Source organism: Gilliamella sp. HK2 (genome assembly GCF_001690265.1).
Lineage (GTDB): Bacteria > Pseudomonadota > Gammaproteobacteria > Enterobacterales > Orbaceae > Gilliamella > Gilliamella apicola_C.
On record NZ_LZGV01000021.1, the window covers coordinates 1 to 57,671 of the forward strand.

Consider the following 57,671-nt stretch of genomic DNA (forward strand, 5'->3'; position numbering starts at 1 on the left):
GTAGAAAATCATGCTGCTTGTTTTAGTGTTTTATACTCAATCGGTGTCATGTTATTTAATGCCTCATGCGGTCTTTCGGTGTTATAAATCGTTAACCATTCTTCAGTTATTCTCCTTGCTTGCGCTAAGTTGTTAAAAAGATATAAATCGAGTACTTCAGTACGATAGGTACGATTAAATCGTTCAATATAGCCATTTTGATAAGGGCTACCGGGCTGGATATAATCAATGGTTATACCATGTAATTTAGCCCAGTTGGTAAAGGTTTTTCCTGTAAATTCAGGTCCATTATCTACCCGTATTTTTAATGGATACCCATGATATTCGGCCAGTTTATCTAAGTAACGGGTAATCCTTCCTACTGGTAAGCTTACTGCAATATCAATACCTAACGCCTCACGATTAAAGTCATCGATGACATTGAATGTCCTAAAGCGACGTTGATTACGGCTACTGTCACTCATAAAATCCATTGACCAACATTCACCTTGTTTATTGGGGACTAATAACCTTTCCGGGCATCGTGGAGGAATGCGTTTTTTACGCTTTACCCTGAGATTAAGCTTTAATTCACAATACACCCGATATACCCGTTTATGATTCCATTGATAGCCGAGCTTTCTGATACGATTAAAACATTTAGGAAAGCCCCTGCGTAAATGCCGGTCTGTGATAGCATTCAACACCGAAACAATCATCGAATCATCCTGTAACCAAACCCACAGCCTAAATTCGCCGAGATTAAAAAAATACGATACCAAATATCTAGTTAGATACGATTGTTTGTGAGAAAGGTCGAGTATTTTTAGAAAATCAGTTAAATGATTGGAATAAATTTTTTACTTTAATAGGTAAAGATTTAGACTCATTATATAAACAGTTAACATCTAGTAAAACTTTCCAAACAAAACATAATATAATGAAAGAATGTTCAAGATAAAAAGATCCACTTCTAAGTTATCATGGGGCGACAAGAGCGTTTGAACAAGCATTTGATGAAACTAGAAAAATCAATTCTTTTGTTGCTGATTAAGTGTATTAACGATATCGTTATTTAGTTTTATTAATATAAAGTTTAGTTAGGCATAAAAAGCTGAAACAGAACATGATAAATAATAACAGAATGATGAGATAAATGGGATATAGCAAAATAAACAGGGAAATATTGAAATTGTTTTTTGAAAAAGTGTTACAAAATATGAAATAAAAAATTGCCTAAAAAATTTTGTCCTAAAAATTGATTAGGCGTCATTGAAATCAAATAAGGCTGGTTGTTTTTCTTTTATCATTCGTTTATGAACTCGGTCGATTACTTTTCTAATACCTCGTTCTGTCATATTATATTTTTGGCTGAGTTCTGCATAATTATTACCTTTAAATGCATCATAAATTTGTAGATCGCGTTTGTTTAACTTAAAAAAATAATCTCTTGGAAATGTGAAATTTTGACCACCAAATAGTTCTGAAATTGTATTTGCAATGTTATCACCTAACTGTGCTGCAATATCCTCAGGTAAACCATAATCCATTGCGTCGTTAGCAGCAGATAATGATACATGTGTTAGTAATTCGTGACGTTTGATAGACATTGCAGACTTTGTCATAATTTACGCTCCTGTTTTCTTCTTATACCAATCTAGTGCACCAGGTATATTTTTTTCTAATTTATTAAAATCAATACCGGCTCTATACATCTGTTCAAAATACTCTTCATTACTGCTACGAACAGGTTTATCTTCTTCTTTATGTTCAACGTACGCAAATAAATGCTTAGTAGAATCATAAACTGACTTTAGATAATTATGATTTTTAAACGGCTTATATTCACCTAGTGCACGCTTAGCGTGAATATTATTAACGGTTTCTCTTAGTGCATGAGCCAGATGTCTGCTGGGTTGATATAATTTTAGGACCTCATTAATTAAGTTTACTGCTCTAGAATTGCTTAAATTTGATTTTTGAGTACGAAATAAACCTATATAGGCAATCATTGGTTTAGCACAGCCATAGTTTAAATTACTTACTAATATCAGTAATTCTCTGCCAGAATCATCCTCAACCAATGCGTCTAAATTAATTTCGTTGTGACAGATTGGGCAACGTGTTAATTTCATGCTTCTTCCTTTATATGCGTGCTTGCCAACTTTTTAGGCTTTCAATTACAACCATTGCTTGTTTTTGAGTCAGCCAATCCATCACTTCAACACCAGTAATACGTTTTACATAAAAATTGATAGCTTTTTCAGAACGATTTTTGATTTCACCTGCATCAGCTAGTGCTAGCCATAATGAGCGTATTTTTTTATGAACTGGTTCTGTAGCTGTTATCTTCCCCGTTTTTTTTGATGATTTAACTTTAAAACCTTTTAATTTCAAATTAGTTATAACTTTTTCTAGTTCCCAAACTGTCATATCCTTAGTGCTAGTTTTTTTAGTTATAGTCAGTAATAGATGACGATATGTATCGTCATCTAGATTAAGTTGAGATTTTGCAATATGAATCAGCTTGATGTATTTAGATTTCATCTATTTAACTCCTATTAATGATGGAGAATTACCTGAACCAGATAAACCATGATTCAGTTTTATGTTTTTTCCAGCTAAATACCCTTTATATTTAGCGTCATCTGCACCATTGCAGTTTTTAGTATTGCGTAATGTTGCTTCTGATAAATCAAGCTTTTCCTGTTCATATTTATTTAGTATTTTATTTTCATCATCAGGTATAACGAACTTACTTAAAACATTATAAATTCCATTAATCCACCCAATGCAAAATTGATCTGCTCTAGCCATTTTTGTTGATTTTTTAACACGCTTATTTTGGCCATTCAAAAACTCTTTACGCGCCTTAATAATCAATCTTACAAGAACATCAAAAGTATATGCCGCAAGCTGAGGGCGTTCTCTCATTCCATAAAATTTAACAGTCATGTGATTCGTTTCATTGTTATAACAAAAATAACCTTTAACCCCAAATGCAGAACAAATAACATTAGCCAATATACCGACATAAGACGGTTGTTTTTCTGCATCAGTTGGTGTACGTTTTGCCATTGATTCGTTAATTGAAAATAGTTCAACATCACTAGCATTAATATCGTGTTCTTTCATTAACTTTAGTGCTCTTTGCATAGCAATAGCAGCTTCATGTGGATTAGTTGATTTTGCTAATGCTAAAAGTTTTTTGATTTTATCAATGTACTTTTCATTATTATTTGTCATAAAAACACCTTAAAAAACTAACAAAACGTTGTTTTAATGTTTTAGCTGATTTTAATTTTGTATATTCAGCATAGAGTTCATCGTACAACTTTCCATCAACATAGCCCTGACCAGTTACTTCACGCATAAATGAATGTTCATGGCTGATTGAAATATAATGGTCGGGCATATAACGCTTAGGGCTAGAGAATTTAGCCATTTGCTAATTCCTCCAACTCATCGATGATGCGATCAGCTTCACATTCAGATAAACCATACTCTTTACAATGAGCTATAAAATTAGCTATCTGGCTTAATATAAATTGATGCAAAATATAAAAATCTTGTGTTTGCATGATTAGATAACCTCCTGTTCGAATGGCACTATCGCAAAATCTTCAACATCTTTTTTGATAGTGATGCCAGGAACATGCGCTACTGCATTTGGCTCGTTTAAAATAGCTTCTTTGTTGATTTCTTCTTTAGTACGAATAAATCGCGTTAATTTGAGTTCTTTCAATGCCTCAATAACTGATTCGGAACCACGAATAGTGCAAGATGGCGGTCGATTACGCCACTGACCCTCACCAGTAACTAGATTTGCAGACTTAACTTTACCGCCATTAGTCAGTTCATCACGATTTGCTTCGCACCAAATTTGAATACCTGTTTGTAGCTGTGTAGATTTAAGCTTTAATAAATCAATAGCTGATGAATAACCTGCTGTTATTTCAGCTATTTTGTCGTTCATTTCTGTTTCTAGGCGAATCAATTCACGTTGAATATCACCTAAATTTCTAATTGATGATGTTACTTCTTCTTTGGATTGCACAGCATAAACAGATGCGGCTGCTTTAATACGTTTTTTGGCTTTTATCATTTTTATTGCTCCTAATTAATGCAAACGACTAATATCGCGCTCTTTCCACACAATTCGGCAACCATGTAATTCAAATTGCCCAAATCGATAATAACCTTCGTAGCGGTAATATGTTGCTCGACCAGCTTCTATATACTTATTGCACTTTGGGTGATGCTCAATTTCAATTGTTGGTTTTGACAGCGAATCATGATAAAAACCAATGACCGTTAGATCTTCATTAGATAATATATTTACGGCTTGATTAACCGCATTTATCCCATTATTAATTAACTGATTTTTCATCATAGATCTCCCCGTTCTTTAATACATTCAGCAATTACTTCACCAGTAACTTTTGGTGCGCCAATGCGTGCAGCTAGATTTAATGCATTTGATACCAAATTGTTAACCGCTAGCGGGTAACATAATGACCGCACTTGCTTTTCGCCCCGGCGAGTTGTTGCAATACGTAATCGATTGATAATTTCAGTAAATGCTGATGAATCAAATAACGTTGTATAGTCCATATCAACACGTGAAAACTTATGTTTGATATATTCTTCAACTTTAAAATCTAATGGTTTTAGGTTTACCACCTCGCAACGTTGCACAACTTCACGAACTTCGGGGTTATACTCTGATAGTTTTGTTTGTAACTCTGTTTGACCAATTAAAATAATTGATAGTAGTTTTTTAAAGCCTTCTTGTAACTCATAAAATCGCTTTAAGTGCTTTAATGTCGGGATTGGTAATCCATGTGCTTCTTCAATAATTAACAAATGTTTACGACCAGATAATGCACTATTTTTAAGTAAAGTATGCATTTGCCTTGCTCGTGCTTCAGCACTGCGTTTTGGTTTGGCTTGTGGATCAATCGCATTGATGATTGCGCCACTAATATCCATGCTTTTTAGTGATTTACCTTTGACTTCGTTATCTTCCAACCCTAATACATACGGCTCAATAACCGTTATTGGTTCATGATTAATATTGATCCAATCAATTAAATCATGGCGCAATGTGGATTTACCGCTACCTGACTCACCAATTACCGCCAACATTCCGCCATGCTTTGCCGTTTGGCGCATTGCAGCACGAACATAACGGATATCATCAGAAAGATAAACATCGGCATCCTGTGTCATTTCGTCAGTGAACGGATCACGAGGAATGCGAAAATGTGCCCGAGCATCTCGATTTATAGTTTGTTTTCGTAGTAACATATAGGTTGACTCCTTTGTTAAGTTTTCATTTGAGTCAACTGGCACAGCGTCGTCCGCCAAGATTTCGGCTGTGTCAGTTTCTTCTTCAAAAATATTCAGTAAATAATCGTTATTTAAACCTAGTTTAATTAACGCTTTTTCAATTTTTTGCTCTAGTTCATTACGAACTATTGAGCGTGGCCAAATATCATGATTAACAAGCTGATTAATAACGGCTTGACTGATTGAGTTACCTTTATACTCAATCAAGCGGGCAAGCTGAGCTTGTTTAATATTGAACTGTGCCATCACGCTTTTTAATTTCAGCATTATTTAACAATCCTTAGTCCTGTTGTGCCGTCACAAACTGCAATTGGAGCCGTAAACGAATGAATTAATGACTCTAGCGCGTCTTCCGGAACGCCGTTTTTATAACTTGCTGATAACCATTTATTTTCATCTATTGTTAATCTGCGGCCGATTGAGCTAGTAATACGCATTAAAGCAGCAGTTAGCGTTAATGTTGTTGCAGCTGGCTTTAAATGCTCAGGTGTTTCAATTTCATTACCTTTTTTAGCACTTGCTAGATAGGTTGGATGTTCAATATCATCTAAGTAATCCAGTGTGTTAAGTTTGCCGCCAAATGGCGCTACTTGTTTTTGTTTAGCTTTTTTGATTTCATCTTCGCTCATATCTGGATATGCAACTTGATCCATTGCTTTCGCTGCTTGTTCAATTTCAGTATCACCTTTCGATTTATATTCCTCGCCAATCACTGGTGCATCTAAACATTGTCCAAATTGGTCATAATTGCGATTCGGTTCAACACGATAAATCAGTGCTTCACCGTCATAACGTGGCACTTCGATTTGTATTGCACAATCACCGTAAACTAATGAACGAACACTGACTTTATCTTTAACAGCAATACCATCTAACCCTTTTAAACTATAAATAAGTGAGCTTTCCGCTTGCGGATGTTTAAAGCTAATGGTTAAATCAGGGCGAACTTGACGTTCTTGCTCACGACTTGCCATCAGTGCTTTACAAACATCAATCGGCGGTAATAAGCGTAATTGCTCTGCTGTAATGTATTGCCAAAGCCCTTGGCGTGAAACTGGCTCTGATAATCCAATACGACGTAGACGTGTATCTTGCCCCGGTAAACGATTGGCGTTGTATGCTTCTGCCCAGTTCATTGCAGAATGATTTAGCTCTTCAATACTACGAACAGGTTGAAACTTTAAACGGCTTTCAAATTGTGTTTCGATAATATTATTGGCATTTTCAACACCACCTTTAGCTCTTGCATTACCTGCTTCGTGTTCTAGATATTTAACTTCTAAATGGTCTAACAAATTCTTGATTGCTGATGATGTATTAGCAGAACCTTTATCCCAATAAAGTAGTTGTGGCACACCATGAAATAAACGCCCATCTTGCTTACCCCACGCAAACATTAAAAATTGGAATAATGAGTGTTGGTTTTCGCCTGCAGCTTCAACGTACCACGGAATAATGATGCCAGATGCACGGTCATACAATGTGTAACGCCAAACTTTGTATTTAACTTTTGCGTAATTCTCTAGCTTGTTTTTATAAAAATCACGGTCACGCATAATATGCTGTTTATCTTTCATGTAATAAATTAGGCATAGAGAGGGATCTACTTCGTGCACATGATTGGGATGTAATGCACGTAATGATTGAACAGGATTTGCTACTTGTTGTGCTTTTACATTCATTTTGCGGTTTCGTAATAATCTTGCAAAATGATTAGTACTTACACCAATTTCATAACCATTTTGTTTTGCAATACTTGTTGCTGTTGTTGTAAACATAGTTTGTTTACCATTATCACGCACTGACTCTTTACATATTGCTCCGACCACATTTAAAGCAATATCAGAAACACTTGTATCACCTTTATCAGCTCTGCATTTCCGATCACTTGACCAACCACAAAACTCTTTTAATTGTCGGTAAATAGTTTGTTTAGAAATACCTAAAAAGGCTTGTGCTTCACTCATAATAGCGCTTCTTGAACCAAAATCTGTTTTATCTAACTTAATTGCTAATTTATTTAAATAGTTGCGAATATTAGGTGATACCATTTTTAATTCCCTTGATATGAAATATCATTTATATAAATCTTGGATATTCTCATTTACTAAAGATTCTTGTCGCTGTTGAGCTTCCATGATATCGCTATCAAATTTGCTCCAAAGTTCACGATGCACATAACGAGCTTGATCTAAAGTTAATACAGCCGAACCATTCAACGTTAATAATGCAATTTGCATTGATTCAGGCAATGAATATGGTTTTTCGGGATCGTAATCAGGGTCATTCTCAAGTATTTCGAGCATTAATTTATACATAATGTCTACATACTGCCTTTGTTCTTCAAATAGCTTATCCATGCGTGATTGCGTTTCTGCTATCTGTTTTTTAAACGGCTCTAAACGCTCATCTAACGGCACGGTTTTCATTTCAAATTGAGCCAGTTTTATTGCTAATTCTTCCTTTTCTTTCGCTACATCCGCATTACGCTTGCTTAATGCTTTATAGTCAGCTTGCAAATTACTATTTTCTTTTTTTAGTTGCTCTTTTTCTTTAGCATTTTTAGCAATAAATTCTTCAGCAAGTTCTACTAAAGCTTCTTTATCACCTGCTTTAGCCACTTCAATTAATGCCGTTTTTTGGTCTTCTGGTAATTTGCGGTACTGGCGTAATTCACGGTAGCCTATGCCAATACGAGACATTTCTTCTAAAGCTTGTTCACCAAAATTATTTAAATTTAAAATATCTTCATCGATTTGTTGACGTGATTTTCCCATCAATGAACAAAAATCTTCCCATGTTCCAGAAAACTGCTGACCGTCAGCGGTTTTTTTTCCTGCTAATGCTTTATATAGTTTGTTTTCTTTAATTATTTTTAATTTAAAAGTGCTTACCGTCAGCGAAAATTTACTAAAAGCATCAGCCATTTGAGCTTGACCAAGCAACTGGTTTAATAAATCACGATCTTCGTTAAATTCACTTTGAATGCTAGTTATGGTATTCATTGCGTTATTCATTTTTTGCTCATCAATTGCAGGTAATTCAATTTCTTCTTTTGCTTTGTTTGCTGTTCTTGCCATTTTTATTATCCTTATCTTGCACCAGCTGTAATGCGCTGGTTCATTTCTGTCATTTGGTCTTGCATTTTAGTGATGTGAATTGCATGTGCTTGGGCTATTTGCAACATTTGCACACTATGAGCAAACAAACCATTATCTAGCTTAATTACTAGTCCTTCCTCGATTAATGTTTGAAGTGAACGCGTTACATTAACAGGTGATTCATTGATCATCTTTGCGATATCGCCATTAGATAAACCTGTTAACGTATAACCTTTAAGCGCTTTTAGTACCTTAAGTATTCGAGTGCCAGATGTTGAAATTTGTGATCTATGCATGTCTTTCGTCCTTTTTCTATATGTGAAAAACTGTTACAATCGGCATTAATAGGCTTGTTTTAGGCCAAGTTTTACTGCTATATCGTGTGTTTTACCGCGATGAGCACGACTTAAACCATTTAAAACGTTATAAACAACAACAGGGTGGTAACCATTTTCAATCGCCCAAGATTTGATAGTTTTACCTTTTTGTTGAAATTGTTGCTTAACTTGTTCGGGAGTGAGAACTTTAGACATTTTTAGCTCCTTTGATATAAGTTATTAATAAGTGATTTATAAATTATGTGTTAAATTATGGTATAAATATTTATACCTGTCAAGATAAAAAGTATGCAAAAAAATATCGGATTAAGACTAAAAGAAGAACGTGAACGTATGGGCCTTAGCCAAGTTGCTATGGGAGAAATTGCTAATGTAAAGAAATTAACTCAACTTAACTATGAAAAAGGTGAGAGATTTCCTGATGCGTTATATTTATCTACATTAGCCAATTTTGGATTAGATGTTCAATATGTTGTAACTGGTATTAGAACAACAAGTAATTTATCTGTTGATGAGCAAGATTTAATTGACAAATTTAGAACAGCACCATTGGCAATTAAAGCGGCTGCTTTGGGCGCCTTAACTGCGGGTACAGCTCAACAAGCAGGGGTTAATATTTCAAATAATACAATTCGTGGTGAAGGTCAAATTGCTGGTGGAAATATTTATACAACTAGGAGGCGGAAAACAAAGTGACGGTTGGACTCCAGGATAATACGGCAGAACAAATAGCTGGTAGAGATATTTATAATATAACGTCAAGTAATGATGAGCTAGATACCCGCCCATTGGTTCCCGCTCAACGAAAATCACTTCATAGTTTAATTTCTGATATTGAAAACTATGGGGAGTTAACGGCACGAGAACTATGGCTGAAACTACACGCTGTTCTCGGTGTTTGTAGTATTAATGAAATAACTGTTTCACAATTTCCTGTTGCTGATAAATTTTTAACTGATGAATTTGAGGCAGCTAAAGAAAAAGCATCTTGTAAAATGCTTATCCATTTGATTCTTTGTGAAATTAATAACAGAGAAGAATTAAAGAATAAGATGAATCATTACAGCAAAAGGCAATTTTGCACTTCAGATTTAAAACGGCTTAATAAAATGCAGCTACAAAATGTACTAAATTATATTGAAGAGCTTTCTAATTTAGAGAAATTAAATAATCAAAATTTTTATAATCAAGTAATAACATTATTTAAAACTCAAACAAAACCTACGTTAGCGATATTTGCCTTGGGTTTTATTTTTGGTGCGATTATTTTTTAAGGATTAAAGATGAAAAATTTATGGCTACTTTGTACTTCAATTATATTTAGTATTTTTTTATTAGTTGGCTGTGATTCTCACCCAGAATATGAGAAAAAAATAAAAAATTATATGATGGGTAAACTGAAAGATCCTGATAGTGCACAATATATATTTAAAGGTTATATGCAAGGAAAAATAGATGGTCATGATGCAACTATTTATATTGTATTTATTAATGCTAAAAATGGGTATGGTGCTTTTACTGGTTATAAAGAATATGAATTTGCAATCTATAAAAACCCATCTGAACTAAGTGGATTACTTTTATCTCAAGGTGGTGTTGAAGAAGTTAGCCATTTAACAAACACAGATAGATTTGAAATTATTGAGAAAATGAAGCTTATTAATGATTAATATTAAATATTTAAATAAATAGGATTAAGTATGAATAAATTAAATTTACTAATTTTATGTTTAGCTTTAGGTTTAACTGGCTGTGCGACTAAAAATTACGGTCGCCAAGGTGAATTAACCCAATATGAAAAAGACACAATGACATGCCGTGAAATTGCGTTAGAACAAGCGAAAATAGAAGGCTTTAAAGAACATGTAGAAAAAGAAAGCCAATTTGATGGACGTTCTGTTTTATCGTTTTTAGGTGACTTTGGCGTTGGTAATGTTATTGAAAAAGGTGAAGCGTTGAAAAGTGCGAATAGGCGGTTGGAGCAATTAAAAGATGTTGAAAAACAGAAAAATTGTGGAGAATAGTAAGTTTTACAGTAAGTAAATGATTAACATTAATAACTCAATATAATAAATACCTATGGTTACCTTTAAATATGAGGAATAGAAATGGATAACTTAAAGATACAAAGGTTTGCAGAAGTTGATTTTTTGGATTCTTTTTTTGATTCATTGAAAGATGATTATGCTTATGGTTTTGTTGATTGGTGGAATAAAAAAGTAAAAACACAAGATACTGCATTTGTTTTATATAATTATAATTATTCGTCCATCGATGGTTTTATGTATTTAAAGTTAGAAAATAATATTGATGATATTACTCCCCCGTTAACTGATGGGCCTTATCTAAAGGTTGGAACATTTAAATTTAATCCCGCGGGTACATTGCGTGGAGAACGTTTTATCAAAAAAATCTTTGATGTTGCTATCGAAAATAATGTTGTGGGAATATATGTAACAATTTTTGATAAGCATGATTATTTAATTCATCTTTTTGAGCGATATGGTTTTTGTATTTATGGTACAAAAAAAAGTGATAATGGTTTAGAAAACGTTTTATTAAAAAAAAGAGCTTTTTCTGGTGATCTGAAAAAAGATTATCCCTATATTAATACTGGAACAAACAAATACTTATTAGCTATATATCCCAAGTTTCATACTCAACTTTTTCCTGACTCAATTTTAAAAACGGAGTCAACATCAATAATTCATGATGTATCACACACGAATAGTATTCATAAAGTTTATATTTCTAATATCCCAATGACTGGTAATTTTAATAAAGGAGATATTGTAGTAATTTATAGAACAGGAGAAGAAGGTAAAAGTGCTTATTATTCTGCCGTTACGACATCAATCTGCGTTATTGAAGAAGTAAGGACTATTTCTTCTTTTTCTAATAATGAAGAGTTTGTTGACTATTGTAGTAGATATAGTGTGTTTACATTAGGTGAATTGAATCAATTATATTCTAAAAATTATTATAAAACTTATTCTCCTTGTTATGTAATAAAGTTTACATATAATATCGCATTACCTCGTCGCCCCAATAGAGCGACACTAATCAATGAGGTTGGTTTAAACGCAAAAGAAAGATGGTCTTGTTTAAAACTAAGCGATAATCAATTTGAAAAAATATTGAAACTAGGTGAAATTAATGAAAGTCTTATTATCAATTAAACCAGAATTTGTAACAAAAATATTATCTGGTGAAAAACGATTTGAATTTAGAAAAAATATTTTTAAAAATAAATCGGTTAAGACTATAGTGATTTATGCAACAATGCCTGTTGGAAAAGTCGTTGGAGAATTTGATATAGATTACGTAATATCGGATAATCCTGATTTAGTATGGGAAAAAACCAAAAAATATGCGGGTATAAGTAAGCGGTTTTATGATGCATATTTTGAACAAAAACAACGAGCCTTTGCTATTGCTGTTGGTAGAGTGACTAAATATGAGAAACCTAAACCTTTGAACTATTTGGGTAATAATATTGTTGCACCTCAATCGTACCGTTATTTATAACTATTGCTGTTCACTTATATTGATAACGAATAATCTGCCCCCGTTCAAATTACATTTCAAGTAAGTAAGATCATAATAACCTTATACGTTACTTTAACTTATGAGGTTTTTTATGGTTCATCCAATCAAAAAATTATCCCAAATACGCCTTCTCAAATGGTATTTAGTCGCTATTACTTTATTTGCAATTATTACGTTACTCTCACCTCAGCAATTACCAGTTGTTGCTTATAAGCTGGCTTTAGTCTTGCTTTCTGCCGTGATTGGTTACCACCTAGACCGTGCGCTTTTCCCTTATGCATCTCCTGGCGGTTATTTATATAACGATTGGAAAGAGTTTGGTCCTGATTTTTATACCAAGCAATATATTGAGTCTTTAGAAAACAATGAACAACCAGAGGCAATGGATTCAAAAATGTGTGCGGAATACCCTGTTCTTGATGAGTATCGAACCCTGTTTGCGGTTGTTCTGATTCGTCGGGCGTTGATTGTTTCCGCTGTGATTTTTGGTGTAACACTTGGATTATAGCCATGCGTTACTTAACCTTACTTATTGTATTTATGCTGTTTAGTTGTCATTTAGCGCCTGCTATAGCAGTTGTACCAAATGATGCTAAGCAACATCAACGGGAACTGACACGTAATGCACGTGCAATCTTTGGTCTTGATGCGCCAATTGCGTTGTTTGCAGCTCAAATCCACCAGGAATCAAGATGGAAAGTAAACGCAAAATCACCAGTAGGTGCACAGGGGCTTGCTCAATTTATGCCTGCAACGGCGGATTGGATTTCTGGTGCATATCCTAAGATATTGGGTAGCAACGAACCTTATAACCCATCTTGGGCACTGCGTGCCTTAGTTCAATATGATTATTGGTTATATCAGCGTATTAATAAAACTGCTAGCGATTGTGATAGATGGGGATTCACTTTGTCTGCCTATAACGGCGGGCTTGGCTGGGTAAATCGTGATCGTCAGCGAGCAAAACGAGAATATCAAGATTCTGGGCATTACTGGGGTGTGGTTGAAAATATTAATGGTGGTCGTAAAAGCATTAATTTTAAAGAAAACCGTGATTATCCAATTCGTATTATCTACCGCTGGCAACCTGTTTATATAAATGAAAATTGGGGTTTAGGAGTTTGTGATGATTAGAAATATAGGCAAATTAATCAAAAGCTTTTTTGTGGGCAGTAAAAATTATTTTTTGTTGGGAATAATTTTGGTTGTTGGTTTGGGTGCACTTTACCGATTAGGTATCAGTCATGGCAAATCAATGGCCAAACAAGAATATATTGCTTTAGAAGCACAACAAGCAATGGATACGTTAAGTCAATTTATTGAGAGTACAAAGCAATTAACTAAAGCCGCTAATGATGCAAGTTATTCATTGTCACAGCAGATAGTAGAAAGGAAATTATATGATGAACAATCAACCCAAGCATTACAAGATGCACTTAACAAAACGGCTAATGATCGCAGTCATTGCGTGTTTGATGATAGTGTCTTGCAGTTCATCGACTCAGCCCGTGAAAATGCAGCTCAAGCAACAACCCATGGTTTTACCAGCACAACTGACGGTACCATGCGAATTACCCGTAAAACGACGAAATAATACGGCGGATGGTTTAGCTCAAGTCTTAAAACAGCTTTATGACCAATATGGGCAATGCTCGGGTCGATTTATTGAACTAATAAAATATATCAACGAGGTAAACAATGGACAACGCTGATTTAGCAACAACAGCCGAAATGGAAGCACTAGACCGTGCGCTAGCGAAACATCAAGCAAAAACGGGAGTATCACGCTTATATTGTCGAATCTGTGAAGAGCCGATAGCTGAAGAACGTCGAAAAGCATTAGTGACTGATTTATGTATTGAATGTGCTTCGATAGAAGAAAAAAGGAATAAACGATGAATTTTAATGAAATCACCTTTAACTGGCAGTTTCTGCAATGGGTTGTAATGGCGGTGGTTGGAGTGTACTCATGGCTAATTGGTCGTCAATCGGCTAGTCAAAAAGAATTATTAGATTTACGTATTCGAGTAACACAAGTTGAGGAGACGGTTAAATCACTGCCGACTCAACATCAAGTAACTAAGCTAATTGAAAAATTAAGTAGTAATGAAGCAACTTTAAATCAGTTAAGCGATCGACTATCAGGGTTATCACGGCAATTAGATAACATTAACCAATTTTTATTAAAGAACAAGTGAGGAATTATGAGCTACGCTGAATTTTTAAAAGAAGATCAACGGTTGGTTATTTTGCGTATCTTATATGAAATGCCAAGTTATAGCAGTAATTCTAGCATTATCTATAGTGCGTTAGATCACTATGGTCACGCTATTAGCCGAGACCAAGTTAAAACCCATCTAAGTTGGCTTGGGCAGCAAAATTTAATCAAAATCGAAACAATCGGTAGTGTTATTGTTGCACGTTTAACCGATTTTGGTGCTGATGTGGCTACCGGTAAAGTTGTTGTGCCGGGTGTAAAACGTCCAAGCGCAGGAGCGTAATTATGGGGCGTAAATCAACGATCCACAAACTAGAGCCTGAGGTACGTAGTTATATTGAGAAACTACTACGAGCAGATCAACTTACACTAGATGAAATGATTACAGAACTGCAACAAAAATTCCCAAGCAATGAAACTCCTAGCAGAAGCAGTTTGCATCGATATCAGAAGGGATTTAATGAAATGACCAATAGCTTACGTGAAATTGAAACAGCATCACGTATTTTGGTTGATGAATTGGGTGATAGTGTTGATGACAAATCAGGAGCACTACTTGCACAAGCAGTCACAACGTTAGCAACACGTGCCGCATTTAAAGCACATGAATCAGAAGATATCACAATCAAAGAAATTAGTTTTTTAGCAAAAGCCGCTAAAGAAGCCATGCAAGCACGTCAATTAAGTTTTAAAGAGCGGCAGGAAATCGAAAAAGCAGCACGTGAAAAGTTATTGCGTGAACAAAAAGAAAAACTGGATGAGCTAGAAAAAACAGGCGAAGTACCAGCTGAAATGTTAGCTAAAGTAATTAAAGCGGCGTATGACTTATGACAGTAAAAAATGAACCAGCCTTAAAACTCTATGACTATCAAAAACAGTGGGTAAACGACACTAGCCGTTTTGCTATTGCTATGTTTTCAAGGCAATGCGGTAAAACCTTTACCAGTACATTACAAATTGTGCTCGACTGTTTGCGAGCTGAAGCACAAGGGAAACGTGCGCGTTGGGTTATTTTATCACGGGGTGAACGTCAAGCCCGTGAAGCCATGAATGAGGGTGTTAAAGTTCATCTTCGTGCAATGTCCGCAGGCTTTAAAGAACTCGATTATGATTGGGATGCTAATATTCGGGCATTAGAAGTTGAATTACCTGGTGGCAGTAAAATTACTGCTTTACCTGCCAATCCAGATACTGCCCGTGGTTTTAGTGCTAGTGTTTTACTGGATGAATTTGCCTTTCACCAAGATAGTCGGGCAATTTGGAAAGCATTGTTTCCTGTTATCTCAAAGCCCGGTTTAAAACTGCGTGTGATTAGCACACCAAATGGCAAAGGCAATAAATTTTATGAGCTGATGACAGGTAAAGATGATGGTTGGTCACGTCATTCAGCGGATATTTATCAATGTGTAGCAGATGGTTTACCGCGTAATATTGAAGAGTTGCGACGAGGTTCCGGTGACGACGATTTATGGGCGCAAGAGTTCGAGCTTAAGTGGTTAGATGAAGCAAGTAGTTGGCTTGATTTTGATTTAATTACTAGCGTCGAAGATGAAAAAGCAGGATTGCCTGAACACTATACAGGCAATCCTTGTTTTGTTGGCGTTGATATTGCTACACGTAATGACCTATTTGTTATTTGGGTCATTGAACTAGTGGGCGATGTTCTTTGGACTCGTGAAATTATTGAGCGTAAACGACTCTCTTTTGCTGAACAAGATTTACTGCTTGATGATGTTTTTAGGCGTTATCGTGTTATTCGTATCTGTATGGACCAAACAGGTATGGGTGAAAAACCTGTTGAGGATGCTAAACGACGTTATGGTGAAATGGTCGTTGAAGGTGTGCTATTTACCGCTCCAAATAAATTAACATTAGCAACACAAGGTAAACAAGCATTTCAAGATAGAAAACTTCGTATTCCCGCTGGCAATAATGCACTTCGTGCTGATTTGCATAAGTTAAAAAAAGTGACTGGCGCAATGGGGCAACCGCGTTTTGTTGCTGATTCTGATAGTAATGGTCATGCCGATAGAACGTGGGCTGCTTTTCTTGCCATTAATGCTGCAAGTCAAGGCGTATATGAAATTGAATATCAATCACTTGGACATCGTGATTCTTATCGTTCACTTAATGAATATTCAAGTGGTTCAGAGCTAGAAATAACCGAAACAGGCTTTGGTACCGTTCGTGGCGGTAACGATTTTGGAGGATTTATTTAATGTTTAATTGGTTTAAAGGTAAAAAACCAAAGATTGAAACAGGCCGAGAGCTTGCTGGTACTGGTGAAAATAATGATATTACAAAATTATATGTTGGCACACTAGCGCAACCAGATGATAGCGTGCTACAAAATCGTGGTGCCGGTCGTTTAGATATTTACAAAGAAGTTTTAAATGATGATGAAGTGAAATCAGCCTTTACTCAGCGTCAAGATGCTGTCATTTCACGTGAATGGAAAGTTGAACCTGGCGGCGATAAACCGATTGATATTGAAGCAGCTGATGCAATGAGCGAGTTGTTAAAATCGATTGGGTTTGATCGTGTTACAAAACTTATGCATTATGGAGTGTTTTATGGTTATGCAGTTGCTGAACTTATCTATGGTATCAAGGGTAATTTATACTGGATCGACGATATTAAAGTTCGCGATCGCCGTCGTTTTCGGTTTACTCCAACCGGTGAACTGCGTTTACTGACACAAAATAATATGCATGATGGGATATCTTGTGATGAGCCGTACTTTTGGCATTACGCCACAGGTGCGGATCATGATGATGAACCTTATGGTTTAGGGTTGGCTCATTGGCTTTACTGGCCAAGCTTTTTTAAACGCAATGATATTAAGTTCTGGCTAATTTTTCTGGAAAAATTCGGCATGCCAACGGCAGTGGGCAAATATAGTACAGGTGCAACACCTGAACAAAAACGGGACTTACTGTCACTCACTCGTGCAATTCAGACCGATTCTGGCATCATCATGCCAGATGGCATGACGCTTGAATTGCTACAAATAGCACGCTCAGGCGCAGGCGATTACAAAGCGTTTTACGATTCAATGAATGAAGCTATTCGGCGTGTAACCGTTGGACAAATTACTTCCTCAGGTGGTGCATCTAGCTCAATCGGTGGTGATGAGTCATTACAAGCTGCGGTACTAACATCAATTGCTAAATCAGATTCTGATGTAATGTGCGAGTCATGGAATCGAGGTCCTGGTACCTGGTTTACACAGATGAATTTTCCCGGTGCTGCTGTTCCTCAGGTTTCACGTATTTTTGATGAACCAGATGATTTAAAATCAATGTCAGAACGTGATAAAAATATTATTGAATCTACTGGTTTCCGTCCAACTCTTTCCCATGTACAGGATACTTATGGTGGTGAATGGGAAGAAAAACCGCAACTAGCAGAGCCGATTGATGCGCAATCTTTAAAAAACGTTGATTTTGCCGAACAGCAACCGAATACCTTTGCACCCGTGTTGCAATCAAATCATTTAAATACGGAAATGCAACCAGTTACCGACCAATGGATTAATCAAATTAAAGAACTGGTTGATAATGTTCAATCATTAGAAGAATTACGTGATAAGTTATTTGAGCTAATTCCCGATATGCAATTAGATAAATATGCAAAGGTCATGGCTGAAGCATTAACAGCAGCTAATTTAGCAGGTCGCACAGAACTACTTGAGGATAGCAAAAATGGTTAATGTCGCATATGGCTCGTTGCCATTTAAAGAGCAAATTGAATTCTTCAGACGTAAAGCAAATGTGCCCACAAACAGCTATGTAGATATCTACAATAATGAGCATGATTATGCCTTTGTTGTGGCGGGTGCTAATCGTAATGCATTACTAAATGATTTTCGTGCAGCAATTGATAAAGCAATTAGCCAAGGCACAACACTGGATGAGTTCCGTAAAGACTTTGCTGAGATAGTTGAACGTCATGGTTGGAGTTATAACGGCGGTTTTAACTGGCGTACTCGTATCATCTATGAAACAAATTTAAACAGTTCTTATCAAGCTGGGCGCTATCAACAATTACGTGATTCTAAATTTCCATACCTAGAATACTTACATAGTGATTATGTTGAACACCCTAGAGAACTTCATCAAAGTTGGGATCATCTGGTATTAGATTTTAATGATTCCTGGTGGAATACACACTTTCCCCCCAATGGCTATGGTTGCCAGTGCCGTGTTCGTGGGCGTACAGCTGGTGATTTAAAACGTATGGGAAAAAATGGGCCAGATAAAGCACCATCAATTAATTGGATTGATAAAGTTATTGGTGAAAATAATGGTAATCCTAGAATTGTAAGAGTGCCCGAAGGGATTGCCCCTAGCTTTGAACATATTCCTGGACAATCACGACTTGATAACTTTGTACCCAATCCATTAGATACAGATCCAACTTTAAAACGAGGTTTACCATCAAGCAAAGCAACTGATGAATGGCCAGCTATCCGTGAAGTAAGCAAAAATAGACTGTTAGAAAAAGGCTTAACTGAAGAAGATTATGCCAATATTTTCTTAAATGAATTTGGTGCAACATTAACCAATCCAGCTATTTTTAAAGATGTAGCCGGTGATGCATTAGTAATCGGTAAACAGCTTTTCACTGTTAGCAAAACTGGTGAATTGAAAGTGACAAAACGTGATCGTGAGCAATTTTTATTGTTACTTGCGGATTCGTTAAAACTGCCCGATGAAATTTGGACAAGAATGGAATACTTTGATCATCTGCAAAAATCGGTAGTTCGGCGGCGTTATATCTCGCGTTTTATGATTGATGGTGAAGTTAAGCCAATGCTTGCGGTGTTTGAGGTCGGTGATGATGGTTGGCTAGGTGTAACAACATTTGCGCCTGATAACCCTGAATATTTAGAGCAACTGCGTGTTGGTGTTCGAGTGTTTAAACGATAAACCTCAATCACTGCCATAATTGAGGTGCATAAGTAAGGATTTGAGGCTTTGGCAGAAGCTGCTTACTTACATTCGAAATAGTATAGGTGAAAAAATGACTGGCGTAAATATTGAGTTTAATATACAAGATGCTCTTGATGCTATGCTTCATATTGAAGCAGCCATAGATGATACTCAAAGTTTATTTAGTCATATGGGCGAAGTATTACTTGATATTCATGAAGCCAGATTTACGGCTCAAGAATCGCCCGATGGTGTACCGTGGAAAGAACTATCTCCTTGGTATAAAGACTCAAAACCCAAACAAAAAGATAAAATTTTAACGCTAGATGGTAATCTAAGAAGTACGTTGCATTGGCAGATTGAAGGTAATACTTTGTTGTTTGGTACAAACCAAATCTATGGTGCAATTCATCAGTTCGGCGGTACAATTAAACCTGTTAGAGGCAATGCATTAAATGTTAGCGGGCGCCTAGCCAAACAAGTAGTAATTCCAGCCAGACCATGGCTTGGCATTAGCGCCCAAGATAAATTACTATTGGTCGATGTTGTGCGTGAGCACTTGGGTTTTGCTTAAAACGCAATATAACGCGTTTTAAGCCACTTTATTAAAAAAGGCTAATCAGTTTATTTACGAATCGCTTTAATCGTGTTGTAAATGCTTTATAATAAGTTTTTAGTGTATATTCTTTCTATTATTTTGCCGTTCCCCTTTCCAAATTATTAAAAATTTATCTGCCCGCGTTCAGATTACCTTTTTCTCAAAATAGATCATGATGCTCTATATCAATTTATTGGAGCATTTTTTATGGCACTTATCCCCGTTTTTAAACCTGGTACGCATACTGCGGTAGATGGTCGAAAAATCACTTTTACTTTAGAGAACTGTATTGATTTAGCAGAAAGCTACGATCCAAGTTTATCTGAAGCGCCTGCTGTAATTGGTCATCCAAAACTAACTGCACCAGCTTATGCGTGGGCAAAATCATTCGAAGTAAAAGATGGTTTAGTTTATGCAAAGTTAGATCAGATTAATCCAGAATTTGCTGAAGCCTATAATGCAGGCAGTTATAAAAAACGTTCACTTTCAATTTATTTGCCGGATTCACCGGGCAATCCTAAACCGGGTCATTATTATGCTCGTCACATCGGTTTTTTAGGTGCAGCAGCGCCTGCTATTAAAGGCTTGCCTGACGCCAGTTTTGCGGAGTCTGAAGGTGAGCAAGGTGCCGCAGAGTTCTCTATGGCTGATGAAGAATTTGATGAGAATTTGATTTCAATTTTATCTAATTTGCGTGACCTGCTGATTGAAAAAGCCGGCATTGCCAGTGCTGACCTATTTTTACCGCAATGGCGCCTTGAATCATTGCGTTCAATATCTGCTCAAAAACAAAAGGAGAAAGAAAAAATGCCACAACCTTTAGACGCTAGCTTTGCCGAACAACAAGCAGCAATTGACGCTAAAAATGCTGAACTAGCAAAACGTGAACAAGCATTGCTAGAAAAAGAACAAACTAACAAGCGTGCGGAATTTGCTGCCTTTGCTGATGAATTAGTTAAAGATGGAAAATTATTACCTGCTCATAAAACTACAGTTGTTGAAGTATTTATGGCGTTGGGTAGTGAACCAATTTCATTTGCTGAAGGTGATGCAACTGTTAACAGTTCCCCAGTTGATTTAATCAAAAAAGTACTTTCAGAGCGTCCTAGTTTTATGAACTTTGCTGAAAAATCGGCTGCTAGTGATAGTGAAGATAACGTTGATAAACAAGATCCAAAAGTCATTGCTGATGCAGCCAAAGCTTATCAAAAAGAACAGGCAGACAAAGGTAATACAATTTCAATTAGCCAAGCTGTTACGCATGTAACCAAAGCTAAAAAGTAAGAGCATTAATTACAGGCTGATTATTAATATCAGCATCATTTTAATTTTAACCAAAAGGTTTTTATATGAATATTCCAGGATTAACAGTAGCAAAAACCGCTGAAGGCGAAGTCAAACCCCGTTTAATTGTGTGCCATGGTAGTGAAGATGGGCTAGCAAAAACAGCGATTGACGGTAACGCATTATTAATCGGTGTATCAACAATTGTTGGTGGTGGTGACGGTGAAGTGTTTGATGTTGTGCGCAGTGGGTTGGCACAAGTTTTTTATAGCGAAACCATTGCGATTGGTGACCCAATCACTGCAAATGCGGATGGCCGAGCTAAAAAAGCAATGTCAGGTGATTTTATTATTGGCTATGCCGAAGTTGCGGGTGATGCCGATGAATTAGGCACTATTTGGATTGCACCAAGCAAACAAGCTTAACCTTTTATTTAACTAATGGTCCATGGTCTTTGATAAACAATTTTATAAATAGGAGTTTTATATGCAACGTCCTTTTCCCGTTGAACCGCAGTTGACTGCAATTGCTATCGCTTACCGTAATAATAAGTTAATTGCCGATGAGGTTTTGCCCCGTGTGCCTGTTTCTAGCACATCATTTAAATGGCTTGAATTTGATTTTTCAGAGCGATTTACTTTGCCTAATACCAAAGTTGGTAGGACGTCACAACCGAATCAAGTTGAGTTTAGTGCCAAAGAAAAAGAAAGCTCAGTTGAAGATTGGGGACTCGATAGCCCTGTCCCTCAAGATGATATTGATACAGCCATTACAGGCTATAACCCACTTGGTCATGCCGTTGAGGCCACGACTGATTTAATTTTGTTAGATCGTGAGGTTAGAGCTGCAAATTTGCTATTTAATGGTGCAAATTACAGCAATAAACAAACATTAACTTCTGCACAGCAATGGAATAATCCTGATAGTGACCCAGTAGCATTAATAACGGATGCATTCGATGCAATGGTTCAGCGTCCAAATATCGGCACACTAGGACGTCGAGTTGCCACAATATTACGTCGTCATCCAAAGATTGTTTCAGCATATCATGGAAATGCCGGTGAAAGTGGTTTAGTTCCTCTCGGATTTTTAGCTGACTTATTAGAGTTAGAAGCCATTTATGTCGGTGATGCATTTTTAAATAGTGCAAAACCAGGTAAATCGCCAGCATTACTTCGTGCTTGGGGCAATAAAGCATCATTCACGGTACGCAATAAATTAGCAAATACTAAAGGTGGTGTGACGTTCGGTTATACAGCTCAATTTAAAGATCGTGTTTCGGGTTCGATTGTTGATCCTGATATCGGTTTACGGGGTGGTCAACGTGTTCGAGTCGGTGAATCGGTCAAAGAGCTAGTTGTGGCTAAAGATGCGGGCTATTTGTTTGAAAATGTTATTCCAGCAAACAGTTAATAATGTGAACAACAACCAACGGTAATGTATCGTTGGTTTGGGTCAAGATGATGAATATTCCATACATTACATTGCTAAATTTATCCGAACGTCCAGGACTCGTTGAGCTATCCCAATTGGTTGCTCAAGATGGTGAAATGCCCGTAGATGCTAATTTGTTGGAAGTCATTATTAATGGTGGTGATGTTTCAAGTTGGTTGCCTGATGATGTTATTAATGCAAATCGAGCAATCTCACGTATTAATGAATCAATAGCTGATACTGAAGCTGAAATAAACGGTTTTTTACGTCAAAGAGGACACAAACTGCCCTTAGTTAAAGTACCACGTCTGCTAACTGATTGGGCACGCATTATTGTGCGTTACAAATTGCATCGCAATCGTATTTCTGATGAAAAAACGGATCCGATAGTTCGTGACTATAAACAAGTTCAGGGCTTTTTAAAAATGGTAGCGGAAGGGAAATATTCGCTTGGTATTGAAGATACTCTACCCGTTGCAGGTGGTGTGCCTAAACAAACTGGCCCTGTTCGTGTATTTGATATGAACACACTTAGGGATTTTGGAAGATGAGTAGCGCACCGTTTGATGTTTCAGTGATTGCTGAAAAGTTAAAAGGTTTAATTGCTAATAAAACATTAGTTTTTGTTGGTACTAGTGCTGAATACGGCAAGTTAACCGATTTAACGTCAGCGCCAACCCCTGCTGCTTATGTTTTGCTTGGTAAAGAAACACCCAATGATAAGCCGGCCGGTACACGTCAATCAGTGAGTGTTAATTTTGGTGTTGTGGTTGTTGCACGTGATATTTCTAGTCAAGCAACCAATATTCAAAATGTAAAACAATTGGCAAATCCAGTGATTGGTGCGGTGCGTGATTTGTTGATTGGTAAAACAGTTCAATTTATTGATGGAGTTCGTCCAGTCACATGGGTTGGTGGGCAAACGTTAGGTTTTCAAAATGGCGTGCTAGTTTGGATTGATTCATTTCAAACCCAACACTTCATCGGTAGCCGATAAATAATTTTAGGAGAAAGATATGTCAGATTTATTAATGAGTTTGCAAGGTACGATTAACCTTGCCACACGTAATACCGCCAGTTCACCAGCCCGCCCAGGTGCATTTCGACATGTCGGTACTGCCGATTCGTGTGAAATGGAGTTAAGTGTTGAGACAGTTACGCAAAATGAGTCTTACACTGGGCAACGTCTACAAGTTGGTGAATTAACACTGGGTAAAAGTGGTACGTTAAATCTTACGTTAAAAGATTGGTCAATCGAAAATATTGCGTTAGCGCTTTATGGTGAAAAAATTACTGTTGATGCAGGTATTGTCACTGATGAAAAATTACCAAACGACTTAGTCATTGGTGACCGCATAAAGTTAGCTAACCCATTTGTTGCAGATGTTGAGTTAAAAATTGCTGATGGAACCACATTAGTATTAGGCACAGATTATGAAATCGAATCAGCCCATGCCGGATTAATCAAGTTACTAACTACACAGGCATTAACCGCAACGGTAGATTATTCATACGCTAAAACTGAAAGTTTGGGCATTTTTACCCGTCAACCACCAGAACGTTGGTTTATGCTCGATGGTATCAATACTGATAGAGAAAATGAACATGTAATTGTGGAGCTATTCCGCGTTAAATTCAATCCAATTTCTAACTTCTCGTTACTACACAATGAGGGATACGGTGAATTACCACTTACTGCCACGGTCTTGGCTGATATGAGTCAAAACAAGGATAGTTCGCTTGGTTATTTTGGATCATACGTTCAAAAAGCGAAATAAATTATTGCTTATGCGGTGAATATTCACCGCTAATTACTCAATTCTCTAAATTTAATAGTAGCAGGTAAATAACATGGCAGAAAAAGTGACAGCAACAAAAGAAGAATCAAATGATTTAGCAACATTGATGCCAAATCGTGAAATTACCCTAGCTGGTGAAACAATTACAGTACGTGAATATTCATTTAAAGATGCACTAACAATTGGTAACGAAATTGACCAGTTTGTTGCATTAATTGTGAATGGAATGAACGGTACAAACAAAATCACGATTGAGCAAGCCGACATAATTATTATGAGTAATTTAGAGTTGGTTTATTCTTTAATCAGTACCTCTATTCAAAAACCGATTTCGTTTATTGAAATGTTGCCATATGAAGAGGGTTTGCAATTATTAGACTGGTGGTGGGTTGTTAACTCTTGTTTTTTTATGAACGCGGTAACTCGCAAAATCATTCGGCAAAACGCTACAAAACAGGCAAATCAGTAAGCTGGAGTGAGGTTTTTACTTTACTAATTAAAAATGGACATGATGCACAGCAGTTACCGCATTACACGCAACGTCAGTTACTGCTGTATTACGATGAATTAATTAAGCTACAAAACCGAGAACGAGCTAACCGAATTGAAGATATTTGTGTTGGCTTTAATGGTGGTAAACAAGTTACTAAGTTTGTAAAACAGTTACGCGGAGAGCAATAATGGCTAATAACGATATGAATATTGCAATGAAGTTCACGGCTGACGTGAATCGTGCTAAAAAAAATATTCATGAAGTGAGTAATGAAGTTAAAGATTCAGCAAAAACCATTCAAGAAGCAAACCGCAAAAGTGCAGAAAGTTTCCAAAAATTATTTAATCAACAATCTGAATCATGGAAAAGAGTTCATATTGAATCGGTATGGGATGATTACATCAAAGAGCAAGAAAAACTCGCTAAGGCACAAGAAGCAGCGGCAAAAGTTACTAAGGCTCATCAAAAAGAGGTTGAAAAATTAAAGTCTGGGTTGGATCAATTATTAGCAAGCATTGATCCAGCTACTAAAGGTTTAAGCCGATTAGATGCATTAGAAAGTAAGCTACGTCAATCAAAAAAAGCGGGGATAATTGATAGTAATACGTTTGATGATTATTTATCAAAAATCAGTAATCAACGTGCCGCGTTATCAACGGTTGAAACGCTCAATGAGAGCACTAAGAAATTAGATCTGAATACTAAAAGTGCACGTCGTAGCATCATCAGTATGTTTAAACAATTGTCTAGTGGTAATTTTGCCTCAGCGGGAAATTCATTGCTAACAATTGGCAACATGACTGGACGATTACCGCCATTATTTAGTGCTACTACATTATCCGTTGGTATTTTTATTGCTGCCGCTTACAAAATGTCTCAAGTGATAAGTACGATAATTTCAGACCAAGAGCGGTTTAATCGTGCATTAATTTCAACGGGTAATTATGCTGGTGCGACAGCTGGTGGGCTTGAGATGATGTCTCAACGTATCGGTAAAATTAATCATAACTACAGTGAAACACGTGATGTTATTGCGGAACTGGCATCGGAGGGGCGGTTATCAGCAAAATCGATTGAAAATATTGCTACTGCATCAGCATATATGGCACAAGTGACAGAGAAAAATGCGCTTGAAGCCGCTCAATCATTTAAAGGTATTGAAAATTCGGTTACTAGCTGGGCTGTTGAAAGTAATAAACAATATCACTTTTTAGATCTGGCTACTTATCAGCGTATAAGTGCGTTAGAAGAACAAGGTAGAACCGAAGAAGCTATTGCAATCGCTACAGATAAATATGCTTCAGAGATGGAAGTCAGTGCTGATAAGATGAAAAAACAGCTCAATTGGTTAGAAAAGGCATGGCGACACTTCAAAAATGGGGTTAGTGTTCTAGGTAATGAGTTAAAGAAAGAGCTTAAGTTTGATTTAGGATTATCAAGCCTAGAAGAAGATATTGAAAGAATGGAGAAAGCTAAAAATAGAGGTTTTTATATTGTGCCTGGGGCTGCATCTATTCCATACAATGAAAATGACGATAAAGCATTACAAGAAAAATATGCTCAACGAGATAAACAGCAAAAAGAAGCCCAAGAAAAACATAATACCGATGTTATTAATGAAAAAGCAATCAATGCCCAAAAAGAACTGGACGAGCTTCATAAACAAAATTCTAGCGATGCCGAAAAACAAGCCAAGGCGGTTGATGAATTACGTAAAAAATATGAAGCGCTGTGGGCTAATGAAAAAGGCCGTAAAGATTTACAAGCACAAGGCGTTACTTCAAGTGACGGGAAATCATTTGCTGGTGGTCAATATGATAAAGATGTTCAAGAAATTACAGACAAACAACTAAGGCAATATAACGAACAATTAAAAAATAAAGTTGCGCTACAAGAAAAAAGTACCGCCCTAGCTAAAGCACTTTATGAAATAGAAAAAGGTCAGTATAAAAATGCTAGCCAAGAGATCAAAGATGAAATTATTACTAATGCAAAATTGGTAGATGAGCAAGAAGCCAAAAAATTGCTAAGTCAATATAACGAACAATTAAAAAATAAAGTGGTTATGCAAGAAAAAAGTACTGCTCTAGCTAAAGCACTTTATGAAATAGAAAAGGGGCAGTATAAAAATGCTAGCCAAGAAATCAAAGATGAAATTATTGCTAATGCAAAATTAATAGATGCGCACGAAGCAAAGAAAAAAGCAATACAAGAATCAGCCAGAGCAGCAAAATCTGCGGCACTTGAAACAGAACAATTTATAAAGTCGCTGGAATCACAAGCCGATAAGCAGACACAAAAAACATATGCAACTCGGCAAGCGTTGATTGATTCTCAAAAATTAACAACAGAACAGCGTAACCGAGCCAATGCCGCTAATATAGCAATTACAGCGAACGAAAATAAAAAACTTAATGAGGAGTTACAAAACCAACTTAATTCGCTATTGTTTGATCCTGCCAGAATTAAAACGGCAGAAATTGATAGATGGTATCAAGCGGTTATTGCGCAGCTTAAAGCGAATAAAAATATCGAAGGCATTGACTTAATTGACCAGTTGTTACCACTAAAAAAAGCTGAAGCAAATCTTGCCGAAATTTTAGCAAAAGTTCAGCAAGCACAATCACAACAGTCAATTAAAGAACAAAGTATACAAGCACAAGTAACTGCTGGTTTAATTACACAAGTTGAAGCCCAAAGTCAGTTAGTTGATTTACACAAGCAAACAGCGCAAGAACTTGCCAAATATTTACCTACTTTGCAAGCTATGACAGCGCTTCCTGGTCAAGTTGGAGAAAATGCACAAAAAGCACTTGCTACGCTTCAGTTACAAATTGCAGAATTAAATAAAACTACTGATGCATTAACCAATGCATTTAAAAACGGGTTACAAAGCGGTATCCAAGGTAGTCTTGATTCTTTAGCAAAAGGTACGTTTGAATTAAAAGATGCATTATTAAACCTTGCACAAAGTATTGTATCAGCAATGGCTCAAGTAGCGAGTAAAGGGCTTGCTGATATTGCCATGAATCAACTTAATAATTTGGGTAAATCACTTTTTAGCTCAATAACCGATACGGCAGTTGAAAATGCCAGCGCTATTGCTTCAGCAGAAATGATGGGCACAGCAATAACAACGGCGACAAGTGTTGGTTCGGTTGAACTTGGCACCTCATTAACCACAGCAATGACAACAGGAACCGCAGGATTAACAGGCGCAATGGCAGCCGCATTTTCAAGTGGTGCAGCGACCTTATACACAGCAATTACATCGGCTAGTGCGGGTAGCACTGCTATGTCTGGGTTAGCGGGCGTGGCATCTGTTGCTGCAGCAACTGGCGGTTATATAACTGGAGCTGGTACATCAACATCCGATTCTATTCCAGCAAAATTATCTAATGGGGAATATGTTGTTAAAGCTGCTTCAGTGAAAAAATATGGTCTTGACTATCTTCACGCTATCAACACGGGGCGATTACATCGTTATGCAACCGGTGGACTTGTTAGTAATGTCAATATCCCAAAAGCGCCATTACTTGATGATAACCAACAACGCAAAAGCTCACCAACTGTATTGAGTCCCGTTATTCAGCAAGAATTAGTCATTGATGCGGGTGATATGGTCCGTCGTGGTATCAATAGCGTAACGGGTGGCAGAGCATTTAAAACATTTATTCGAGCAAATAAACAAACAATTAAACAAGATTTGGGGATTTAATCTATGGCTTATCAAAGTGGAATTGCAGATAACGAAATCGATTTACTGGATAAATTAAATCTATTTTTAACAACTGATAGTGAATTAGTTAAAACAGGTGATAACTGGACAGAAATTTATAGCGGTGAAACTGCGGCTACAGCAACTATAGCAAAACGAAAATCATATGCGTGGAGTGCGCCAGGAGCGACTGCTGGCGATAATATTTATGTTGCATGTAAAACAGCTAATAGTATTTCAAATGATATTTATAATCTCTATTTTTGTGGTGGAACCTATTTTAATGTTGAGTTGGTCAATCAGCCCGAAAATGTATTTAGTGGTATGTTAAATCGCACACAAGTCGGGTTATTTGCTGATAATAACCCATTACATTACTGGTTTTTTGCCAATAATCGTCGATTTATTGTGATAACAAAAATGACAACAGTTTATTCCAGTTGTTATTGCGGATTTATGCTACCAAACGCATTACCAAATGAGTACCCTTATCCACTAGTGATTGCAGGTAGCTGTAATAATGAACTACAACGATATTCCGTTACAACAGATTCTTTTGCGTCAATTATCGACCCGCGTAACAATCATTTTTATCTATTTACCCCATCGCAATCATGGCAACCATTTTATGGTTCAAAAGGTAGCGAAACAAAATTAGTTTATCCAAGAGGAATTGAACAATTTTATCGTGATGGCAAAAATATAATCGATGCATTAACGGCATCACCCAATTGCTACTCACCGCTATATCCCGTATCAATTTTAGATGTAACAAAAGCAACTCAATTTTGGGGGGCATTAGATGGTGTCTACTGGGTGCCAGGGTTAAGCCGTGCACCTGAAGATACAATTAAAACCGATGATGGGCGCGAATTTATTATTTTTCAAAATGGTTTTCGTGTAACGAATATTGATTTTTTTGCAATTGAAAAAATTTAGGAGCTAAACATGGCATATCAAACGGGTAACGCATCATCAGTCGTAGATTTATTATCAAAACTAGCAACGTTTGCACAATCAGTTGATGGGTGGGTTGTTGATAAAATTGATACTAAAGCAAAAGAACTTTATTTACATAATGAAAATTGTTTTTGGAGCCTAAAAGTTGGATCATCGAATTCACTTCCCACGTTGTACATTGCTATCAACAATCAGTTTAACGCAAATTTATCCTGGGATAACCAAGCTGGTTCAAGCTCTGTTAACGGTAAAGCAAATTTCTATCGTTATTATTGGGGGGCTGGTACTAATTTTCATCATGAGCCATTTGCTTCATATACATTTTTAGCAACATCACAATATATTCATGTTGTTGTACGTGTCGATTCTCGCCGTTTTCGCCATTTCGGTATTGGAACAGTAAAAAAAGATGGCATTTTCAATGGCGGGCATTATGCATATGGAACACATTCAACAAACACATCAAAAACAGGTGAAGCATCATATCCATTTACAAGTTATATGTATTTATTTTTTGATTGTCGTCAATTTGCGAATGTTATCAGAGTTGAAGGCAAAGACTATTTCTTTGGAGCTAGTCAGCCCAATTATGAGGGAATGGGAGCGATGGGGCTCGGCGATGCTACGATTGAGCGTTATTATTATAAACCACATCCAGATATGTTACTCGTTGAGGCAAGTTTATCTCAATTTAATAATTTGATAACGTTGGTACCACAATCAATTTATATATATTTAGAGAGTAAACAATACCAGCGGATTGGTGTAGTTCCTGATTTTTACGTAGCAAGAATTGATAGCGTTGTGCCAGGCACTATTCGTGAAATTAGAGGTGAAAAATATTATTGCTGTGCGGCAACAATGTTTCAAACTGTCACAGATAATGTTCAAGATGAAGATAACAGTTATGACCTTGGCTACTTTTATAGAGTAATTGAGTGATGGGTAACAAACATACAGGATATGTTATTAATGATTTGAAAAAACTGCGTGGTCAACGTAGCTTTAATTTACCGTTGTACCAGGGGATGGCTAAGCTCTCATCTGTTGTGGAAGATAAAACGGGATTTGTTACACATGGTATCCCTTTGCAGTTATTTAATGTGCGAAAGGGCTACATTACACAATCATTTTTAAATGCTATTTATAACAAATTCTATATTAATCCCTCAACAATTAATGTTGGTTATGTTAGTAGTTATCGTACTATAGAAATATCAATTTTTAATGGTTATTTCAGTAATAAAATTCTGACTGACATTACCTATAGTGAACAAGGGGTCACAGTCAGTAATGTAACACTACCTCTTTTATTTAGTCGATTAAGTATGAAAGTGTTGTCAATTGATATTGAGAGCCACGGCACGGATAGCATTAACTGTACAATTTCGTTTCATTTTCTAAACGCTGAAACCGTTACATTAGTTGTTAATGGTAATCGTTCCCTACCTTTTTCTATATCGCCGAATTGGTTGCATGGCATCACAGAAACATTAGAGTGGAAAACAAATGTACATCAATCGCAAACAGGGGCAGAACAGCGTGTATCAATGCGATTAACACCCCGTCGCACATTTGAGTTTCAAATACTTATCTATCAGCACGAACGTCGACAAATTGAAAATATACTATTTCAGAACTATTTAAGCTCATTTTCATTGCCGATTTATAGCGATATAGCATTACTGGATAGAGAAATCAACCCGGGTGATAAGACAATCTATTTATCAACTATCGGGCGAGACTATCATGTTGGCGGTAATCTAATAGTTATGGATGATAGTAATACGATTGTGTCTAATATTGAGTCAATCACACATTTAAGTATTACACTATCTGAACCAATATATACAGCCGTTTCAAAAGGTGCAAAAGTATTTCCAATTAAATCGGCAAAATTGACTGAACCACCTAAAATTATCAGGCGAACAGATGAATTAGCAACCGCAGAGTTACGATTTTTAGTTGTTGAAAAAAATGACATTAACGTTAATGTTGAGCTACCTATATACAATAATTTTTATGTGCTGGAGCAAGAACCAGATTGGTCAGATGATGTACATGTTTCATATGAATCAATGCGACGTGAAATCGACAATCAAACGGGTATCGTGTACTACTCAGATAGCGCGAGTCGTGTTTTTATTACTCAATCTCATGAATTTTTAATTAATGGCCGTAATAAACAACTTGAACTCCGTGCCTTGTTTTATGCCCTCCGTGGTCGCCAAAAACCAATTTTTGTACCCTCGTTTAGTAATGATTGCAAACTAGTTGATGATGCAACCAGTGAAATTTTAGATATTGAACAAAATAATATGACTGAAACGGATCTCGGCGGACAGTTCTTAAGAATTTTACTGAGTGGTAACCGCATTTTATATCGTGAAATTGTCAACGTAAAAAGTAACAACAAAGGTGGACTTCGGTTATTGCTCAATGAAAAAGTTGCATTTATGCGCCAGGAAGTAATCAAAATATCCATAATGCGTCTATGCCGTTTAAATGATGACAAAGTTGTGTGGGAGCATTTAACTGATGCTGACGGCACGGCAAAAATAAACGTTACATTTAGGGAGGTACGGTATGAGTTGGAATGAGTTTGAGTATTCTGTTGCAAATGGTCAACCATTAACACTGTATGAGTTTAAAAGGCAGAATTTGTATTACCGATATACAAACGCCGATCGCTCAATAATGGTTAATAATGCGCTATGGGAAGCGATTGCAATTAGTGATAACGGATTATCAGCAAGCAGTAATAATAATGTTGAAATTACCTTACCCGTTACGAATAAAGTTGTTTCTTTTTACCGAGGTGTGCCACCAAGCACATCGGTAAAAATTAGAATTTATCGCATGCATTATCATGATAATCAACAAGAGTTACGAGTGGCATGGGTAGGTAATATCACTGAAGTCAAACGTGAAAAAATTGGTGAAGCCAAAATTATCACAACCAATATTGTCAATACATTTGGTCGTCAGGGATTGAGGCTGACCTGGGGTAGAAAGTGCCCCCATGCACTTTATGATAGTAGATGTAAAGTTAAAGCTCGTCATTATGTCATTTCAGGATTAGAGATCACCGCATTAGATGGTAAATCAATTACATTTAATGTACCACAGAGTATTAATAATGGTTACTTTAGCGGTGGCTATATTGAATATGAGTTTGAAGGTCTAACAGAAAGGCGAGGTATTCGCATGCATAACAACAATAATTTAAGTCTGTACGGTGGGACTTATGGCTTAAGTGTAGGCTTGATAATTAATGTATATCCTGGTTGTGATAATACGATTGATACATGTGAAAATAAATTTAATAACCATTTGAATTATGGTGGTTGCCCACACCTGCCCGGCAAATCACCGTATAGCATTACTAAACTATTCTAGGAGGTTAATTATGTGGTGGGCGATTGCGCGTTTTGTTGTTGTACTGGTTGCATCCTATTTTCTAAATCAAGCATTAGCCAAAAAACATAATAATAAGGTTAATGCAGCAACGTTTGATGACTTTGATTATCCGCAACCAGATGAGGGAACACCCCAGTGCGTATTTTTTGGTGACTGTTGGACTGCGGATTGGTTTGTGCTGGCTTATGGAAATTATCGTTATGAAGCAATTAGAAAATAGTATATGGATAACTATGGCAGATATTCGCCAAGGTGGAGGCTGTGCGTGGGGATTAAGGGCCTGGTTTAAACACTATGGATTGAGTTTTAACGATTTTATTCAAAATGGTGGGATTGATAGCGCAACGATTTTAAGTACGGGTGATGCGTTAGCTATTCGTATTGTTGAACTTGCAAAGCAAAGAGTACAGAAGAGGTAAGTATGGGCAGTAAAAAGAAGAAAACAACAATTGGTTATAAATACTTTTTCAGTATTCAGTCGGGGCTTGGGCGTGGACCAATTAATGAGTTAGTTGCTATTACCGCTGATGATAAAACTGTGTTTGCAGGTCAAGCAAATGAAGTTACTGTTAGCAAATCAATTTATATTGATAAGCCGAATTTGTTTGGTGGTACTAATGTTGGTGGTGAAGGTGGAATTAAAGGCATATTTGAAATCTCAATGGGTGATGCAGATCAGGAGCCAACTAGTCGTGTAAAAAATTTACTGGGCGGCGTTGTGCCTGGTTTTCGGGGCATGGTTACGACGTTCTTTGACGGTTTAATTAGTGCTTATTCAGCAAGTCCAAAACCGTGGAAATATAGAGTCAGACGTACAACACAAGGTTGGTCAAATAACGAAGTATGGTACCCAGAAAAATGTATCATCATGTTATATGATGATACATCAACAATTCATGAAAAAGATAATGGAATAAATAGCAATTTAAGAACTATTCACGCAATGAATCCTGCGCATATTTTGATAGAGTGCGCAACCAACAATGATTGGGGACGAGGATTGCAACTATATGAGGATATTGATTTAGATTCATTTAAAACTGCTGCTGATATTCTATATAATGAAAAATTCGGTTTATGCTTTCGTTACAATCGACAAGATGGGTTAGATACATTTGTACAGCAGGTGTTAGATCATATAGGCGCAGTACAATATGCTGATTTAACAACAGGAAAAATTAAACTAAAACTGATTCGTGATAATTACAAAACAGAAGATTTACCATTGTTTAATTATGATAACGGTATTTTAGTGGTACAGGACGATGATAGTAGCGCTTCCGATAATGTACCAAATGAAATTGCTGTAAAATGGCATAATCCAGTAACGAACGAGGATAGTGAAGTTCGGGCACAAAATTTAGGTGCAATTCAAGCTGTTGGTTTAATCAGTAGCTCTATTGAATATAAAGCACTACCAACATTTGAGCTGGCTGCACGTGTTGCACAGCGAGAACTGGAATCTGGAATTGCGGGTTTAATTCGTCTAACGATACAGTTTGATCGACGCGGTGAAATATTAACTCCTGCTGATTGTTTTCGGGTATCTCTGCCAGACAGGGATATCAAAGATATGGTCATGAGGGTTGGCTCTATTAACGAACACGAAGATGGAATGATTGAAATTACCGCAATTCAGGATGTTTTTGGGCTAGCTGACACTGTTTATAATAGTGGTAATCAATCTGGGACAGGGATAGTTCAAGATACAACACCAAGACCAGTTAAAAATTATATGTTATTTGAATCTCCCTATTTTGCAATGAGCCAGTTATCAAATTATGATGTTAATAACGAATCAGGTTATATGTTCCTAGTTTCTGCCCAGCCAAATTCACAGTCAATTAACTATTTATTACAAACTACAACTGAAGGTGCTGATTTTACAATAAGAGGAACAGGCGACTTTACGCCAAGTGCGGTATTAATCAGTAAACGTCAGTTAAGTAAAATAGATACAAAATTAAACGTGATTTTTAACAAAAATATGACAGATGTTTCAATTGGTAGTGCAGCTATTATTGGTAATGAAATTGTTCGAATTGACGCATTTGATGAATTAAATGGCACAGTAACAATAGCAAGGGGATGTGCAGACACATTACCACAAATTCACAGCAAAGATTCATTTATCTGGTTTTTTGATAGCCTATTTGAAACGGACGGCATTGAATATTTAAAAGGTGAAGTTGTTTATGTTCAACAGTTAACACAAACTAATGCTGGAACACTTAGTGCAAATAAAGCCCCTATTCGAGCACTAAAATTTAACGCAAGAGCCGCACGACCATACCCGCCAGCTAATTTACAGGTAAATGGCGTTATTACAGAGGCAATAATACTAAAAGGACAAGAAACAATAGTATTAACATGGTTACATCGAAACAAAGAAATACAACAAGATAATCTCATTGCATATAATGAAGGCAATATTGATAAACCAGAAACCGTTGAATATCATATTGAATATTATTTAGCTAGTGAACTAAAGAAAACAGTAGTAACAAGTGAAAATTCTCATGAACTAGAAATTAATGAAACGGAACATTTTGATGAAATTCGGATCTATGCATACGATACAAAATCCGAGTTAGAAAGTTTACAGCAGTATAAATTACAAATTAAAGATTAATATTTGTAATTTGTTTTCATATGATGAAAAATACAAAATAGTTAATTATCACTTAATTTGAGCGTGATTTATCACGCTCGGCATCAAAAAGCTATGTTTTGAAACATAGCTTTTTTTATATATTCAATATATATTGAAAAAACGGGCTTAAGCCCGTTTGGAAAATGGATAAGTAGTTGTAAAATATTGCTACGGGATGATAGTTATTTTCTGCCCACCTTTGGATACAGCTTGAATATCACGATCATACATTGCTTCACCGAATGCAGGTGGAATACTATAAGTGCCCACATTAGTTGCTTTGATTTGATAAGTGAATTTTTGTATTTTACTATTATAAGTTTCTCCATAAATAATAACACGATCTTCACGTACATCGGTATATTCAGGATACCAAGTACCAGTTTTTGTAGCAATTGGTGAAACCCAGTTATAACCACTGTATTCATGGTTGTCATATTCCTCATATTCCTCGCTGGCATCTTCCTGATTAGATATAGGTTGTTGTACAACTTCAAAGCCGCCAGGTAGCAAATCGACAATTGCTATATTCGTTATTCCATCATCTGATACCGCACGGAGTTGAATCGTCACGTTGATTTTATCGCCCAGCTTAACTTGTTCAACGGGTTTGCCCTCAAGGTCTGTGAATTCACGATAGATTTCAAGACCGCGTTTAATTGGTTCTTTAGGCGGTGTTGTGTCATAACCTTGCTCTGAAAGCATGTACCAAGCAGGTAAATCTGATTTATTTGTTACATTGATTTTAGTATCTTGAGCATCAAATTTACCTTTGGCTAGAATTCCATTTAAATTAGCAATGATTTTTTGTTTTTCTCCTTCTTTAGATATTGCACTAATTTGGAGAGTATCATTAGATAAATTAGATTTATCAATACTTGACGAATAACTACTTAAAGCAAGGATAGTCATTGCAGCGGATTGAGTTGTGTATCTTTGTTTGTTAAGCATGATAACCATATTTTCAAGTGCTTGAGCTGGAATCATTTTTGCCTTTTCAGGAAAATGTTTGCTAATTAAATAAATCCTTCCTGCATCAACAACTAGTGGGTCATAATATTTGTTTGTCCACCAAGCATGATCGTATGCTGTTTCTAGTTGTTGCCAAATTGGTTTAAGTAATTTATTGGCTTCTTTATCCATTTTTAGCATTTTATATGATGAGGCTAAATACATTGCTATGATATCTTTTTTCCATTGCGTATTTGAATTTCTATTTAGATCTGCAATTATAGATGCTAAATAACTTGTAGTTACTTGATTTTGGCGTGTTAATAGATAGATTGCATGAGATCGAATTTTAAAGCCATAATTGTCATAGTAACTAGAGTTAGCAATTTTCTGTAAATATTTATTTGCATTGTTTAGCATTTTTTCTGGAACTTTATATCCCATTTCTTTAGCTTCAAGCATAAAGTTTACTGCATATAATGTAATAAATGGATCAACATTATTCGTTGAGTACCACAAGCCAATTGCTCCCTCACTATTTTGGCGAGATTGAAGTACTTGAAATAATTCTGATAAAGGTGTTAGCCCCTGTTTCGAAATTAAATCAAAATCGCGATATTTGCCAGCTATCAAAATAGGCGTTGCTCTACTGACAATTTGTTCAGAGCAGTAGTGTGGGTAATCTTGTAAATAGGTGCTTAAACCTTTGCTTAGTATAAATGGTGAATAAGAAGCAGCAGCTTCACGTTTACTTAAGCTGCCATACATATCTCTAAAACCGCTAAAGACTTCATTCTTACTTGCCATTCTTCCCATTTTAGTAATTAACCTATACTCAGTTAACGGCCTTATTGAAAGACTAACATCACGAGTAATTGTAATATCATTGTAATTAGCTGAAAAATGAAGATCTGCATTTCCTAAATTATCGGTTGCTTTAAAGTTAAATTTCAAAACACCATCTTTACCATTAGCCAGCTCAATTGTTTTTTTGTTATCTCCATTAATTGATAAATTTGGTGATGTTGAAACCTTAACATTGATTGGAATGACTTTGTCGCCGATTTTTTCTATCAAATTAGTTACATTAAGTGTAACTTCAAATTCATCATTTGGTGCAGCAAAATATGGGGCGTTAGGTTGTAAAACAATATCATTATGTACAGTTGTTGACATTTGGTTATGTCCCATTGTTTTATCGCCAACCGATACAGCCATGATACGAATTTTACCATTAAAATAATCGGGCACTTTATATTCAACCGTTTTATCCCCATCTATGTCAATAATCCCTGACCAATAGGCAACCGGCTCATCTATTTTTCGTTTAAACGGATTTAAATGATTTGATAATACATCATCATTATCTCCATCACCTCCAGGAGCGGAAGCCGTTATTAAATGACGAAATTCTGGCAATATAAGATCTAATATTTGCGATGTACTTACCGATAATGCTTTCTTGCGTAAGAAGCTGTTTAATGGATCTTTAAGTTTATAATTTGCAACCTGTAAAATGCCTTCATCTATAGCAAAGATAACCGCTTTTTGAGGCGTATTAGTATGTAAAGTAATTGGCAGTGTTTCTCCTGGTTTTATAAGTGAGGGTGCTTGTAAAACGATTTTATCGTTAAATTGTTCATTTGAAATTTTAAATGGTATAACGCCGTAACTAAGTGGACTCATAAAAATTTCATCTGAATTTGGGTCACGAATAAATTGGACATTAACATACCCGTTACCACCAATATTTTTAGGGAGTTTTATTTTTTGTACCGAGCTTGTTGTGTCAGTATGGAACCACTTCCAAGTGTAAACTTTGTCACGCTCAATAGTAATAATACCGCTGCCTACATATGGTGCAGTGATTGACACTTCTATTTCATCACCTGGCTTATATTCAGCTTCTTTAATTTTTAGCGCCAGTTCGGCATTACGATCTAAATTGCGAGTAACATTAGCTGTACCAACAATTGCATATTTTCCTTGGTAAAGTAAATTATCCTCTTTATCTTTGATTTGAATAATATAATTGCCTGGATTTTTGCTATCTAATTGATAACGGGTTTTATCTTGATTGATCTTAAATGATTGTTCTGAGATGACTGATTCTTTACGACGGGACTCATATTTATAAAGACCAGAAGCTTGTTTGACTAAAATCGATAAATAAGTTTCTTCAAGTAAAACCAGTTTTAAGTCTGCTAGTTCTATTTTATCTAAAGCTGGATTAATTGCGATAAAATCAATATGGCGAACAGAATCTTTGTTAATGTATCTTAAATTACCGTCAGCTTTGGCTCCGACTAAATAATCACTCGCAGATATAAAAGCACTTGCAGTAGCAGCAACGCTGCGGCCACTTTCTGGTTCAAAGACATCCGTTAACATTCTTAGTGTATAGTTACCCTCAAAGCTTTCCATATTATCATTGAGGTTAATTTTGACTAGGCCATTTTCGTCTGTTTTTTCTTCATCTAACTCAACTTTAAAACTAGTCCTCTGGCTAGAAATATTTTGATAAAAATAGTAATCTTCATATTTTTTAAAATAAGGAGAAGATGGTTCTAGAATTAATGTATTTGTTACTCGACGATTAGCTGCATCTGTACCAATTAGATTTTTGGCTTTAATTTCAGCTTGGATATTTTCAGGTTTTAACCAACCATCTTTTATTTCTGGTAACAACTTAAGCGATACGGTTGTTTTATCTGGCTCAAACTCACGAATGACAATGGAGCTAGAACCTAATAGTATACGAGAATCTTCATCATCCCCGTCATTGTCATTTTTTAAGTATAAATTAATATACCAATTACCAGTAGGCGATTCATAACTGGTTTTATAGCTAAGTTCATTAAATCCTGATTTGTCCAGTACAATTGGTTTTTTTAGTACTAAATTGGATTTTGGATCGTAAATTTCCGCTTCTACAGAAACTCCCGCCAATGAATTAGTCCATTTTTGTGCTCTTACGATAGTACCGATATGAAATGTGTCACCAGGGCGATAAACTCCTCGATCTGAAAAGATATGAGCTCGTAATTCTCCTCCTTCGATAGTTTCACGAATACCGCCGATATCAAAACGAGATAGATTTAAATTCCTTTCATAACTTTTAATTGGTAAAAATGATAGGTCACGACCTTTTTCAACAACGTATAAAAGTGGTTTGATACCTCGATAATATTCAGACAATGGAGCAAAACGGACATGTCCATCGCTATCAGTCATTTTAGACGTAATTGTGACCCCATTCATTCCAAGTACAGAAACTTTCGCACCATTAATTGGTTTGCCAGAGCTTATTGATTGAATAAAGAGATCATTAGATTGATCGAGCGACTTTTTGGCTATAATACCTAAATCGGTAACAACAATAAAGCGAGAAGCTATAAACTTATATTTAGCGTCTTTTTTGTCTTTTCCATAAAGTCTTAATAAGAAAACACCACGATTTTTATTGCCATTTGTATTGGCTGTTAAGTAACGAGTTAAGTCGACATTTGTGTATTTAATTTCTTCTGGAGCACCTTTAAAATTTTCAGTTACTGTGTATTTTTCCACAAAATGATCATTATTAAGCTCTCCAAAATCCATATCTGTAAATTCATAGTTTGTATTAAATGCCACCAAATGTTGAAGTTGCGATGGTATAACGCGATCTATTTCTAGCTTCATATTGTCTACGTTGCGCGAAACGATAGGTAGTTTCTTCTCACCTGATAGGGATAACAGCGATCCTTTTGCCGCAAAATCAAGATAGGTTGGGTAGTTAGGCACGGTTAATACTTGGTGATACTGTTCTTTTAGAAAGTAACCATCTTGAGACGATAAAGGTTGATTAACTTCAATATATAACTCAGAATTTTGTTCTGTTTTAAATTCAAAACTAATTTGGTTTTGATAAGTAAGTTCAGTATCAATTGGCTTTATTGATAAAGGAATGGCTTTTTTGAGTATTTCTGGTGTTACATTGAATTTTGTTTCATAACGGTAAGAATTGTCGTTGTAATGTCGTTCCTTATATGAGCGACCTTGATTTTCAGGTAATTTCCAGACTTTAATAGCTTTCGATACATCCTCTGATTTAACCGCATGGCTTAATGATAAAATTAATACTTGTTGTATTTTTTCATTACTTTTTTCAACTAGGGTAAGCTCTGTTTTGGTAACGCTTAAATGATATTTATCGGGGATATTTATTGTACTTGTTATATCAGAATCTATTGGTCTTCCTTTTAACGTTGAAGTCACACCTTTATTAATTGTTATTTTCACATAACCGGCTTTATCAAGCAAAGGAATAGGTGCGCTTTTTACATAGGCAATTTTGTCATTATTTCCATAGGTAACGGTAAAATTGATGTTTTTTAAGAAGTTATTATTTTCATAAAGCGATAAAATGATGTTTTTCTCAAAACTTTCTCTATCAACAGAATGGCTAAATTCGATTGTATTAATAACATTTCTAGTATTAAGTTGTGTTGGATCTGAATAAAGTTCACCATGATTTCTGAAATTATAATTAAAACCAGGTGAAAAAAAAGTTTTATGGCTTTCTTTAAGCTTACTATTTTCAGTTAATAATTTTTCCTGATCTAGTTCAATAGTATATTCAGTGTCAAGTGGCCATGTTGTATTTTGGGGCGTAAAAATTAGGGTTGAATCGTTCTGCCATTTCCATCGCCCCTCAATATTTGGTGAAATGGAAATACCTTCAGTTATTTCTGCTTTATTAAGTGATTCTAGCGGAGCAGGAGAACGAAGTGAGTCAGTAATAAATTTAATCGATAAACTGTCTTGATTTGTAGTCGGAGCACTCAATTTAGGATAATAGGTACTAACAACAATAGAAGCTGGCTCAATTGGTTTAGGACGGTTTAAATACCAATGATAAGTATAATTACCAGAAAAATAAGCAATGAACCCAAAAATAATACTTGCACCAATTAAGGTTTTTATTTTATTTAATGCTGAACCAATTCTATTATAAAATGCTTTTGCATTAGGTAACCAGCTGGGTGTTGACCATTTTATATCGCCAATAATTGGGCTAAATAACCAAAAAATACCTTTTATTAAAACCAATAAAAAAATGATAAAATAGCTAATTATTTCCTCAATTTTTTGCAAAATATAAAAAGGTAGCTGCAAGATTAATTTAAGCAATCCCATTGTTTATTCCCTATTTTTAATATGTAATTTTTGAAATTAATTTATTATGTTTAAACATTTATTTTTCTGAAAGCTTTTATAAATTTTCTGACAGCTTATTTTTTATAATGAGTGATAATTTCCAGAAAATCTTTGTATAGTATAATTATATGGATAAAAAATCTACTTGTAATATACCTAATTGTTTGAGTTGAATATAAATATCCAGCGAACATTAGTTAACTTTTTATTTTTACAAACCATTTAAACTGAAATTTTAAGCTAATTTAAATGAATAAGTGATAAGAGGAATTTTAATAGAACAATAATTGAGTTAGATGATTATAGACATTAGATATGCTCGTAAGTAAGTCATACATTTAAAATATGATAATCTTATCTTAGGTAATAAGATGACATATTGCTATCATCAAGCTGGTCGGTAGCTAACCAACTTTCTTTTAATTTAATAATATGCTTTTAATTTAATAATATGTTAGAGGATTTTACAAAGTGTTTTGCATTGGATAACTGTATATTCTTCATCAAAATGTAATAAGCTAGCCACTCTTATTTTAGGTTGTTTTTACACATTTAACTGTAATGTTATATTACAGCTGTGGCTACCTATATACTGATTTGTCTTATTTTTTAGCGATAAAAACAGCCCGCATTGGCGCAGGGTATCCTTCAATGGTTTTGGTTGGATCATCAGGATCTAAAAAATCAGCAAGCGAATCCGATTCCATCCATTCAGTTTTGCGTTGTTCATCTAAGCTAGTTTGTGAAATGTCTATCACTTTTATATCCGAAAAACCACATTTATTGAGCCAATTAATCATGGTTGGAACCGATGGAATAAAGTAGACATTACGCATTTGTGCATAGCGATCACCTGGCATTAATGCTTGATGTTCATCTCCATCGATGATTAAAGTTTCCAGAATTAACTGACCTCCTTCAACTAGCTGATCTTTTAATTGGAATAAATGATCAAGTGGAGACCTACGATGGTATAACACCCCCATTGAAAATACCGTATCAAAAGCATTAAGTTTAGGGAGTTGCTCAATGCCTAAAGGCAATAAATGCGCTCTTTGATCGTTACCCAAAAGTTTGCGAATAGCTTCAAATTGGCATAGATAAAGTGCCATTGGATCAATTCCAACAGCCAGTTCTGCCCCTGCACCAATCATTCGCCATAAATGATAACCACTATTGCAACCTACATCTAAAACAATTTTTCCTTCTAGGCTATCGATATGATTAATTAGGCGCTCCCATTTCCAATCAGAACGCCATTCAGTATCAATATCGATACCATATAAGTGAAAAGGGCCTTTACGCCATGGCATCATGGTTTTCAGTAGTTGGGTAATTCGTTGTTGCTCGCCTGAAGATATAGGGTATTCACTATTGACAGTTACACTATGTAGTAAATCAATTTGAAAAGGGGTTTTAGATGGTAAGTGTTTAATACTATTTAGCCATTGATTGAAGCGGTTATCGTTATTTTGTCTTTGCCAATTTGCGAGCTGAGCTGGCAACACTTCTAGCCAGTGGCTAAATTTATTTTTTGCAATAATTTGGTAAAAATCACCAAAATCAATCATTTTTTCATCCTTATCAATTGCGCTGAAATTAATTGGCTATTTTATAGCAATAATAGATCCAAAATTAAAACATTGAAACCATGTATCAATATGTCTAAAACCTGCTTCAGATAGTCGCTGTTTATGCGTTTGGATTGTATCTGTTAGCATGACGTTTTCTAACATATTACGTTTTTGACTGATTTCAAGTTCACTATAGCCATTAGCACGTTTAAAATCATGATGCATATTAAATAACAATTCATCGATTGTTGTATCGCTAAAGCTAAATTTTTCCGAGAGTACTAAAATGCCATTAGGTTTCAGTGCGTTATAGATATTATTTAAAACACGTTGGCGGTTTTTGGGGGTTAAAAACTGTAAAGTGAAATTGAGCACCACCATTGATGCATTTTGCATATTGATGTTACAAATATCATCACATATTATATCCACAGGTGTATTGGATTTATAAGACTCAATATGCCTTTTACAGCGTTCAACCATAGGTTGGGAGTTATCGACTGCGATAATCTGGCAATTATCTTGAGTAATATGACGACGAATAGATAATGTAGCAGCGCCTAATGAGCAACCCAAATCATAAATTGTTGAATTGGGTTGTACAAATCGTTCAGCTAACATACCGATCATTGATATGATATTAGAATAACCAGGAACAGAACGTTGCACCATATCAGGAAAAACTTCGGCAACTTTATCATCAAACGTCCAATCGCCTAGTTTATCAATCGGTGTTGAGAACAATTGGTCTTTTTTAATATTCATAAAACTAATTGGTACTATAGAAATTAATTTTGCTATTATAGCATTTTTTTATATTCAACTGCTCGGATAATTATGGGGTTTGTCAATTTTATTACTATTTTTATAGTATTTGTGGTTAGTGTTTTAGCAACCATCTATCTGGGAAAACGATGGCTGTTTTGGTTTGATTTTTATGTCACAGGTTGTTGTCGGTTTATTTATTGGATTGTTGTTTTTATAGCGGGACTATCGCTCATTTTTTTAAAAATAGTGAATGGTATTTCAACTTATTGGTTACCTTTGTTTTGTAATACTATTACTGGCTTAATAATTTGTTGCTTTTTTGTATTGCTTATTTTTGATACTGTACGTTGGCTAAGTAAAAAACAAGTAAAACCTAATCTATGGCTTAAAATTGCATATATCGTTATAGTAGTATTATTATTTTGCTTTGGTCATGAAATGGCAATTAACCCCAAGATTGTTTATTATCAGGTTAAGATAAATAAACCAGCTAATACCGAGCATTTACGTATTGTACAGCTTTCTGATATTCATATTAATGAGTTAACTACACACCAATTTATTCAACAAATGGTTGTTGATGTCAATAAGCTTAATGCTGATTTTATTGTTATTACTGGAGATACATTGGATAAACGCTTAAAACCTTTTATCCAAAATGATTTTGATCTGCAATTTCGACAATTAAAAGCTAAATATGGTACTTATGTCATATTCGGTAATCATGAGTATTTAGCGACAAATGAAGTAAATAACCGAGAAGAAGATATTATTAGCGCTTTTAGGCAAGCAGGTATGAAAGTCTTAAAGGATGATATTATTTCTTTTGATGATTTAGGTATCACGATAGTTGGCCGAGATGATTTTTCTTCATTTCTCTATGATGTGAAACGGGCATCATTGTCCGATTTGATTATGTTTACTGATACCAATACACCAATTATTTTACTCGATCATCAACCCAAAGATCTTAATGAACCAGCAGAATTAGGTGTTGATTTGATGATTTCTGGCCATACCCATGCAGGACAAATATTTCCGATCAATCTCGTTGAAAAATTAATGTATAAAAATACTTATGGTTTGTACCAAAATCAAGATCATCATTTTACTAGTATTGTCAGTAGCGGGTATGGGTTTTGGGGGCCACCAATTCGACTAATGACACGTTCTGAGATTGTAGTAATTGATATAGAATTTGAAAAAAGCATACACAAAGAATAAACATATTTTAATAGGAGTTTGATTTTGTCTTATCAACTTATTGTAACTAATGATCAGTTAGCTGATTATTGTTCAAAAATTGAAAATAGCTCAGCAATTGCTTTAGATACTGAATTTGTTCGGACTCGAACTTTTTATCCTCACTTAGGACTATTACAAGTGTTTGATGGTAAATGTGCTGCGTTAATTGATCCTATTAATATTACTGATTGGCAACCTTTTTTATTGATGTTAAATGATCCTAAAATTGAAAAATATTTTCATTCGTGCAGTGAGGATATTGAAGTTTTTCTTCATCATTTTGGTATTGTGCCAACTCCAATCATCGATAGCCAAATATTAGCTTCTTTTTTAGATAATCCTTTAAGTAGTGGTTATGCTAGCTTGGTAAAAAAATATTTAGAAGTTGAGCTTGATAAGAGTGAAACTCGAACAGATTGGTTAAAACGACCCTTAACTGAAAAGCAGTGTAACTATGCTATTAACGATGTATTATATCTTTTTCCATTAATCAACATTTTAAAGGAAAAATTAACTACTAATCATTATTTACAAGCAGCTTATCAAGAGTGCCAAATGGCAGTAGATCGGAAATGTGAAATAATGGATCCAAACGATGCTTATTTAAACATTAAAAATAGTTGGCAACTGAAAGGTAAAAGTTTAGGGCAATTGTATAAATTAGCGAGTTGGCGATACAGACTGGCTAAAGAGCAAGATATTGCTTTAAATTTTGTGATTCGTGAAGAAGTATTATGGAAAATAGCTCGTTACTTGCCCACTTCATTAGCTGAACTTGACAAGCTAGGTGTAAAGGGGAAGGAAATTCGGTTATATGGGCAAGCAATTTTAGATATTTTAGCGACCCCTACACCCGACATTTCAACTATCTGCCGAGTGAATAGTTACCCCGATTATAAAAAAATTACCGAAGAACTAAAACAAGCAGCACAGACTATTTCTTTAAAAACAAAGCTTAATGAGGATTTATTGCTTTCAAGGCGCTTAATTAATCAGTATGTAAAATGGAAAGTAGACAAAAAGGGCAATGAGCCTGAATTATTAACAGGCTGGCGTAAATCTTTATTTAAACCATATTGCTCTTAATTATTGGTTGCGTGTAGGTTTTATTTTGAGGTTTAAGTATTTTTTAATCCAATAATAGGTAAAGTGAGTTTACGATAAATAGCCAATAATCGAATAATAAGCGTGGTAATAATACCAATTAATGTTGAATATTCCAATGGGAGTTTGAGTGCATTATAGGCGATAACATGAGTTGCACCGCCAATTAAGCAAGCCGTAGCATAAATGTCGGTTTTAAATACCATTGGAATATCTCGAGCTAGCACATCTCTAAGAATACCGCCACCAACACCCGTCATTACTCCCATACATACAGCTACTAAGCTATTTACATTAGAATCAATGGCTTTATTCACACCGATGCCTACAAATACTGCAAGCCCGATAGCATCTAATACAGAAAATAACCATTTAGGTATCGTGATTGAAGGTGAATAACGTAATAAAAGCATTGTCACTAACGAGGTAACGATAGCAACATACAAATCAGTCGAATCAGAGATCCAAAAGATTGGTCCATGATTTAAAACTATATCGCGAATGGTGCCACCACCAATGGCGGTGATAACAGCTAAAACTAAAGCGCCAATGGGATCCATTTCTTTTTTGGCTGCTAATAATACGCCAGAAATAGCAAATACAATAGTCCCTAATATGTCAAACCAGAAAAGATAATTCACGCAAGCTCACTTAGCATTGCTTCAACTATCAACGACGATTGTTTTGCGGCTAATTTTAAAAAGGCTTGAAAATCAACAGCAGATTCACTATCTCCATTATCTGAAATAGCTCGAACAACGACAAATGGCACTTTAAATAGCCAACAAACATGCCCAATGGCAGCTGCTTCCATTTCAACAGCAATGGCATGAGGGAAAGTTTGTTTTATTCTTGCCAAATTGCTTTTACCATTGATAAATGCATCGCCACTACCAATAGAGCCTTCAATTGCATTAACGCCGTGTTTTTCGATACAATTTTTAGCTAATGATTGGTATTTAGGCTCTGCGGCAAATGCCACAGGGCAACCAGACATTTGCCCTGGTTTGTAGCCAAAAGCGGTTAAATCAACATCATGGTAAAAAACATCTTTTGAAACAATAATATCACCAATATTGAGGCTAGAAGATAGCCCGCCAGCCGACCCTGTATTGATAACGGCATCAACTTTATAATTGTTTAATAATAATGTTGTTCCTGATGCTGCAGCGACTTTACCAATACCTGATTGCAGTAACACAATGTCACAGCCCGCAATTTGCCCACAGTGAAAATCACAACCTAAATAGTGTTCAACATGATAATTGGTGATTTTACTTTTTAAAATGGCGACTTCTTCTTCCATGGCTGCAATAATGGCGATTTTCATACGATCCTCTGGGCTTTGTTTGGGTAACTTTAATTTAGATATGCTATCATAATTTGAGAAGATAAATTTGACAATATATGAATCAATCGGAGCTGAAATTGCGAACAATTTTTATCACAGGGTGCTCAAGTGGAATAGGGCTTATTTCGGCAATTGCATTAAAAAAACGCGGTTATCGTGTTATAGCGTCGTGTCGAAAATTATCAGATCAGCAAAAACTTATCGAGCAAGGGTTTGAAACAGTGTTGCTTGATCTTGATAATCCAGAATCAGTTAAACAAGCTGCCCAAACGGTTATAGCCTTAACAGAAGGTAAATTATATGCGTTATTTAATAATGCCGGTTTTGGTGTTTATGGACGATTAAACACGATCAGCCGTGAACAATTAGAATCTCAATTCTCTACGAATTTTTTTGGTGTACATCAGTTGACGCAATTATTACTTCCTGCCATGCTGGCACAAAATGAAGGGCGTATTATTCAAACAAGTTCTATTGTTGGAATAGTTGCAACGCCTGGGCGAGGGGCTTATTCAGCGAGTAAATATGCATTAGAAGCGTGGTCTGATGTATTAAGGCTGGAATTGGCTAAGACCAATATCAAGGTTTGTTTAATTGAGCCAGGACCATTAAAAACTTACTTTTCGAATAATGTTAATCAGGTTGAAAAAGAAAAAATTGTAAAAAATCCGCCTATAGCTAAACGGTTCACTTTACCGCCTGAAGCCATTTTACCTTATTTATATCATGCGTTAGAGCACACTAAGCCAAAAATCCGTTACAGGGTAACAAAAATAACTAAGATAGCAGCTATTGCTAAACGTTTGCTTCCTGATAGATTAATGGATAAAATTCTAAACAACAAGTAATAACCGATCATATCCCTAGGACATAATATGCAAAATCAATTTATTTTTGATGTTAATGAGCAAAATATTCAAGAGGTGATTGAACGATCATCTCAATCTCCCGTGTTGTTTTATTTTTGGTCAGCAAGAAGTCCAAATTATGAGGCGATGACTCAAATATTAACTAAATTAGCTAATCAACATCATGGGCAATTTATTTTAGCGAGTGTTAACTGTGATGAGCAACAAATGCTCGCAGCTCAATTTGGATTACGAGCGATCCCAACCGTTTACTTATTTCAAAATGGGCAACCTGTTGATGGATTTCAGGGGCCACAACCTGAGGAAGCAATTAATGATTTTCTAAAAAAAGTGCTGCCGAATGAGGATGAACTTAAGTTAGTTGAAGCACAAAATTTATTTAATGAAAAAAAATATCAAGAAGCTTTGCCTTTATTAAAAGAGACGTGGAAATCGTTAACTGACCATCTAGGTAAGCCAAGAACTGATATTGCACTATTGTTGATAAAAGCGTATATACAATTAAAACAATTAAGCGAAGCAAAAGAAGTACTTGCAACCATCCCTTTGCAAGATCAAGGTGCTGATTATCATAGTTTGCAAGCAGAGATCGAACTGCTTGAACAAGCGGCTAATTCGCCAGAGCTTCAGCAGTTACAAAATCAACTAGCCAAGCAACCAGGCAATATTGAACTTATGATTCAATTAGCGTCACAATTAATGTCGGTAGGCCGCCATGAGGAAGCACTTGAATTGCTTTTTAACCCATTAACTAAAGATCTTAATGCTGGTGACGGACAGTTAAAAAAAGCGTTACTTGATTTACTTGCAGCACTAGGTACAAGTAATCCACTAGCAAGCGGTTATCGACGCAAGTTATACACATTATTGTATTAAAAACTAAGCGCTATGAAATTTAAATTAGAACGAATTTTTAAGAGATTGCTGATAATGTTGTTAAGTACAAATCAGGGGACTGTAATTTCCTGTGCTGCTTATATTAAATCTCTGAAAAAAGATATACATAGAAGTAAAATAGATGAGTTAAATAAAAAGTTAGCGCAAAAAAACGCTAATATAAATATTATAGATAGAGATTTATAAAATGGAGAGATTCAACAATAACATATTGTTGAATCTTTTTTTACTTAGTGTTCAATAATACGAGGAAAATCTTCGTTGCTACGTAGCGTCAACACTTCAACACCATTGTCTGTCACTAAAATGGTATGCTCATATTGCGCAGAAAGACCATGATCTTTCGTTTTGACAGTCCAACCATCTTTCATGGTTCGAGTGCGCCAGTCACCAGTATTTACCATAGGTTCAATCGTAAAGGTCATACCTGGTTTTAAAATGACACCGCCATCATCTGCATCATAATGCAAAACTTGTGGTTCGTCATGATAGACTTCACCAATACCATGGCCACAATATTCACGTACCGATGAGAAACCGAACTTATCTACATACTTTTGTATCGTTTTACCAATTTCTTTTAAACGAATACCTGGTTTTATGATTTTAATTGCTTCGTAGAGACTTTCTTGGGTAACTTGGCATAGCTTTTCACCTGTAATTGTTGGCTTTCCTGCAATATACATTCTAGAGGTATCGCCATGAAAACCATCTTTGATAACAGTCACATCGATATTTAAAATATCACCATCTTTCAGCTTTTTATCAAAACTCGGGATGCCATGGCAAACAACATCATTAATTGAAATACAGCTCGTATGTTGATAACCATGGTAACCAATATTAGCAGGTATGGCTTTTTGTACGTTGATAATATAATCGTAACAAATTTTATCTAATTCACCTGTACTAATGCCTGGTTTTACATAGGCTTCAATCATTTCTAAAACTTCAGCCGCCAGCTTACCAGCTATGCGCATTTTTTCGATTTCTGCGGGGGTTTTTAACTTAATAGACATTAAATTCTTCCTGTAATAGTAATGACAATATCCTATCATACACCGCTATTTCGTCAAATCATACTAGCGGATTAAATGGGTATTTTACTTAATATTTTTGTAAAAAAGTTTCAGGAAGCTATATGTTTTAGTATAAAATAAAAAACAATACTTATCTATTAGAGTGAATTCAATCCATAATAATTCATTATAAAAAAGGTTTTTATATTAATGCAATGTCGTTTTTATCAGCAAAAAAAATGTTTTTCTTGCCAGTGGTTAGACCGCCCATATCACATACAATTAGCCGAAAAACAAAATAAGCTGTTACAACAATTAAATCAGTTTAAACCAACCGACGTCAAAGAACCATTTGCTAGCCATGAAACCGCTTTTCGTAATAAAGCAAAAATGGCGGTGCTAGGTACTGTTGAAAAACCTATTTTGGGTATACAAACGGAAAATGAGATGGTCGATTTATGTGATTGTCCTCTTTACTCAAATAGTATGCAAAATATTTTAAAACTGGTTCGAACTTTCATCCGTAAACAAGAGCTTGTGCCTTATAACATCAATAAGCGGAAAGGGGAGTTAAAATTTGTTATCATTACCGAAAGTAAAATAGATGATAAAATCTGTTTTATGATCCGATTTATTTTAAAATCGCACAAGTTTGTTGATAGAATAAATAATTCTTTCAAACAATTACAAGAAAAAATTCAAAACTTATTGGTGGTATCAATAAATATACAACCTAATCATGCGGCAATATTAGAAGGCGACGAGGAGTTAGTTTTAACAAAGAGCCCATTCTTACCCATGACCTTAAATGGTGTTCCTCTTTTTATTAAACCTAAAAGCTTTTTTCAAACTAATACTGATGTTGCCTGCAATCTTTATAAAACAGCAAGTGACTGGATTGCAAATTTACCTATCTATTCTATTTGGGATCTGTTTTGTGGCGTAGGTGGTTTTGGATTAAGTTGTGTCAGCCAAGGAATAAAGAAAAACATTCAATTAATAGGGATTGAAATTAGCCCAGATGCAATTGAGTGTGCAACAAAGTCTGCTAATAATCTGGGATTTAAACAGTTAATTTTTAAATCGCTTGATGCTACCCAGTATGCTATTGCTGAACAAAAGATTCCTGATTTAGTATTGCTAAATCCGCCAAGGCGGGGAGCTGGCAAAATGCTTTCACAGTATTTAGAACAAATGTCGCCTAATTATATTATGTATTCAAGTTGTAACTTATCTTCACTTGTTGAAGATTTAAAATGGTTAAATAATTATCAAATTACTAAATCGCAATTATTTGATATGTTCCCACATACTGCTCATATGGAAGTTTTAATTTTGTTGAAAAAAAAGAGTGCACATGAAAATAAAAAGCTTTAATTTTTCCATAAGTTCAGCGCTAGAGTTGTTGAATAAATGCTAGGTGTAACTATTGGCATCATCTAAATTTTGGTTTTAAAAAGCATAGCCAACAAGTTTTTTAAATCGCCAGTTTTATGTAGTAAAGCGATAACCTAATCGTAAATTTAAATATAAAACAGCGATAATCCCAGTTCATGAAATTGTCTCTAATTTATTGAACCACCTATGGAGCACTGATTGCTTTAACAAGACGTTGGGGTAGGTGGTATCGTATTTGTACGACAAATGATTGAGAAGCAAACGAGCAAGTCTATTACTATCAATTAATCATTGTGGAATGATTCAAATCGGATATTTCTTGGTTCATTGCCACATAATCCATTTGATTCCTATATTGATATATAGGTAATAGTAGCTGTGCCTTAATGCCCAAATTGATAATTATTTTTTATTAATTTTAGATTATCGTACCTTTATAAACATAAACTGGCCTCATTGAACCACGTTCTCCATTTTCAGCAAGGCAAAAAGTAAAATCTTTATTTACAAAATAAATGGGCGGAAATATCCCATCATTTCTATTTTCAAGATAGGATAAAAACTTTTCTAAAGAAGATAAAAATAGATGTAGATTGTTGCCTTTTCCATCAATTAACACATAACCCGATATGTTTTTATCTATATCAAGATTAGTAATATCAATTGCCCCTTGAGGCGCAATATATTGACTCCATAAAGGACCATGCGTTTTTATATCTTTTTTTATAAAAGGCTTTCTAAAATTATGAATTATGGCTTTTCTAATTTCTATTGCTTTATTTCTCTTAATGTTAATGCCAAAACAGTGGCTATATGTCGAAAACAATGTGTTCATGTAATTATCCTCAAACCCTTAAGTACATAACCACAAGGGAATTGCATCAAAGTAGGCATAATGTTTACTCTATTGATCATGATTTCAATTATGATTAGTAAATACTATCTATGCAATAGATAAAAATTTATCTCGATAGTTTTAACTATTGATAATAGGTAGCATTATTTTTTATTTTATTTCTACAACACGCGTTATTTATTTTAGCCATTCACAAAATGCCAAAATGATCTATAGTAACGAGTAAATTATGATAATATTAACCTTATAAAAACTTAATGTAGGAAAAGAAAGATTATGATTCCTGATGTCTCAAAAGCACTTAGTTGGTTAGAAAAACACTATACCATTTTACAAGGTATTCAACGAGGCCTTGAACGTGAAACTTTACGCATTTTGCCTGATGGGTCATTGTCAAAAACGTCATTTCCGCCAAAAATTGGGGCAGCATTAACTCATCCGTGGATAACGACTGATTTTGCCGAATCAATGTTAGAGTTTATTACCCCCGTTAATAGCAATATTGACTATATGTTGACATTTTTGCGTGATTTGCATCGTTATGCTAGTGTAAATATTGGTGATGAAATGATATGGCCTTTAAGCATGCCTTGTTTTCTTGCTAATGAAGAAGATATTATCCTTGCACAATATGGTACTTCAAATGAAGGGCGCTTTAAAACAGTTTACCGAGAAGGGTTAAAAAACCGTTATGGCGCAATGATGCAGACAATTTCGGGGGTTCATTATAATTTTTCATTGCCCACTGCATTTTGGCAAGCAAGAGATGGAGTAAAAAATACCGAAGAAGGTAAAGCGGTCATTTCGGAGGGCTATTTTACGCTAATTCGCAATTATTATCGTTTCGGTTGGGTTATTCCTTATTTATTTGGTGCATCGCCATCGATGTGTTCTTCATTTATTCAAGATCCACAAAAAGCTAAAGCATTTATTGAGCAGACTAATGGAAACTGTTATTTACCTTATGCAACCTCATTAAGATTAAGTGACATAGGGTATACAAATAATGCACAAAAACAGCTTGGTATTACGTTTAATCATTTAGATACCTATGTTGAAGGCCTAAAACGTGCAACTCATACTAAGTCAGCAGAATTTGCTAAGTTAGGTATTAAGGTTGATGGTCACTATCGCCAATTAAATGACAATGTTTTACAAATTGAAAATGAGTTTTATGCACCAATTCGACCTAAACGAGTACCAATGGCTGGGGAGTCACCATCAGATGCTCTTTTGCGTGGTGGTATTGAGTATATTGAAGTGCGAGCATTAGATGTTAATCCTTTTTCACCGGTGGGTATTACCGAAGAGCAAATACGCTTTATTGATCTTTTCTTAATTTGGTGTGCATTAGCACCTGCTCCTGAAATGAGTAGCCAAGAGCTTGAATGTGCTAAACTAAATTGGAATAGAGTCATTATGGAGGGCCGAAAACCAGGGCTTGAAATCGGTATGGGTTGTGATAGCTATCGAGAGCCTTTGGCTAAAGTTGGGCATGAATTATTTAAAGACTTATTACGTGTTGCTGATGTTTTAGATCATCAAGACGATGAAAGAAGCTATCGCACTGTCTGCGAGCATTTAGACTTAATGTTTGATCAACCCGAATTAACTTTATCAGCAAGAACATTGCAAGCAATAAGTGATTTAGGCACAGAAAAATTTGGTTTAGCTTTAGCAAGTCAATATAGAAAACAGCTTATTGCTGAGCCTTTAGCATTATTAACTGATGGTGATTTTGTTCAACAACGTAATTTATCTATTGAAAAACAGAATAAAAAAGAGCAGAGTGATACTTTATCTTTTGATGAATATTTGCAGAATAAGTTGAACGGAAAAGATGTTTAAAAAACGACATTATACATTACGATATCAGGCAAGTAATGAAGTTGAGTTAATCTTGCCTAATCAACCAATCATAGTAAATAAGCCGTTAATCGATCAAACTTCCTTTTCGGTTTTAGTTTGGAATATTTTTAAACAAAAAAAAGCTGACTGTATCGATATTCTTAAACGACATGCTGATAAAACTAAACTGATTTTATTACAAGAAGCTCAAACCACATCACCGTTACTTAATTTTATTTCACAACATAATAAAATTGCCGATCATGTTCCAGCATATTGTTTTAATGATATTTATGCTGGCGTAATGACAATTTCAGATGTATTACCAGCTTCTCTTTTTTCTTTCAGAGAAAGAGAGCCATTAATTCGTGTCCCTAAATCTGCTTTAATTACTATTTATCCTATCAACAATTCTAAAAAACAATTATTAGTTGCGAATATTCATGCTGTAAATTTCAGTATTGGTGTAAAAGCCTACCGCCAACAAATACGTATGCTATTAATTCGAATAAAAGAGCATAACGGTCCAGTTATTTTAGCAGGGGATTTTAATGCATGGAGCAAACAGCGACTAAATTTGTTGTATCATCTTGTGCGCTCAATTGAGCTTAAGCCTGTTAATTTTCCTGTGGATATTCGAAAAACATTTATGGGAAGACCACTTGATTTTGTTTTTTATCGAGGATTACAACTTAATGCTGCTGAAATCATTAGTACAACAGCTTCAGATCATAATCCTCTATTAGTCAATTTTAGATTGGATTTGCATTAGCAAGATTGATTGTTAAGATATCGCCTTCTTGTACTTTAGAATTCTTAAGATTATTCCACTGCAATATATCGGTAATCTTTACACGATAACTTTGAGCGATGGAGTAAAGGCTATCACCTGCTTTGACAAGATAGGCAATCTTTTTCACATTTCTAGAAAAACTCTCTTTACGTGCAATACTATTGTTTTGCATAAAGCCAGATCTAAATTCAAATGGCATATTAGTACGAGGAGTATCTTGTAGAAGTTCTGTAACCTCATTGACAACAAGGTTATCTGCTTGTAATTTTTTAAATAAATCTGCCGCATGAGCATAAGGAACAAGCAAATGGAAAGGACCATTTACTGTTTGTTGCACATACCCTGCATTATATGTTGTTAACTCATCAAGTGATAACTTAGAGTATTTAGCAATTTTAGCTAACGAAATATTTTTAGATATATCAATTCTAACAAGTGAGTTTTCATAATTACAATCAGGTAACTTAATTCCATATCGTTTATTATTCTTAACAATATCAATAATTGCTAAAATTTTAGGGACATAATGCATAGTTTCTGTCGGCAATTCTAGTGCCCAATAATTAGTTGGTAAACCTTTAGCCTGATTTTTTTCAATGGCTCTTCTTATTCGACCTTCACCAGCATTATAAGCCGCCAAAGTTAATAACCAATCGCCGTTAAAACGGTTATTTAAATTTTGCAACAAAGAAATAGCCGAGTTAGTGGATGCAATAAGATCCCGACGAGCATCAAATGAACTACTTTGTTGTAGTCCGTATTCTTTAGCTGTAATTGGAACAAATTGCCATAATCCCGCTGCTTGTGCTGATGATGTTGCAAGTGGATCATAAGCACTTTCAATAAGAGGAATTAAAGCTAGTTCAGCAGGTAGATTATTTTTACGAAGTTGATTTATTATGTAATAGACATAAGGCTCTGAACGTGAAGCAATCGTTTCAAATCCTTTAGGATTACGTAATAATCGTTCTCTCTCTGCATTAACGCGACTATTTTCTGGAATATATGCGTCAATTTGATTAAGCATATATTGCCATGGATTTTGCGTGATAGATGCATAATTACGAGAACTATTTATATTATTAGCTGTGTTTCTGGAATACTTTATTTTAACTATAGGATTATATCGCGGTCCATTATGTTGACATGCGATTAAAAACAAACATAACGCTGTAAATATTAATAACTTTTTCATTGGTTCGTAAGTTTTCATCTAAATTGAGTTCGGTATTATACCTAAAAAATGTCTTTTTGGCTCCTAAAAAAAACAAACAAATCTAATTCATTGTTAAAATTGAATTTATTTTGCAATTGATTTTCATGGCATCGCAAAAATAAATTAATTTGTTTTTCTTTAGACAAAATAGACGGTAATGTTTGCGATTGTTTTGAGATCGAATTTAAGTAGCTTTTGATGTTTTCATCATCGGGTAGCATTTGAGAGGCAAATGCTAAATTGGATAGAGTATATTCATGCCCTGCACAAACTAAAGTATCGTTAGATAGTTTTTTTAAATGATTTAACGAATCTAACATTTGCTGATAAGTCCCTTCAAAAACTCTACCGCAACCCGCTGAAAATAAAGTATCTCCAGAAAACAAAAAAGGCTTACAGTAATACACTAAATGACCAAGAGTATGCCCTGGTACAGCAATGACAGTAAAATTAAAATCACCAATACAAACGCTATTTTGATTAACAAGATAATTAATTGGTAAATCAATTTCGCTAGGGCCGTAGATTTCAATATTTTGATATTGATTTTTTAATTCATATACCCCCCCAGTGTGATCGATATGGTGATGAGTAATTAAAATTCCAAGGGGTAATAATTGATGTTTATTAATATAATTAATCACAGGTTCAGCTTCGCCAGGATCTATAATCACAGCTTGATTATTAGGATTAGTTAGAATCCAAATATAATTGTCTTTTAAGGATTTAATACTATGTAATTGATACATATTA

64 protein-coding genes are annotated in these 57,671 nt (G+C 35.3%); 41 read left to right on the forward strand and 23 right to left on the reverse strand.

Going from position 1 to position 57,671, the window contains the following annotated elements; genetic code table 11:
* Nucleotides 1-8: 8 nt before the first annotated feature.
* From A9G45_RS02100 to A9G45_RS02160, 14 genes are all read right to left on the reverse strand, one after another.
* Nucleotides 9-698 (reverse strand): IS3 family transposase, encoded by a 690-nt coding sequence (locus A9G45_RS02100; RefSeq protein WP_081297786.1) that lies wholly within the window; start codon nt 696-698, stop codon nt 9-11.
* A 543-nt stretch (nt 699-1,241) separates the two neighbouring features.
* Nucleotides 1,242-1,604: a Mor transcription activator family protein gene (locus A9G45_RS02105; RefSeq protein WP_065567026.1), complete on the reverse strand. Its 363-nt coding sequence runs from the start codon at nt 1,602-1,604 to the stop codon at nt 1,242-1,244.
* Nucleotides 1,605-1,607: 3 nt separating this feature from the next.
* The gene (locus A9G45_RS02110; protein ID WP_065567025.1) at nt 1,608-2,114 is read right to left on the reverse strand and encodes a hypothetical protein; all 507 of its coding nucleotides are present in this window, start codon (nt 2,112-2,114) and stop codon (nt 1,608-1,610) included.
* A 10-nt stretch (nt 2,115-2,124) separates the two neighbouring features.
* The gene (locus tag A9G45_RS02115; protein ID WP_065567024.1) at nt 2,125-2,526 is read right to left on the reverse strand and encodes a gp16 family protein; all 402 of its coding nucleotides are present in this window, start codon (nt 2,524-2,526) and stop codon (nt 2,125-2,127) included.
* On the reverse strand, nt 2,527-3,225 hold the full coding sequence (locus A9G45_RS02120; RefSeq protein ID WP_065567023.1) for a DUF2786 domain-containing protein: 699 nt from the start codon (nt 3,223-3,225) through the stop codon (nt 2,527-2,529).
* A complete protein-coding gene (locus A9G45_RS02125) occupies nt 3,215-3,424 on the reverse strand; it encodes a hypothetical protein (RefSeq protein WP_065567022.1) in 210 nt (69 codons plus the stop codon). The genes A9G45_RS02120 and A9G45_RS02125 overlap by 11 nt, the downstream gene beginning before the upstream one ends.
* Nucleotides 3,417-3,560, reverse strand: a complete 144-nt coding sequence (locus A9G45_RS14275) for a hypothetical protein (protein WP_176700710.1) — start codon at nt 3,558-3,560, stop codon at nt 3,417-3,419. Before A9G45_RS14275 ends, A9G45_RS02125 begins: the two co-directional genes overlap by 8 nt.
* A 2-nt stretch (nt 3,561-3,562) precedes the next feature.
* Nucleotides 3,563-4,084 (reverse strand): host-nuclease inhibitor Gam family protein, encoded by a 522-nt coding sequence (locus A9G45_RS02130; RefSeq protein ID WP_065572356.1) that lies wholly within the window; start codon nt 4,082-4,084, stop codon nt 3,563-3,565.
* Between the two features lie 15 nt (nt 4,085-4,099).
* Nucleotides 4,100-4,369: a hypothetical protein gene (locus A9G45_RS02135; RefSeq protein WP_065572357.1), complete on the reverse strand. Its 270-nt coding sequence runs from the start codon at nt 4,367-4,369 to the stop codon at nt 4,100-4,102.
* A complete protein-coding gene (locus A9G45_RS02140) occupies nt 4,369-5,598 on the reverse strand; it encodes an AAA family ATPase (RefSeq protein WP_065567019.1) in 1,230 nt (409 codons plus the stop codon). The genes A9G45_RS02135 and A9G45_RS02140 overlap by 1 nt, the downstream gene beginning before the upstream one ends.
* Nucleotides 5,598-7,382, reverse strand: coding sequence for a DDE-type integrase/transposase/recombinase (locus tag A9G45_RS02145; protein WP_065567018.1), 1,785 nt, complete (start codon nt 7,380-7,382; stop codon nt 5,598-5,600). Before A9G45_RS02145 ends, A9G45_RS02140 begins: the two co-directional genes overlap by 1 nt.
* Nucleotides 7,383-7,406: 24 nt before the next feature.
* Nucleotides 7,407-8,411: a hypothetical protein gene (locus A9G45_RS02150; RefSeq protein ID WP_065567017.1), complete on the reverse strand. Its 1,005-nt coding sequence runs from the start codon at nt 8,409-8,411 to the stop codon at nt 7,407-7,409.
* A gap of 11 nt (nt 8,412-8,422) precedes the next feature.
* Nucleotides 8,423-8,728 carry a helix-turn-helix domain-containing protein gene (locus A9G45_RS02155; protein ID WP_065567016.1) on the reverse strand — a complete coding sequence of 102 codons (306 nt, stop codon included), beginning with the start codon at nt 8,726-8,728 and terminating at the stop codon, nt 8,423-8,425.
* Between the two features lie 45 nt (nt 8,729-8,773).
* Nucleotides 8,774-8,965 (reverse strand): DNA-binding protein, encoded by a 192-nt coding sequence (locus A9G45_RS02160; protein ID WP_065567015.1) that lies wholly within the window; start codon nt 8,963-8,965, stop codon nt 8,774-8,776.
* A 93-nt stretch (nt 8,966-9,058) separates the two neighbouring features.
* Here A9G45_RS02160 and A9G45_RS02165 point away from each other — a divergent pair, with 93 nt between their 5' ends.
* From A9G45_RS02165 to A9G45_RS02320, 34 genes are all read left to right on the forward strand, one after another.
* Complete coding sequence (locus A9G45_RS02165) at nt 9,059-9,466, forward strand: helix-turn-helix domain-containing protein (protein WP_065567014.1); 408 nt, start codon at nt 9,059-9,061, stop codon at nt 9,464-9,466.
* The gene (locus tag A9G45_RS02170) at nt 9,463-10,044 is read left to right on the forward strand and encodes a hypothetical protein (RefSeq protein WP_065567013.1); all 582 of its coding nucleotides are present in this window, start codon (nt 9,463-9,465) and stop codon (nt 10,042-10,044) included. Before A9G45_RS02165 ends, A9G45_RS02170 begins: the two co-directional genes overlap by 4 nt.
* A gap of 9 nt (nt 10,045-10,053) precedes the next feature.
* Nucleotides 10,054-10,440, forward strand: a complete 387-nt coding sequence (locus A9G45_RS02175) for a hypothetical protein (protein WP_065567012.1) — start codon at nt 10,054-10,056, stop codon at nt 10,438-10,440.
* Between the two features lie 30 nt (nt 10,441-10,470).
* A complete protein-coding gene (locus A9G45_RS02180) occupies nt 10,471-10,794 on the forward strand; it encodes a hypothetical protein (protein ID WP_065567011.1) in 324 nt (107 codons plus the stop codon).
* A gap of 84 nt (nt 10,795-10,878) precedes the next feature.
* The gene (locus A9G45_RS02185) at nt 10,879-11,949 is read left to right on the forward strand and encodes an acetyltransferase (protein ID WP_065567010.1); all 1,071 of its coding nucleotides are present in this window, start codon (nt 10,879-10,881) and stop codon (nt 11,947-11,949) included.
* Nucleotides 11,927-12,298, forward strand: coding sequence for an ASCH domain-containing protein (locus tag A9G45_RS02190; RefSeq protein ID WP_065567009.1), 372 nt, complete (start codon nt 11,927-11,929; stop codon nt 12,296-12,298). The genes A9G45_RS02185 and A9G45_RS02190 overlap by 23 nt, the downstream gene beginning before the upstream one ends.
* A 112-nt stretch (nt 12,299-12,410) precedes the next feature.
* Entirely contained in the window at nt 12,411-12,827 is a 417-nt protein-coding gene (locus A9G45_RS02195) for a putative holin (protein WP_065567008.1), read from the forward strand.
* 2 nt (nt 12,828-12,829) lie between these two features.
* A complete protein-coding gene (locus tag A9G45_RS02200) occupies nt 12,830-13,453 on the forward strand; it encodes a transglycosylase SLT domain-containing protein (protein WP_065567007.1) in 624 nt (207 codons plus the stop codon).
* Nucleotides 13,446-13,913 (forward strand): hypothetical protein, encoded by a 468-nt coding sequence (locus A9G45_RS02205; RefSeq protein ID WP_065567006.1) that lies wholly within the window; start codon nt 13,446-13,448, stop codon nt 13,911-13,913. The genes A9G45_RS02200 and A9G45_RS02205 overlap by 8 nt, the downstream gene beginning before the upstream one ends.
* Nucleotides 13,855-14,031 (forward strand): hypothetical protein, encoded by a 177-nt coding sequence (locus A9G45_RS14845; protein WP_442903100.1) that lies wholly within the window; start codon nt 13,855-13,857, stop codon nt 14,029-14,031. Before A9G45_RS02205 ends, A9G45_RS14845 begins: the two co-directional genes overlap by 59 nt.
* The gene (locus tag A9G45_RS02210) at nt 14,018-14,218 is read left to right on the forward strand and encodes a TraR/DksA C4-type zinc finger protein (RefSeq protein ID WP_065567005.1); all 201 of its coding nucleotides are present in this window, start codon (nt 14,018-14,020) and stop codon (nt 14,216-14,218) included. Before A9G45_RS14845 ends, A9G45_RS02210 begins: the two co-directional genes overlap by 14 nt.
* Nucleotides 14,215-14,517, forward strand: a complete 303-nt coding sequence (locus tag A9G45_RS02215; protein ID WP_065567004.1) for a DUF2730 family protein — start codon at nt 14,215-14,217, stop codon at nt 14,515-14,517. Before A9G45_RS02210 ends, A9G45_RS02215 begins: the two co-directional genes overlap by 4 nt.
* A 6-nt stretch (nt 14,518-14,523) precedes the next feature.
* Nucleotides 14,524-14,820, forward strand: a complete 297-nt coding sequence (locus A9G45_RS02220; protein WP_065567003.1) for a VpaChn25_0724 family phage protein — start codon at nt 14,524-14,526, stop codon at nt 14,818-14,820.
* Between the two features lie 2 nt (nt 14,821-14,822).
* Entirely contained in the window at nt 14,823-15,368 is a 546-nt protein-coding gene (locus A9G45_RS02225) for a phage protein Gp27 family protein (protein ID WP_065567002.1), read from the forward strand.
* On the forward strand, nt 15,365-16,756 hold the full coding sequence (locus tag A9G45_RS02230) for a terminase large subunit domain-containing protein (protein WP_081297788.1): 1,392 nt from the start codon (nt 15,365-15,367) through the stop codon (nt 16,754-16,756). Before A9G45_RS02225 ends, A9G45_RS02230 begins: the two co-directional genes overlap by 4 nt.
* A complete protein-coding gene (locus A9G45_RS02235; protein ID WP_065567001.1) occupies nt 16,756-18,249 on the forward strand; it encodes a DUF935 domain-containing protein in 1,494 nt (497 codons plus the stop codon). The genes A9G45_RS02230 and A9G45_RS02235 overlap by 1 nt, the downstream gene beginning before the upstream one ends.
* A complete protein-coding gene (locus tag A9G45_RS02240) occupies nt 18,242-19,468 on the forward strand; it encodes a PBECR2 nuclease fold domain-containing protein (protein WP_065567000.1) in 1,227 nt (408 codons plus the stop codon). Before A9G45_RS02235 ends, A9G45_RS02240 begins: the two co-directional genes overlap by 8 nt.
* A gap of 94 nt (nt 19,469-19,562) precedes the next feature.
* Nucleotides 19,563-20,045, forward strand: a complete 483-nt coding sequence (locus A9G45_RS02245) for a phage virion morphogenesis protein (protein ID WP_065566999.1) — start codon at nt 19,563-19,565, stop codon at nt 20,043-20,045.
* Nucleotides 20,046-20,276: 231 nt separating this feature from the next.
* Entirely contained in the window at nt 20,277-21,353 is a 1,077-nt protein-coding gene (locus A9G45_RS02250; RefSeq protein ID WP_065566998.1) for a hypothetical protein, read from the forward strand.
* Nucleotides 21,354-21,418: 65 nt separating this feature from the next.
* Complete coding sequence (locus A9G45_RS02255) at nt 21,419-21,778, forward strand: hypothetical protein (protein WP_065566997.1); 360 nt, start codon at nt 21,419-21,421, stop codon at nt 21,776-21,778.
* Nucleotides 21,779-21,839: 61 nt separating this feature from the next.
* On the forward strand, nt 21,840-22,766 hold the full coding sequence (locus tag A9G45_RS02260) for a phage capsid protein (RefSeq protein WP_065566996.1): 927 nt from the start codon (nt 21,840-21,842) through the stop codon (nt 22,764-22,766).
* Between the two features lie 50 nt (nt 22,767-22,816).
* Complete coding sequence (locus tag A9G45_RS02265) at nt 22,817-23,338, forward strand: gp436 family protein (RefSeq protein ID WP_065566995.1); 522 nt, start codon at nt 22,817-22,819, stop codon at nt 23,336-23,338.
* Nucleotides 23,335-23,784, forward strand: coding sequence for a phage tail terminator protein (locus tag A9G45_RS02270; RefSeq protein WP_065566994.1), 450 nt, complete (start codon nt 23,335-23,337; stop codon nt 23,782-23,784). The genes A9G45_RS02265 and A9G45_RS02270 overlap by 4 nt, the downstream gene beginning before the upstream one ends.
* A 19-nt stretch (nt 23,785-23,803) precedes the next feature.
* Entirely contained in the window at nt 23,804-24,565 is a 762-nt protein-coding gene (locus tag A9G45_RS02275; RefSeq protein ID WP_065566993.1) for a hypothetical protein, read from the forward strand.
* 73 nt (nt 24,566-24,638) lie between these two features.
* The gene (locus A9G45_RS02280) at nt 24,639-25,055 is read left to right on the forward strand and encodes a DUF6631 family protein (protein WP_065566992.1); all 417 of its coding nucleotides are present in this window, start codon (nt 24,639-24,641) and stop codon (nt 25,053-25,055) included.
* A complete protein-coding gene (locus A9G45_RS13995) occupies nt 24,986-25,267 on the forward strand; it encodes a hypothetical protein (RefSeq protein WP_141673572.1) in 282 nt (93 codons plus the stop codon). The genes A9G45_RS02280 and A9G45_RS13995 overlap by 70 nt, the downstream gene beginning before the upstream one ends.
* Nucleotides 25,267-28,797, forward strand: a complete 3,531-nt coding sequence (locus A9G45_RS02285; protein ID WP_065566991.1) for a phage tail length tape measure family protein — start codon at nt 25,267-25,269, stop codon at nt 28,795-28,797. The genes A9G45_RS13995 and A9G45_RS02285 overlap by 1 nt, the downstream gene beginning before the upstream one ends.
* Nucleotides 28,798-28,800: 3 nt before the next feature.
* Nucleotides 28,801-29,736, forward strand: a complete 936-nt coding sequence (locus A9G45_RS02290; RefSeq protein WP_065566990.1) for a hypothetical protein — start codon at nt 28,801-28,803, stop codon at nt 29,734-29,736.
* Between the two features lie 9 nt (nt 29,737-29,745).
* Nucleotides 29,746-30,699 carry a hypothetical protein gene (locus A9G45_RS02295; RefSeq protein WP_065566989.1) on the forward strand — a complete coding sequence of 318 codons (954 nt, stop codon included), beginning with the start codon at nt 29,746-29,748 and terminating at the stop codon, nt 30,697-30,699.
* Nucleotides 30,699-32,357 (forward strand): hypothetical protein, encoded by a 1,659-nt coding sequence (locus tag A9G45_RS02300; protein ID WP_065566988.1) that lies wholly within the window; start codon nt 30,699-30,701, stop codon nt 32,355-32,357. The genes A9G45_RS02295 and A9G45_RS02300 overlap by 1 nt, the downstream gene beginning before the upstream one ends.
* On the forward strand, nt 32,344-33,156 hold the full coding sequence (locus A9G45_RS02305) for a phage BR0599 family protein (protein ID WP_065566987.1): 813 nt from the start codon (nt 32,344-32,346) through the stop codon (nt 33,154-33,156). The genes A9G45_RS02300 and A9G45_RS02305 overlap by 14 nt, the downstream gene beginning before the upstream one ends.
* 10 nt (nt 33,157-33,166) lie before the next feature.
* The gene (locus A9G45_RS02310) at nt 33,167-33,397 is read left to right on the forward strand and encodes a hypothetical protein (protein ID WP_065566986.1); all 231 of its coding nucleotides are present in this window, start codon (nt 33,167-33,169) and stop codon (nt 33,395-33,397) included.
* Nucleotides 33,378-33,596 carry a hypothetical protein gene (locus tag A9G45_RS02315; protein WP_065566985.1) on the forward strand — a complete coding sequence of 73 codons (219 nt, stop codon included), beginning with the start codon at nt 33,378-33,380 and terminating at the stop codon, nt 33,594-33,596. Before A9G45_RS02310 ends, A9G45_RS02315 begins: the two co-directional genes overlap by 20 nt.
* 2 nt (nt 33,597-33,598) lie before the next feature.
* Nucleotides 33,599-35,809 carry a phage tail protein gene (locus A9G45_RS02320; RefSeq protein ID WP_065566984.1) on the forward strand — a complete coding sequence of 737 codons (2,211 nt, stop codon included), beginning with the start codon at nt 33,599-33,601 and terminating at the stop codon, nt 35,807-35,809.
* A 189-nt stretch (nt 35,810-35,998) separates the two neighbouring features.
* Here A9G45_RS02320 and A9G45_RS02325 read toward each other — a convergent pair whose 3' ends face one another.
* From A9G45_RS02325 to cmoA, 3 genes are all read right to left on the reverse strand, one after another.
* The gene (locus A9G45_RS02325; protein WP_065566983.1) at nt 35,999-41,959 is read right to left on the reverse strand and encodes an alpha-2-macroglobulin family protein; all 5,961 of its coding nucleotides are present in this window, start codon (nt 41,957-41,959) and stop codon (nt 35,999-36,001) included.
* 623 nt (nt 41,960-42,582) lie between these two features.
* Nucleotides 42,583-43,551 carry a tRNA 5-methoxyuridine(34)/uridine 5-oxyacetic acid(34) synthase CmoB gene (gene cmoB, locus A9G45_RS02330; protein WP_065566982.1) on the reverse strand — a complete coding sequence of 323 codons (969 nt, stop codon included), beginning with the start codon at nt 43,549-43,551 and terminating at the stop codon, nt 42,583-42,585.
* 36 nt (nt 43,552-43,587) lie between these two features.
* Nucleotides 43,588-44,319, reverse strand: a complete 732-nt coding sequence (gene cmoA / locus A9G45_RS02335) for a carboxy-S-adenosyl-L-methionine synthase CmoA (RefSeq protein WP_065566981.1) — start codon at nt 44,317-44,319, stop codon at nt 43,588-43,590.
* 72 nt (nt 44,320-44,391) lie between these two features.
* On the opposite strand from cmoA, the gene A9G45_RS02340 reads away from it, so the two are divergent.
* Together A9G45_RS02340 and rnd are read left to right on the forward strand one after the other, a co-directional pair.
* Nucleotides 44,392-45,546 carry a metallophosphoesterase gene (locus tag A9G45_RS02340; protein WP_065566980.1) on the forward strand — a complete coding sequence of 385 codons (1,155 nt, stop codon included), beginning with the start codon at nt 44,392-44,394 and terminating at the stop codon, nt 45,544-45,546.
* Nucleotides 45,547-45,570: 24 nt separating this feature from the next.
* Nucleotides 45,571-46,653, forward strand: coding sequence for a ribonuclease D (gene rnd, locus A9G45_RS02345; protein WP_065566979.1), 1,083 nt, complete (start codon nt 45,571-45,573; stop codon nt 46,651-46,653).
* A 32-nt stretch (nt 46,654-46,685) separates the two neighbouring features.
* Here the strand turns inward: rnd and A9G45_RS02350 are convergent, their stop codons facing one another.
* Nucleotides 46,686-47,312: a TRIC cation channel family protein gene (locus A9G45_RS02350; protein ID WP_065566978.1), complete on the reverse strand. Its 627-nt coding sequence runs from the start codon at nt 47,310-47,312 to the stop codon at nt 46,686-46,688.
* A complete protein-coding gene (gene mtnN / locus A9G45_RS02355; RefSeq protein ID WP_065566977.1) occupies nt 47,309-48,001 on the reverse strand; it encodes a 5'-methylthioadenosine/S-adenosylhomocysteine nucleosidase in 693 nt (230 codons plus the stop codon). The genes A9G45_RS02350 and mtnN overlap by 4 nt, the downstream gene beginning before the upstream one ends.
* A gap of 77 nt (nt 48,002-48,078) precedes the next feature.
* On the opposite strand from mtnN, the gene A9G45_RS02360 reads away from it, so the two are divergent.
* Entirely contained in the window at nt 48,079-48,870 is a 792-nt protein-coding gene (locus A9G45_RS02360) for an SDR family oxidoreductase (protein ID WP_065566976.1), read from the forward strand.
* A 27-nt stretch (nt 48,871-48,897) separates the two neighbouring features.
* Entirely contained in the window at nt 48,898-49,767 is an 870-nt protein-coding gene (locus A9G45_RS02365; RefSeq protein ID WP_065566975.1) for a co-chaperone YbbN, read from the forward strand.
* A gap of 251 nt (nt 49,768-50,018) precedes the next feature.
* Here the strand turns inward: A9G45_RS02365 and map are convergent, their stop codons facing one another.
* Nucleotides 50,019-50,807: a type I methionyl aminopeptidase gene (gene map / locus A9G45_RS02370; RefSeq protein ID WP_065566973.1), complete on the reverse strand. Its 789-nt coding sequence runs from the start codon at nt 50,805-50,807 to the stop codon at nt 50,019-50,021.
* 210 nt (nt 50,808-51,017) lie between these two features.
* On the opposite strand from map, the gene rlmC reads away from it, so the two are divergent.
* Nucleotides 51,018-52,184 (forward strand): 23S rRNA (uracil(747)-C(5))-methyltransferase RlmC, encoded by a 1,167-nt coding sequence (gene rlmC, locus A9G45_RS02375; RefSeq protein WP_065566972.1) that lies wholly within the window; start codon nt 51,018-51,020, stop codon nt 52,182-52,184.
* Between the two features lie 439 nt (nt 52,185-52,623).
* On the opposite strand, the gene A9G45_RS02380 is transcribed toward rlmC, so the two are convergent.
* Nucleotides 52,624-53,040, reverse strand: a complete 417-nt coding sequence (locus A9G45_RS02380) for a hypothetical protein (protein ID WP_065566971.1) — start codon at nt 53,038-53,040, stop codon at nt 52,624-52,626.
* Between the two features lie 297 nt (nt 53,041-53,337).
* Between A9G45_RS02380 and gshA the strand changes: the two genes are divergently transcribed.
* Together gshA and A9G45_RS02390 are read left to right on the forward strand one after the other, a co-directional pair.
* Entirely contained in the window at nt 53,338-54,909 is a 1,572-nt protein-coding gene (gene gshA, locus A9G45_RS02385; RefSeq protein WP_065566970.1) for a glutamate--cysteine ligase, read from the forward strand.
* Entirely contained in the window at nt 54,902-55,681 is a 780-nt protein-coding gene (locus tag A9G45_RS02390) for an endonuclease/exonuclease/phosphatase family protein (RefSeq protein WP_065566969.1), read from the forward strand. Before gshA ends, A9G45_RS02390 begins: the two co-directional genes overlap by 8 nt.
* Here A9G45_RS02390 and A9G45_RS02395 read toward each other — a convergent pair.
* Both A9G45_RS02395 and gloB read right to left on the reverse strand, forming a co-directional pair.
* A complete protein-coding gene (locus A9G45_RS02395) occupies nt 55,662-56,729 on the reverse strand; it encodes a transglycosylase SLT domain-containing protein (protein ID WP_176700628.1) in 1,068 nt (355 codons plus the stop codon). The two genes, A9G45_RS02390 and A9G45_RS02395, sit on opposite strands and share 20 nt — an antisense overlap.
* A 209-nt stretch (nt 56,730-56,938) precedes the next feature.
* Nucleotides 56,939-57,667: a hydroxyacylglutathione hydrolase gene (gene gloB / locus A9G45_RS02400; RefSeq protein ID WP_065566967.1), complete on the reverse strand. Its 729-nt coding sequence runs from the start codon at nt 57,665-57,667 to the stop codon at nt 56,939-56,941.
* Nucleotides 57,668-57,671: the final 4 nt, after the last annotated feature.

Bases quoted from the DNA above. Each gene is read 5' to 3' on its own strand.
- A9G45_RS02100 (WP_081297786.1), bottom strand. From the start codon at position 698: ATGATTGTTTCGGTGTTGAATGCTATCACAGACCGGCATTTACGCAGG.
- A9G45_RS02105 (WP_065567026.1), bottom strand. From the start codon at position 1,604: ATGACAAAGTCTGCAATGTCTATCAAACGTCACGAATTACTAACACAT.
- A9G45_RS02110 (WP_065567025.1), bottom strand. From the start codon at position 2,114: ATGAAATTAACACGTTGCCCAATCTGTCACAACGAAATTAATTTAGAC.
- A9G45_RS02115 (WP_065567024.1), bottom strand. From the start codon at position 2,526: ATGAAATCTAAATACATCAAGCTGATTCATATTGCAAAATCTCAACTT.
- A9G45_RS02120 (WP_065567023.1), bottom strand. From the start codon at position 3,225: ATGACAAATAATAATGAAAAGTACATTGATAAAATCAAAAAACTTTTA.
- A9G45_RS02125 (WP_065567022.1), bottom strand. From the start codon at position 3,424: ATGGCTAAATTCTCTAGCCCTAAGCGTTATATGCCCGACCATTATATT.
- A9G45_RS14275 (WP_176700710.1), bottom strand. From the start codon at position 3,560: ATGCAAACACAAGATTTTTATATTTTGCATCAATTTATATTAAGCCAG.
- A9G45_RS02130 (WP_065572356.1), bottom strand. From the start codon at position 4,084: ATGATAAAAGCCAAAAAACGTATTAAAGCAGCCGCATCTGTTTATGCT.
- A9G45_RS02135 (WP_065572357.1), bottom strand. From the start codon at position 4,369: ATGAAAAATCAGTTAATTAATAATGGGATAAATGCGGTTAATCAAGCC.
- A9G45_RS02140 (WP_065567019.1), bottom strand. From the start codon at position 5,598: ATGCTGAAATTAAAAAGCGTGATGGCACAGTTCAATATTAAACAAGCT.
- A9G45_RS02145 (WP_065567018.1), bottom strand. From the start codon at position 7,382: ATGGTATCACCTAATATTCGCAACTATTTAAATAAATTAGCAATTAAG.
- A9G45_RS02150 (WP_065567017.1), bottom strand. From the start codon at position 8,411: ATGGCAAGAACAGCAAACAAAGCAAAAGAAGAAATTGAATTACCTGCA.
- A9G45_RS02155 (WP_065567016.1), bottom strand. From the start codon at position 8,728: ATGCATAGATCACAAATTTCAACATCTGGCACTCGAATACTTAAGGTA.
- A9G45_RS02160 (WP_065567015.1), bottom strand. From the start codon at position 8,965: ATGTCTAAAGTTCTCACTCCCGAACAAGTTAAGCAACAATTTCAACAA.
- A9G45_RS02165 (WP_065567014.1), top strand. From the start codon at position 9,059: ATGCAAAAAAATATCGGATTAAGACTAAAAGAAGAACGTGAACGTATG.
- A9G45_RS02175 (WP_065567012.1), top strand. From the start codon at position 10,054: ATGAAAAATTTATGGCTACTTTGTACTTCAATTATATTTAGTATTTTT.
- A9G45_RS02180 (WP_065567011.1), top strand. From the start codon at position 10,471: ATGAATAAATTAAATTTACTAATTTTATGTTTAGCTTTAGGTTTAACT.
- A9G45_RS02185 (WP_065567010.1), top strand. From the start codon at position 10,879: ATGGATAACTTAAAGATACAAAGGTTTGCAGAAGTTGATTTTTTGGAT.
- A9G45_RS02190 (WP_065567009.1), top strand. From the start codon at position 11,927: ATGAAAGTCTTATTATCAATTAAACCAGAATTTGTAACAAAAATATTA.
- A9G45_RS02195 (WP_065567008.1), top strand. From the start codon at position 12,411: ATGGTTCATCCAATCAAAAAATTATCCCAAATACGCCTTCTCAAATGG.
- A9G45_RS02200 (WP_065567007.1), top strand. From the start codon at position 12,830: ATGCGTTACTTAACCTTACTTATTGTATTTATGCTGTTTAGTTGTCAT.
- A9G45_RS02205 (WP_065567006.1), top strand. From the start codon at position 13,446: ATGATTAGAAATATAGGCAAATTAATCAAAAGCTTTTTTGTGGGCAGT.
- A9G45_RS14845 (WP_442903100.1), top strand. From the start codon at position 13,855: ATGGTTTTACCAGCACAACTGACGGTACCATGCGAATTACCCGTAAAA.
- A9G45_RS02210 (WP_065567005.1), top strand. From the start codon at position 14,018: ATGGACAACGCTGATTTAGCAACAACAGCCGAAATGGAAGCACTAGAC.
- A9G45_RS02215 (WP_065567004.1), top strand. From the start codon at position 14,215: ATGAATTTTAATGAAATCACCTTTAACTGGCAGTTTCTGCAATGGGTT.
- A9G45_RS02220 (WP_065567003.1), top strand. From the start codon at position 14,524: ATGAGCTACGCTGAATTTTTAAAAGAAGATCAACGGTTGGTTATTTTG.
- A9G45_RS02225 (WP_065567002.1), top strand. From the start codon at position 14,823: ATGGGGCGTAAATCAACGATCCACAAACTAGAGCCTGAGGTACGTAGT.
- A9G45_RS02230 (WP_081297788.1), top strand. From the start codon at position 15,365: ATGACAGTAAAAAATGAACCAGCCTTAAAACTCTATGACTATCAAAAA.
- A9G45_RS02235 (WP_065567001.1), top strand. From the start codon at position 16,756: ATGTTTAATTGGTTTAAAGGTAAAAAACCAAAGATTGAAACAGGCCGA.
- A9G45_RS02240 (WP_065567000.1), top strand. From the start codon at position 18,242: ATGGTTAATGTCGCATATGGCTCGTTGCCATTTAAAGAGCAAATTGAA.
- A9G45_RS02245 (WP_065566999.1), top strand. From the start codon at position 19,563: ATGACTGGCGTAAATATTGAGTTTAATATACAAGATGCTCTTGATGCT.
- A9G45_RS02250 (WP_065566998.1), top strand. From the start codon at position 20,277: ATGGCACTTATCCCCGTTTTTAAACCTGGTACGCATACTGCGGTAGAT.
- A9G45_RS02255 (WP_065566997.1), top strand. From the start codon at position 21,419: ATGAATATTCCAGGATTAACAGTAGCAAAAACCGCTGAAGGCGAAGTC.
- A9G45_RS02260 (WP_065566996.1), top strand. From the start codon at position 21,840: ATGCAACGTCCTTTTCCCGTTGAACCGCAGTTGACTGCAATTGCTATC.
- A9G45_RS02265 (WP_065566995.1), top strand. From the start codon at position 22,817: ATGAATATTCCATACATTACATTGCTAAATTTATCCGAACGTCCAGGA.
- A9G45_RS02270 (WP_065566994.1), top strand. From the start codon at position 23,335: ATGAGTAGCGCACCGTTTGATGTTTCAGTGATTGCTGAAAAGTTAAAA.
- A9G45_RS02275 (WP_065566993.1), top strand. From the start codon at position 23,804: ATGTCAGATTTATTAATGAGTTTGCAAGGTACGATTAACCTTGCCACA.
- A9G45_RS02280 (WP_065566992.1), top strand. From the start codon at position 24,639: ATGGCAGAAAAAGTGACAGCAACAAAAGAAGAATCAAATGATTTAGCA.
- A9G45_RS02285 (WP_065566991.1), top strand. From the start codon at position 25,267: ATGGCTAATAACGATATGAATATTGCAATGAAGTTCACGGCTGACGTG.
- A9G45_RS02290 (WP_065566990.1), top strand. From the start codon at position 28,801: ATGGCTTATCAAAGTGGAATTGCAGATAACGAAATCGATTTACTGGAT.
- A9G45_RS02295 (WP_065566989.1), top strand. From the start codon at position 29,746: ATGGCATATCAAACGGGTAACGCATCATCAGTCGTAGATTTATTATCA.
- A9G45_RS02300 (WP_065566988.1), top strand. From the start codon at position 30,699: ATGGGTAACAAACATACAGGATATGTTATTAATGATTTGAAAAAACTG.
- A9G45_RS02305 (WP_065566987.1), top strand. From the start codon at position 32,344: ATGAGTTGGAATGAGTTTGAGTATTCTGTTGCAAATGGTCAACCATTA.
- A9G45_RS02310 (WP_065566986.1), top strand. From the start codon at position 33,167: ATGTGGTGGGCGATTGCGCGTTTTGTTGTTGTACTGGTTGCATCCTAT.
- A9G45_RS02315 (WP_065566985.1), top strand. From the start codon at position 33,378: ATGAAGCAATTAGAAAATAGTATATGGATAACTATGGCAGATATTCGC.
- A9G45_RS02320 (WP_065566984.1), top strand. From the start codon at position 33,599: ATGGGCAGTAAAAAGAAGAAAACAACAATTGGTTATAAATACTTTTTC.
- A9G45_RS02325 (WP_065566983.1), bottom strand. From the start codon at position 41,959: ATGGGATTGCTTAAATTAATCTTGCAGCTACCTTTTTATATTTTGCAA.
- cmoB (WP_065566982.1), bottom strand. From the start codon at position 43,551: ATGATTGATTTTGGTGATTTTTACCAAATTATTGCAAAAAATAAATTT.
- cmoA (WP_065566981.1), bottom strand. From the start codon at position 44,319: ATGAATATTAAAAAAGACCAATTGTTCTCAACACCGATTGATAAACTA.
- A9G45_RS02340 (WP_065566980.1), top strand. From the start codon at position 44,392: ATGGGGTTTGTCAATTTTATTACTATTTTTATAGTATTTGTGGTTAGT.
- mtnN (WP_065566977.1), bottom strand. From the start codon at position 48,001: ATGAAAATCGCCATTATTGCAGCCATGGAAGAAGAAGTCGCCATTTTA.
- A9G45_RS02360 (WP_065566976.1), top strand. From the start codon at position 48,079: ATGAATCAATCGGAGCTGAAATTGCGAACAATTTTTATCACAGGGTGC.
- A9G45_RS02365 (WP_065566975.1), top strand. From the start codon at position 48,898: ATGCAAAATCAATTTATTTTTGATGTTAATGAGCAAAATATTCAAGAG.
- map (WP_065566973.1), bottom strand. From the start codon at position 50,807: ATGTCTATTAAGTTAAAAACCCCCGCAGAAATCGAAAAAATGCGCATA.
- rlmC (WP_065566972.1), top strand. From the start codon at position 51,018: ATGCAATGTCGTTTTTATCAGCAAAAAAAATGTTTTTCTTGCCAGTGG.
- A9G45_RS02380 (WP_065566971.1), bottom strand. From the start codon at position 53,040: ATGAACACATTGTTTTCGACATATAGCCACTGTTTTGGCATTAACATT.
- gshA (WP_065566970.1), top strand. From the start codon at position 53,338: ATGATTCCTGATGTCTCAAAAGCACTTAGTTGGTTAGAAAAACACTAT.
- A9G45_RS02390 (WP_065566969.1), top strand. From the start codon at position 54,902: ATGTTTAAAAAACGACATTATACATTACGATATCAGGCAAGTAATGAA.
- A9G45_RS02395 (WP_176700628.1), bottom strand. From the start codon at position 56,729: ATGCTTAATCAAATTGACGCATATATTCCAGAAAATAGTCGCGTTAAT.
- gloB (WP_065566967.1), bottom strand. From the start codon at position 57,667: ATGTATCAATTACATAGTATTAAATCCTTAAAAGACAATTATATTTGG.